This window comes from Pseudomonas sp. S30_BP2TU TE3576, from assembly GCF_050436025.1.
GTDB lineage: Bacteria > Pseudomonadota > Gammaproteobacteria > Pseudomonadales > Pseudomonadaceae > Aquipseudomonas.
In genome coordinates, this window is sequence record NZ_JBNDLK010000001.1 from 4795789 (window position 1) to 4852151 (window position 56363).

Below are 56363 nucleotides of genomic sequence, written 5' to 3' on the forward strand. Positions count from 1 at the left end.
CGACTGGCCCGGCATGTCCCGTGGCGTCAGCCCCGACCTGCCGACCATCAGCCTGCCGCTGCATCCTCCCGGCGACTTTGATTTCAGTTGGGACGACCTGCAACGCAGCTCGCCGATCCAGGACGATCCCAAACCCGCCGCCGATCAACTGGCGACCATCATTTACACCTCCGGCACCACCGGCCTGCCCAAGGGTGTCATGCACAGCTTCGGCACTCTGGGATTCGCCACCACCCACGGCACTTCGCTGTTCGGCCTCAACGAGTCGGACCGGTTGTTGTCCTACCTGCCGCTGTGCCACGTTGCCGAGCGGATGTTCGTCGAACTGGCGTCGATCTATACCGGCCAGACGGTGTTCTTCGCCGAGAGCCTGGACACCTTTCTCACCGATCTGCAGCGTGCACGCCCCACCGCGCTGTTTGGCGTGCCGCGCATCTGGACCAAATTCCAGATGGGCGTGTACAGCAAGATCCCGGCAAAACGCCTCGACTTCCTGCTCGGCCTGCCGATCATTGGCAAGCGGGTCGGGCATAAAGTCCTGGCCGGGCTCGGGCTGGATGCATTGCGCATCGCGTTGTCTGGCGCGGCGCCCGTTCCGCAGACCTTGTTGATGTGGTACCGCAAACTGGGGCTGGATGTGCTGGAGGTCTACGGCATGACCGAGAGTTGCGGCTATTCGCACATCTGCATGCCGGGCCAGAACAAACCGGGCTGGATCGGCAAACCGTGCCCGGAAGTCGAAGTGCGGATCGCCGAGACGGGGGAGGTCATGGTGCGCAGTGGCGCGACCATGCTCGGGTATTACAAGGAACCGGAAAAAACCGCCGACACCATTACCGAGGACGGCTTCCTGCGTACCGGCGACAAGGGCGAGGAAGACGCCGAAGGCTATCTGCGCCTGACCGGGCGTCTGAAGGAAATCTTCAAGACCAGCAAAGGCAAATACGTGGCCCCGGCGCCGATTGAAAATCGCCTGGCCGTGCATTCACGCATCGAACAGGTCTGCGTAGTGGGCGATGGCTTGAGCGCACCGCTGGGCTTGTGCGTGTTGTCGGCGGTCGGCCAGCAGGATGCCGACGGGGCTGCCCGCGCCGGCTTGCATTCCAGCCTGGAAAAACTGCTGGAAGAGGTCAACGGCGCCCTCGACAAACATGAGCGACTGCGCCGCCTGGTGGTGGTGAAAGACAGTTGGGCGGTGGAAAACGGCTTTCTCACCCCGACCCTGAAAATCAAGCGCAACGTGATCGAAGCAGCTTATGGCGAGCGCTTTGAAGAATGGAGCGAGCGCAACGAAGCGGTGCTGTGGCAGGATTGATCCACGAACAAAACCAACAAGGAAACTCTGCGATGAGCCTGTGGCGCACCACTCCAAACATCGAGCAGTTGAACGCAATCCAGAAAAACACCATCGGCGAAGTGCTGGACATCCGTTTCGAAGCCTTCGACGAGGAGTCCCTGTCCGCCAGCATGGTCATCGATCACCGCACCCATCAGCCTTACGGCTTGCTGCATGGCGGTGCCTCGGTGGTACTGGCCGAAACGGTCGGGTCCATGGCCAGCTACCTGTGTATCGATGCCAGCAAGTTCTATTGCGTGGGCCTGGAAATCAACGCCAACCATTTGCGCGGCCTGCGCAGCGGGCGGGTGACGGCGGTGGCCAAGCCAATCCACATCGGCCGCACGACCCATGTCTGGGACATTCGCCTGACCAGTGATGAAGGCAAGGCCAGTTGCGTGTCGCGGCTGACCATGGCGGTGGTGCCGCTGGGGGAGAATCCGCCGGTGCGTTAGGGCTAGCTCGAAGCACGGGAGCTGAACGTTGTCATCCTGATTTCGTCGCTATTGGGCATGTCCGGGTGCCCCGTCCACTCCCTGTTCGGTGGGGTGAAGTGGTCCAGTATGAAGTTCGCATTGGCAGACCTGAACAGCGCGGCAACGCCGCGCTGCACGTGTTGTCCCAAATACGTTCGGGCTTCAGTGGGAGTTGCCATTGTTGCGGCGGTTCCCATCCGCAAATTGACGTTTTCAATCGCGCTGGTCAGCGGGTTGAAAATAAACGTCAGAGAGGCGGTCAAGGTTGCCCCGGCGGTGCGCGTAGACCAGCCATATATGACCTCCCAGAAATTTGGCATGGATAGCCGATTGGTACCTGATGCGTACGTTCCTGCGCGCGACGCATTGATAGTGACGATAGATGCCCCATCAAGACCTTCGACGACAGCACTGATGGCTACTCCGGCTAAAGGAGATAGTTCTGCTCGAATGGCGCCACCGCTAAACAGCAATGCCCCGTAGACACCTGTGCGCAGGGCCGTCGCAACACCGGACGGCGCGAGTGTGAGTCTGGGACCAAGCTCTGCGGAGACTCGTTGCCCGGTTTCCCTGGTCAGGTTTCCAGGCACACTGCTAATGACGCCGATGGCCACGACATTCAATGCACCGGGGTTGCTCATATAGGAATAGAGGGGAGCCGCTGCGCCCGCTGTTGCACCCAGCACACCACCGAGCGTCGCCCCGATCCATTGCGCGGTACGGCTGTTGCTGTAACGGGAAACGATGTTGCTTCCCGCACCCATCCCCATCGAACCGCCGGCCAATGCCCCCACCACTGAGCCTGCCACGGTCAAGGCGAGGTTGGAGCCTGGGTCCACGGTTTGACCGTCTGCGTCGTCAGGCCGTGTTGCCCATTGTGTCATTGCCTGTGTCGCAAAATACCGGACAGTTCCCCCCGCCAAGGCACTCAGCCCGTCACGCGCAAGCGTTGCGCCAGCAGCGTTAAACACTTCACCGACAGTGATCAGCCCCTGAAAGTCCACGTGTCCAATTGGATTGCCATGCACCATGGCATACAGGTTCAAGCCATCGGCAACGCCTGCCGGGTCCGGATTCAACCACCGCTGACACCACGGCACGTAATAACGAAACCCGTAGTAATACAACCCGGTGGCATCCCGTTCCTGCCCTGAATAGCGCAGTGTTTTGTAGTTGGCTTCCAGTTTGTTGCGCCCGGCCCACCAGCAGGTTCCGCCATAGGGGTAGTAACTTTCCCGGGAGATGAGCAAGGCCGCTTCGTCCAGTTCCAGGGCGCTGGAGCCCAAATGATCGGTAAAACCGTAGCGATGCTGGTTCTGGGGAATGCCGGCTGGCGGTTCAGTCTGCCAGTGCAAGATTTGCACCGTGCTGCGTCCGGCCTTGATCGTCACGACGTGGAGTGTCTCGTCGGCAGACGTGCGGACTTCCACTCCCGGCAAGTAACGGGTTTCGTGGGTGCGGGTCAATGCGCCGGTGTAGGCCTGACGGATTTTTCGCTGACGCTGGCCACTGCCGTCGTACACATAAAACTCGCAATCGTCCGGTTCATCTTCACGCACCACCTGATCGACCTGGCGCAGTTGGTTGCGCAGATCCCAAAGCAGAGTTTGCCCGGGTTGAAGCCCGGTACGGTTGCCATTGAGATCATGACCGATGGCAATTTCCTGTTCGTCGGGCAGTTCGCCATCGGGCTTTTCGGGCAGGCTGCGATTGCTGAACCGGGCGACTGCCGTGCGTTCGGTACGGCTGGCGCTGTCTGCCTGATGCTGCATGACCTTCAGGTTACCGGCTTCATCGTAGGTGTAGATACGCGTGTAATTTTCCAGTTGTCCGGGATCGGTGGCGGGCTGGAAATCCGGTAGCTGTGGTCCACCCGGCGCGTTGCGCAATTGCCGGCCACTGGCCTCGATCAGGCGGTAGAGGCTGTCGTAGCGGTAGCGATTGACTGGCTCGATGCGCTGGTTGCGGTGAAAGTGAGTCGCTTCAGCGCCGTCGGTGATGCAGGTGATATTGCCCACAGCGTCGTATTCGTAAGTCAGATCTTGCAAGGCCGGTTGCCCTGTTACATGGGCTTTGAGGTGTTCCAGTCGGCCATCGTCAGGTCGATAAGTCGCCCATGAAATAACGCCGTTTCCCGCACATTGTCGTTCTATCTGGCCGAAGGCGTTGTACTGAATGTCCCGGACCAGCGCCGTTTCCTCTGCCAGCCCGGCGAGTTTCAGACGAACCTCACGCAGTTCGGCTGCACAGGTATGAAGGAATGTCTGCCGGTTGCCCAATGCATCGGTCTGGGTGACGGGCTCACCGGCGGCGTTGCAATGAAGGCGAGTGATGGCTGGCGCGTTCTCCAGCAAGGCGTCGCGTTCAGGCACTGACTCGGGCCAGTCCACCGGCCATTGCGGATCGGCGATAAAGGTGCGGCTTTGCTGTAGCGGCGTAGCGTTCAGACTGAACTCGGTAACGAGCAGGGTGCCGGCGCTGTCGTCGTGCCGAATCAACTGGCCGCGCAGGTTATGGCTGGCATCGGCGTCGTTATCGGCATAGGTGAAACGTGCGATGCAGCGTTCCGCGCCTTGCCACGCACGCTCGAACGTAGCGACCGGGCGGCGCTGAGGGTCATAGTCCACTCGGCTCTGGCTGAGTTTCTGATCCCAGCCTTCAACACTTTGCCCGTGCGCGCCGGGCAACCCCAGGCGCCAACCGGCGTCACTGTTTTGCGAAAGCACTACAGTGCCCGACAAACTGAAAATGTTGTGCTGATTGGCGGCCGTCTGACCGTCTTGATGCAAACGGAACAGGCGTGGATCACGAGTCAGAACAGCGCGACCGGCGCCGTCATATTCCTGCTGAATGATGCAAGGCTGTGGTGCCTGCGCATTCTCGCGACGGTGATACGCCACACCACGCACGCTCAGCCGGCGAGGGTCAAATACCTGGATGGCGGGAGTGTTGGCGTGGGTCATCGTGAGATTGCCTGTGACTTGGTGGAACAGTCCTTCTTATCTGCTTGATACCGGTTGGCGGTCAACTGTCAGAAATAACAGGCGGTGTCCGCAGTGGCGTCATTGCCACGGCGGGTGTGTCATCATTCCTGGCAGTTACGGTCATTGCTGCAGGACGCGGTCTTGCGGACAATCAACACCTGTTTTCGCTCATGGATTTGCAGGTATGTCGCAACAGATTTTTTTCGCCCACGCCAATGGTTTTCCTTCGGGGACCTACGGCAAGTTGTTTGCGGCGCTGGCACCCGAATATCAGGTGACGCATCTGGAGCAGCACGCCCACGACCCGCGTTTCCCGGCCGATGACAATTGGTACAACCTGGTGGACGAGTTGATCCATCACCTGCAACGGCAGGCCGAACCCGTGTGGGGCGTCGGTCATTCCTTCGGTGGCGTGTTGCACCTGCATGCGGCCTTGCGCTGCCCCGAGTTGTATCGCGGCGTGGTGATGCTCGACTCGCCGGTGCTGACCCGAACCGATCGATGGGTCATCCGTGCGGCCAAGCGCTTTGGTTTCATCGACCGCTTGACCCCGGCCGGCCGGACCCTTGGTCGTCGTGAAGAATTCGCCGACCTGGAAAGCGCCCGCAAGTATTTCGCCGGTAAAACCCTGTTTCGCGGTTTCGACCCGGAATGCTTCGATGCCTACCTGCAGCATGGTTTGCACCAGGATGGCGACAAGCTGCGCCTGCGTTTCGACCCGGCCACGGAAATCAGCATCTATCGCGGCGTGCCGCACACCAGCCCGGGTAGCACCCGGCAGTTGAAAGTGCCGCTGGCGGTGGTTCGCGGGCACAGCAGCCGCGTGGTCATGCGCCATCACGCCAGTTCGGTCGACCGCCTGCCGCTGGGCGAGTCGTTGACCATGCCTGGCGGCCACATGTTTCCGCTCGAGCGTCCCCTTGATACCGCTGAAATGCTCAAAGGCCTGTTCAACCGCTGGGACGGCCGTCGACAACAGGAATGCGCATGAGCCACGTCGTCGAAGAAGTCCGCCTGAGTCTGCCGCACATCGAACTGGCGGCGCACCTGTTCGGTCCTGAAGACGGTTTGCCGGTGATTGCCCTGCATGGCTGGCTGGACAACGCCAACAGTTTTGCCCGCCTGGCACCCAAACTCAAAGGCCTGCGTATCATCGCGCTGGACATGGCCGGTCACGGTCATTCCGGGCATCGCCCGCCGGGAGCCGGTTACGCCATGTGGGACTATGCCCACGATGTGCTGCAGGTCGCCGAACAGCTTGGACTGAAGAAATTTGCGCTGATGGGACATTCCATGGGCGCCATCGCTTCGCTGATCATCGCCGGGTCGATGCCCGAGCGGGTCACCCACCTGGCGTTGATCGACGGCATCATTCCTCCTACAGACAAAGGTGAAAACGCTGCCGAGCGCATGGGCATGGCCCTGCAAGCGCAATTGGATCTGCGGGAAAAGCGCAAACCGGTCTACGACACCCTCGACCGTGCCATCGAGGCGCGCATGAAAGGCCTGGTGGCGGTCAGCCGCGAGGCCGCTGAACTGCTGGCGCAGCGTGGCCTGATGCCGGTATCGGGCGGTTATACCTGGCGCACCGATAGTCGCCTCACGCTGCCATCGCCACTGCGCCTTACCTCCGAGCAGGCCATGGCCTTCGTCCAGCGGGTCAAATGCCCTGCAACTCTGGTGGTCGCTGCCGACGGCATGCTCGCCAAACACCCCGAATTGCTGGAGCGTCTACCCTTTAGCCGTGAACAGCTGCCCGGCGGCCATCATTTGCACCTCAATGACGAACCCGGCGCCGACCTTGTCGCAGACTGTTTCAATCGGTTCTTCGCCATTCCTTGACTTGCGACGGGCAACTGTCGAGGCTGGGCGGGTTGAAATGGGAGACAACCATGATAGATCTCTACACCGCTGCGACCCCGAATGGCCACAAGGTCTCTATCGTGCTCGAGGAACTCGGCCTGCCCTACACGGTGCATGCCTTGAGTTTCGACAATAAGGAGCAGAAGTCCGCGGACTTCCTCAAGATCAACCCCAATGGACGGATTCCGGCGATTGTCGACCGTGCCAACGGCGATTTCGCTGTGTTCGAGTCCGGCGCCATCCTGATTTACCTCGCTGAACAAACCGGCAAGCTGATGCCTTGCGACCCGAAGGGCCGTTCGCTGGTATTGCAGTGGCTGATGTTCCAGATGGGGGGTATCGGCCCGATGCAGGGCCAGGCCAACGTGTTCTTCCGCTACTTTCCGGAAAAGCTCCAGGGCGCCATCGACCGCTATCAGCATGAAACCCGTCGCCTCTACGAAGTGCTCGACACGCGTTTGCAAAGCGTCGAGTTCCTCGCTGGCGAGTACAGCATCGCCGACATCGCAACCTTTCCGTGGGTGCGCGGTTACGAGTGGTCGGGCGTCTCGGTGGAGGGCTTGACGGCATTGCAACGCTGGATGGCAACCATGGAGGCCCGGCCGGCGGTGCAGCGTGGACTGCAGATACCGCAACGCGCCGATGAAGCCAGTGTCATCAAGGGCGCCCAGGCCATGCTGATTCGATGAGTCTATCCATGCGTTCATTCAGTTTGCTGGTGCTGTGCAGTTTCAGTCCCTTGTTGTTCGCCGCCGATATTCCGGGCAGTCACGATCTCCCGATAGTGCCGCGCATGGCCGACGCCCAGATTGTCGACTATCGCCCGGCCGCCGGACTGGAGCGGATCTACCCGTTGGGCTCGATTCGCAAGATCAGTGGCCAGTTACGTTTCGACGGTCAGGTCAGTGCCCGCGGCAACGTCACTTCGGTGACCTACGAGTTGCCAGCGGAGCATTCGTCCATCGAGGCGTTCACCGCTGCCCGCGAAGCTTTGCAACAGCAGGGCGCCGGGTTGCTCTTTTGGTGCCAGGCGCGCGATTGCGGTGAAAGCAGCCTCTGGGCCAATGAAGTCTTCGGCAACGCCAAACTGTACGGCGCCGACGATCAACAAGCCTATTTGCTGCTGCGACTTGCCGCCCCACGGGATAACACACTCGTAGCGCTGTACAGCATCACTCGGGGTAACCGCAAAGCCTATCTGCATGTCGAACAGTTCGAAGCTTCGGCACCGCTGGGCGAGTTGTTGCCGACCTCAGCGACCTTGCTGCGTGAACTCAGGAGCACTGGTGAGCTCGACTTCTCCACGTTGAGCGACGCACCTGACGAGACCTGGCTACGCCTGATTTCTCGCGGACTGAATCTGGACACCACCTTGCGGGTCAGTATTTCCGGAGCGAATGCCGAAGCCTGGCGACAGGCGCTGATTGGCCAGGGCGTGCGTGCAGCGCGGATGGAAACCGGAAGTGCCGAAGGCTCTGGCCTGCACATCGAGCTATTGCGGTAGGCTGTACCGGGCGAACGCGTACGCCGTGTTCGCCTACTCTTTTGCTGACTGACTTTTTCGAGACTTTAGATGATCAATAACGATCGCCTGTTGGTGCAGATCCTGCTCGTGGTGCTGTTCGGCGCGAGCTTTTGGGTGATGGCACCGTTCTGGTCGGCGTTGTTCTGGGGCGCAGTCCTGGCCTTTGCCAGTTGGCCGCTGATGCGCTTGTTGACCCGTTGGCTCAATGGCCGCGAGTCTTTGGCCGCGGCATTGCTGACGGTGGGCTGGATGGTGCTGGTAGCGGCGCCGCTGGTGTGGCTGGGCTTCAACCTTGCCGACCATGTTCGCGATGCCACGGCGTTCATCAAGGATGCGCAGGTCGAGGGTCTGCCCGAGGCGCCAGCCTGGCTGGGTTCGATTCCCCTGGTGGGCGAGCGGCTGGTCGGGATCTGGAACAGCATTGATGAGCACGGCGCAGCGATGATGGTATCGCTCAAGCCTTATCTGGGGCAGGTGGGTAACTGGTTGCTGGCGCGCAGCGCGCAGATCGGTGGCGGTATTCTCGAACTGACCCTGAGCATCCTCTTCGTGTTCTTTTTCTATCGTGACGGGCCGCGCCTGGCGGCGTTTGTGCACACTTTGCTGGAGCGGCTGATCGGTCAACGGGCCGGCTACTACATTGAACTGGTCGCGGGCACGGTACAGCGGGTGGTTAACGGTGTGATCGGCACCGCGGCAGCCCAGGCGATCCTGGCGCTGATCGGGTTCCTGATTGCCGGCGTACCGGGTGCGCTGGTGCTCGGCATCGTGACGTTCATGCTCAGCCTGATCCCGATGGGCCCACCGCTGGTATGGATTCCGGCAACCGCGTGGCTGGCCTGGAAAGGCGAGTACGGGCTGGCCATATTCCTCGGGATCTGGGGCACATTCATCATCAGCGGTGTCGACAACGTGCTCAAGCCATACCTGATCAGCCGGGGCGGTAATCTGCCGCTGGTCATTGTCCTGCTTGGGGTGTTTGGCGGGTTGATTGCCTTTGGCTTTATCGGCCTGTTCATCGGCCCGACGTTGCTGGCGGTGGCCTACAGCCTGTTGACCGACTGGAGCAAGACTCAAGGGCGGGTCGAAGATCGCAGGCCCTGAGACCTGTATTCTGATAAGGGCCTCTTCGCGAGCAAGCCCGCTCCCACACTGGTTTTGTGATCGACACAGATCAATGTGGGAGCGGGCTTGCTCGCGAATGCGGTGGATCAGTCAATAAATATGTCGACTGACACGCCCTCTTCGCGAGCAAGCCCGCTCCCACAATGGATCGGATGGATTTTCAGGTGCGCGGCAGGTAGATGACCGCCGTCAGGCCGCCACCCGGCGTCTCTTCCAGAGTCAACTGTCCGCCCATTCGTTGCGCCGCCTCGCGGGCGATGGTCATGCCCAGGCCAACGCCGCCGGAATTGCGATTGCGCGAGCCTTCAAGGCGAAAGAAGGGTTCGAACACCGCTTCGCGTTGTTCTGCTGCGATACCCGGGCCGTGGTCGATGACCCTAATCACCAGGTGTTCACGATGGTCTTCCAGGGTGATCAGCGCCTGGCCGGCGTAGCGCAGGGCATTGTCCATCAGGTTGTTGATGCAAGAGCGCAGGGCCATCGGCTGCACTTGCAGAGGGGCACAGTGACCGCTGGCCTGGACGTTCGCGCCCTGGTCCTGGGCATTTTCGCTCAGGGACTCTACCAACGCCTGCACGTCCATCCACTGTGGGGCTTCGCTGGTGCGCTGTTCATGCAGATAGGTGAGGGTGGCGTCGAGCATGCTGATCATGTCGTCGAGGTCTTGTCGCATCTGGCCTTGCAGCTGGTCGTCGTCGATTTTTTCCAGCCGCAGCTTGAGCCGCGACAGTGGCGTGCGCAGGTCGTGGGACACCGCGCCGAGCATGCGCGAGCGCTGCTTGACCTGTTCAAGGATGCGCCGCTGCATTTTGTTGAATGTGTGCGCCGCTAACCGCGCTTCCCGTGGGCCCGACTCTTCCAGTGGCGGACTGTCGAGGTTTTCGCTCAGGCGCTCGGCCGCATCGCTCAGGCGCTGGATCGGCCGGCTCAGCAGTTTGGCGCCGTACCAGGCGGCAATGATCAGCGAGACCAATTGAAACGTCAGGGGCACCAAGGGGCCGCCGAACCACGGCCGTGGCGGCCGTTTTTCGAAGCGTGGATCAAGCGGCGGGCGTGGCCCATCAAGGCCTTCAGAAAACGCCGGTGGAGGTGGCGGTGGCGGCGGGCCGTAATGGTGAAACCAGGCAAAGGCCAGCAGGTGCGCGAGGATAATCGCCAGCAACAGCACGCCGAACAGGCGGCCGAACAGGGTATCGAAGCGCCCGCGCATCAGCCGATGTCCCGGGCATCGAACAGGTAACCCTCGCCGCGAACGGTCTTGATCAGCTGCGGAGCCTTGGGATCGTCGCCGAGCTTCTGGCGCAGGCGCGACACCAGCAGGTCGATGCTGCGATCAAAGGCTTCAATCGAACGACCACGAGCGGCGTCCAGCAGTTGTTCACGGCTGAGCACGCGGCGCGGACGCTCGATAAATACCCAGAGCAGACGGAATTCGGCATTGGACAGCGGCACCACCAGGCCATTGTCGGCAATCAGTTGCCGCAGCACGCTGTTCAGGCGCCAATTGTCGAAACGAATGTTCGCCCGCTGTTCGCTGCGGTCATCGCGCACCCGACGCAGGATGGTCTGGATGCGCGCCACCAGCTCGCGGGGCTCAAACGGTTTGGCCATGTAGTCGTCGGCGCCGAGTTCGAGGCCGATGATCCGGTCGGTCGGTTCACAGCGAGCGGTGAGCATCAGGATCGGGATGTCCGACTCGGCGCGTAGCCAGCGGCACAGCGACAGACCGTCTTCACCGGGCAGCATCAGGTCGAGCACCACCACGTCGAAATGCTCCGCCTGCATCGCCAGGCGCATCGCAGCGCCATCGGTGACGCCGCTGGCGTGGATGTTGAACCGGGCCAGGTAGTCAATCATCAATTCACGGATCGGGACGTCATCGTCGACGATCAGGGCGCGAATGCTCCAGCGTTTGTCGTCACCAGGCGTTTTTGGGTCGTCGTTCACGGGGGCTTGGGGGGTGTGCATGCGTGCGTTCATCTGCCAGGTAGGCTGCCAACCACAAAGATGGGCTGCGAGGTTGTGGTTCCAGCATAGGCGTCCGACCCGGGGGCGGGAAGTGCTGTTGCGAGGACCTGTTGCGGTTGCCGAGGGTAGCGCGCCGGGGTGTTGCGGGCGTGTCGTGTGTGTATCGAACTCGACACAATGGCCCCAGGGACTAGTCTTGCCTGAGCCGTCTCGACGATTTACCGATCATCGGGTCCCGCAGCGGCGCCGGTTCCGCTACAATGCGCGCCGATTTCGACTTGCCTGAGAGCCCACTCATGTCCGCCTGCCAGACTCCTATCATCGTCGCCCTGGATTTCCCTACCCGTGACGCCGCACTGAAGCTGGCCGATCAGTTGGACCCGAAGCTGTGCCGGGTCAAAGTCGGCAAGGAACTGTTCACCAGCTGCGCCTCGGAAATCGTCGGCACCCTGCGCGACAAGGGCTTCGAAGTGTTCCTGGACCTCAAGTTCCACGACATCCCGAACACCACCGCGATGGCCGTCAAGGCGGCTGCGGAAATGGGCGTGTGGATGGTCAACGTACATTGCTCCGGTGGCCTGCGCATGATGGCTGCGTGTCGTGACGTGCTGGATAAGCGCACCGGTCCGAAACCGCTGCTGATCGGCGTGACCGTGTTGACCAGCATGGAGCGTGAAGACCTGGCGGGCATCGGTCTGGACATCGAGCCGCAAGAGCAGGTGCTGCGTCTGGCCGCCCTGGCGGAAAAAGCCGGGATGGACGGCCTGGTGTGCTCGGCCCTGGAAGCCCAGGCGCTGAAATCGGCGCATCCGTCGCTGCAATTGGTGACCCCGGGGATTCGTCCGGCGGGCAGCGCCCAGGACGACCAGCGCCGCATTCTGACCCCGCGCCAGGCGCTGGATGCCGGTTCCGACTATCTGGTGATCGGCCGTCCGATCAGCCAGGCGGCTGATCCAGCCAAGGCGTTGGCCGACGTTGTGGCTGAACTCGCCTGATCAAACACTGAAGATCCAAATGTGGGAGCGGGCTTGCTCGCGAAGAGGGAGTGTCAGTCGACATATTTATTGACTGATCTACCGCATTCGCGGGCAAGCCCGCTCCCACATTGGTTTGTAGTTGCCTTAGATCTTCAGCACCAACTTCCCGAAATTCTCGCCGTTGAACAATTTCATCAGCGTCTCCGGGAAAGTCTCCAGTCCTTCGACGATGTCTTCCTTGCTCTTGAGCTGCCCCTTGGCCATCCAGCCGGCCATTTCCTGTGCGGCGCTGGCGTACTGGGCGGCGTAGTCCATCACCACAAAACCCTCCATGCGCGCGCGGTTGACCAGCAGCGACAGGTAATTGGCCGGGCCCTTGACCGCTTCCTTGTTGTTGTACTGGCTGATGGCACCGCAAATCACTACTCGTGCTTTCATGTTCAGACGGCTCAACACCGCGTCGAGAATGTCGCCACCCACGTTATCGAAATACACGTCGACGCCTTTCGGGCACTCGCGCTTGAGGCCGGCGAGGACGTCTTCGCTCTTGTAGTCGATAGCGCCATCGAAACCCAGTTCATCGATCAGGAACTTGCACTTGTCGGCGCCGCCGGCGATGCCAACCACCCGGCACCCTTTGATCTTGGCAATCTGCCCGGCAATGCTGCCCACGGCGCCGGCCGCGCCCGACAGCACAACGGTATCACCGGCCTTCGGCGCGCCGACGTCGAGCAGGGCGAAGTACGCGGTCATCCCGGTCATGCCCAGTGCAGACAAATAACGCGGGAGGGGTGCCAGTTTCGGATCGACCTTATAGAAGCCTCGCGGCTCGCCGAGGAAGTAATCCTGAACGCCGATGGCGCCATTGACGTAGTCACCCACGGCGAACCCGGGATTGTTCGAGGCGACGACTTTGCCCACACCCAATGCGCGCATGACTTCGCCGAGCCCGACCGGCGGGATGTAGGACTTGCCCTCGTTCATCCAGCCACGCATGGCCGGATCCAGGGACAGGTATTCGTTTTTGACCAGGATTTGACCCGCCGCCGGCTCGCCGACCGGCACTTGCTGATAGGTGAATGTCTCGCGGGTCGCCGCGCCAACCGGACGTTTGGCGAGCAGGAATTGGCGATTGATCTGGGAGGTCATGGCAGGCACTCAGGATGTAATGAAGCTTTGTTGATAGCCGGTCAGCGACGATGCCGCAAGTTCGGCTGATGTGGCGAATGCACGTTGATCCAGTGCAGTGATAGTTGGTACGGCAGTTCCATCACTGCAACTCATGGGCGCCCAACCGGAGCCTTGATAGTGCTGCCGTGTTCAAGACCTCCATGGCTAGACTGGCCATACGCGATTCCCCGCTTTCTTCTCTTCGAGGACATAACAATGAGCATGACGTTTTCCGGCCAGGTGGTCGTGGTGACAGGCGGGGCGGCCGGTATTGGCCGCGCGACCGCCCAGGCATTTGCCGCCGAGGGCCTGAAAGTAGTGGTGGCCGATATGGACGCGGCGGGCGGCGAGGGCACGGTGGCGCTGATTCGTACGGCCGGTGGCGAAGCGACCTTCGTGCGCTGCAACGTTACCCTGGAAAGCGATGTAAAAAATCTGATGGATGAGGTGATCAATACGTACGGTCGCCTCGACTATGCCTTCAACAATGCCGGCATCGAAATCGAGAAAGGCAAACTGGCCGAAGGCACGCTCGACGAGTTCGACGCGATCATGGGCGTCAACGTCAAGGGCGTCTGGTTGTGCATGAAATACCAGTTGCCGTTGCTGCTGGCGCAGGGGGGCGGGGCGATCGTCAATACGGCATCGGTGGCTGGCCTTGGGGCTGCGCCGAAAATGAGCATCTATGCAGCCTCCAAGCATGCGGTGATCGGCCTGACCAAGTCGGCGGCCATTGAATACGCCAAGAAAAAGATCCGGGTGAACGCAGTGTGCCCGGCGGTGATCGACACGGATATGTTCCGTCGCGCTTACGAGGCCGACCCGAAAAAAGGCGAGTTTGCCAACGCCATGCATCCGGTAGGCCGCATCGGCAAGGTCGAGGAGATCGCCAGCGCGGTGTTGTACCTGTGCAGCGATGGCGCTGCATTCACCACAGGGCACTCATTGGCGGTGGATGGCGGCGTTACCGCGTTTTAACACCACACACCGAATACACCCGGAACCTGTGGGAGCGGGCTTGCTCGCGAAGAGGGCGTGTCAGTCGACATATTAGTGATTGATCCACCGCATTCGCGAGCAAGCCCGCTCCCACAGGTTTTTTGCTTCCACAAAGGGACCGGGCAATGTGTTTCAAATGATTAGAACCAAGGATTTTGGCGGCGTTGTCGCACATGCCTGCGAACGCTCCTGTGATTAACTGCTTTTCGCAAAACCACAGGAGTTTGCTTGCTCATGGAATTGAGAATCGACCGACAGGCGCTGGTGCCCGTCGTACAGCAAATTGTTGATGCGCTGACGTGCTGGCTTCATTCCAGCGGGGTATCGCCCGGTACTCGCCTGCCTTCGGTGCGACAGATCGCGCGGAACAATTTGCTCAGTCAGTTAAGCGTCGCCCAGGCCTGCGAACGCCTGGTCACGCAGGGGATGCTGGTGTCACGTCATGGGGCGGGCTATGCGGTTGCCAACCCGGTATTGGCCGCGGGTGCAGAGCACGAGCCGGTGTGGTTCGAGGGGGCTGAGCCCGAGCTCGGAGCCCGTTCGAGTGAGCTGCGGCTGGGCTGTGGCGGGCTGCCCGAAAGCTGGCGCGAGACAGACGATCTGAGCTATGCGATTCGGCAAGTCAGTCGCACCGACACAGCCAGCCTGTTCAACTACAGCACGCCGCTGGGTTTGCCAGCCTTGCGACAGCAGATCCTCAAGCGCCTCAGGCAACTGGATATCCCGGCACAGGACAACCGGATCATGACCACGGCGGGTGCCAGTCAGGGGCTCGACCTGATCGTACGGACACTGTTCAAGGCCGGTGACTGTGTGGTCGTGGAGAGTCCCGGTTATCCGCTGCTGTTCGATTTGCTCAGGCTGCATGGCATCCACATGATCGAGGTGCCGCGTACACCGCGCGGGCCGGACGTGGAGGTGCTCGAATCCGTGCTGGTCAAGCACCGGCCTCAAGGGCTGCTGATCAATAGCTTCTATCACAACCCGACCGGCAGCAGCCTTGCGCCGGTGATGGCGCGTCGCGTGCTGCAACTGGCCAGGGCTCATGGCGTGCAGGTGATCGAAGACGACGTTTATGCGGATTTGCACAGTGGTTCCGGCACGCGACTGGCTGCGCTGGACGACAACGTGATCTACGTGGGCAGTTATTCCAAGACCCTCAGCAGTTCCTTGCGGGTCGGCTTCGTGGTGGCTGGTGTCGAAGTCATTACACGTCTGGCCGAGGTCAAGATGATCAGCGGCATGGGCGCCTCGCGATTTTGCGAGTCGGTGCTGGCGTGTCTGCTGGCGAACGGTGCCTACCGCAAACTGGTGCAGCGTCAGCGCCAACGCCTGAACAGCGACCGGCTGGCGGTGTTGCAATCGCTCGAAGATGCCGAATGGGATGTTTTCGGCAAGCCGGCGGGAGGCCTGTTCATTTGGGCGCGATCACGCATGTCAGATGACGAGCTGGTGCGGGCCCAGGCACGGCGCCTGGGTGTACTGCTGTCATCGAAGACCGCCTTCAACCCTTCGGGTGAGGCCAGCGACTGGCAGCGTATCAACGTGGCCTATGCCAGCGACCCGCGTGCTCGTGCGTTCTTTCAGGCCACTGCCCGGGATCGACCTCAAGCGTTCTGAAAACGACGTTGACGTAGCTTTTTGCCATTATTCAGGTGTCAGAGCCTTGTGTTGCTACTGGCCCGTTGCGAATCTGCATCTACAGACTTTGGCAGGGGACTAAGTGCAATGATTTCGGGCGTGCAAGGACGTTTTGCCAACCTCGGTATGGCGAAAAAACTGGGTATCGGGTTTGTCCTGGTGCTGTTGTTGACTGCGCTGGTGGCGGGCATTGGCGTGTGGTCCTTGCAAACCATCAGCCAGCGCTTTGACGGCCTCAAGCAAATGTCATCGCTCAACAGCGGTTTGCTCAAGGTGCGGCTGCTGGAGCAGGAATACGCCTTGCACGGTAATCCGAAAACCGTCGATGCCCTGCACGAGGGCGTCGATGGCTTGATCGCCCTGGCCGACCAACTCAAGGCCGCGTCTGCGGCCAACGTGCCGGTGATGAATGATGTCGAGCAGTCCCTGGGTGCCTATCGCAAGGCCTTCGACGAGTTTGTCTCGCTCAGCCAGGCCAAGGACCTGGCGCTGGAAATGGCCAGTTGGTCGGTGTCCAGCGTGGCCAACAATCTTGATGTCTTGCAATCCGGACTCGCCGATGACGGTGCCTATACGCTGAAAGACTCCGAAGGCAAGGACGGTGCGCAATTCATCGAGCAGGCCAGCCAGGTCAGCCAGGTTTCACGCTTGATGCTGCAAGCCATGAATGAAGCTCGCGTGCGTCTGGATCAAAGCCGCAAAGGTGACGACAGCGCCGGGCAGGGCAAGATCGAGCAGGCCAGCCAGGCATTGGCCCAGGCAGAGCAGCTCAAGACCACGGTCAAGGATGAGGGTTACCAGACCGTCCTCAATGAGGTGATGGGCCATATCGCCAGTTTCAGTGACAAGCTTGCCGAGTACACCGGCCTGCTGGAACAGGAAAAAACCGTCTATCAACAATTGCATCAACGCGCTGCCCAGGTGGTTGAACGGGTGGATCAGGCTTATGGCGCTGAAGACCAGTCGATGCAGGCCGAGCTGAAAAAGAACTCGTTGCTGATCATTGGCTCTTCCGCCCTGGCCTTGTTGGTGGGGCTGGTTGCCGCGTGGTTCATCACCCGGTTGATCGTGGCACCGCTGCGCAGTGTGATTCATGTGGCGCAACAGATTGCCTCAGGGGATTTGAGTGCGACCATTGACGTGACCCGCCGTGACGAAATCGGCCAGTTGATGCAGGCAATGCAGCAAATGGGCGCGGGGCTCAGCCATATAGTCAGCGGCTTGCAGTCGGGGATCGAACAGTTGGCGACTTCTGCCCAATCGCTGTCGACGGTGACTGAACAGACCAATCTCGAAGTCAGCACGCAGAAAGAGGAAACCGAACAGGTTGCCACCGCGATGAATCAGATGACGGCCACGGTGCATGATGTCGCACGCAATGCGGAAGAAGCGGCCCTGGCTGCGCAAACGGCCGACGGCAAGGTAGAAAGTGGCCAGCAGGTGGTGCGTCAGAGCATGGCGCGAATCGAGCAGTTGGCGGATTCGGCCAGCTCGGCCAGTTCGAGCATCGAAAGCCTGAGTGCGGAAATCCACAACATCGGCACGGTTTTGAGTGTGATCAAAAGCGTGGCAGAGCAGACCAACCTGCTGGCGTTGAACGCGGCGATCGAAGCGGCCCGGGCTGGCGAGCAGGGCAGGGGCTTTGCGGTGGTGGCCGATGAAGTGCGCGCGTTGGCCAAGCGAACCCAGCAATCGACCGAAGAAATCGAACGCCTGGTCAGCGCTTTGCGCTCGGCGGCGCAGTCGTCGGTGCAGCAGATTCAGAGCAGTGGCGAGTTGGTGAAGCTGGCGGTCAGCGATGCCTTGCAGACCGAGAGTGCGCTGGGAAGTATTGCGGCGGCGGTATCGTTGATCCAGCAGATGAACCAGCAGATTGCCGCGGCTGCCGAGGAGCAGAGCTCGGTGGCCGAAGAGATCAACCGCAGTGTCACCAGTATTCGCGCCAGTGCCGATCAGTCATCGCTGGCGATGCAGGGTAATGCGGCATCCAGTATTCAGTTGGCACAACTGGGGGTTGAGCTGAAGGGGATGGTGGGGCATTTCAGGCTTTGAAATGATCATCGGCCAGGCCCCAAAAAAGCCACCTCTCGGTGGCTTTTGTGCTTTCGCCGGTCAGTCGTAGATCGCTTTCTTTTTCCAGTCCGCGTCGGCCTCGACGTCTTTGAGGCCCTCGGTCAACTGGTTGACTTCGCCTTCGACCGGCGCGATGCGATCCATGACCTGGTCATTGGCGCGAGCCAGGAGTTTTTCCAGGTATTCCAGTTGCTCGGCGTAGACCTGTGGCTCCTGTTGTTTGCGCAGGTACTGCACGCCGCGCTCGAATGCCAGGCGAGCCTGCCCCGGTTGGTTCTGTTGCAGGGAGTGCTGGCCGAGGTTGTTGAAGAACTCGATGTGCAGCAACACCAGGATATGGCGCACTTCACGGATCCAGCGTTTGGCTTCGTTGGGGGGCAGGAAGCCATCCTGTGCCGCGCGGGTAATCTGGCCATGCAGGGCTTCGAGCAGGAAGCGTACATCCTTGGCCTTGGCTTCGGTTTGGACGGGTGCAGGCGGATTGTTGACCGGGATGGATTCGCCCTGGCCGACAAGGGCCTCCAGTTCGGCGATCCGTGCCTTGAGGTTGGCGCTGGATTTTTCCAGGTTAAGCAGGCGCTGGCAGACATTCAGTTCCAGGCGGGCCAACAGCAGCTTGAGTGCGGGGGTCATCAACTGGCCGGGGAACGTCTCGGTGATTTCGCCACAGCGTCGCAGGCGATCGTTGAGCTCAATCTTGGTACGGGCCTTTTCCAGCTTGTTGTTTTCCACCACATGGTTCATGTAGCCAATGGCGATCAACAGTGCGATCCCGGCTACGACGAGCAGGGTGATCATGAGTGGCGTCACTGGTAAGACCTCTTTATAGGTTACGCATGCGAGTCGGGTGGCTTGGCATTTGAGCGCCCAGGCTCGCATGACGGGTTGGATCGGACATGCTTGTGCTTATATCGGCCGCAGCCCCGTTTCTATAAATGATGGCACCAGGTATACAAAGTGCCATCACTGGGTGAACTATAACGTCTTGGCGGGTGCCGGAATATAGGCGTCAAACGCCGGGCAGCGGAAAAACCGCAATGGCGCTCAAAAGCAGGGCGAAGTCATTGATTTAAATAAATTTATATCAGGGGGTTGACGACCTCTCAATCCATCCATAGAATGCGCGCCACTTGCAGCGTAAAGCACACAGCGAAACGCGGCAGGGAGTGAATGCAGTACGTGTGTCCCCTTCGTCTAGTGGCCTAGGACACCGCCCTTTCACGGCGGTAACAGGGGTTCGAGTCCCCTAGGGGACGCCAATGCGGGAATAGCTCAGTTGGTAGAGCACGACCTTGCCAAGGTCGGGGTCGCGAGTTCGAGTCTCGTTTCCCGCTCCAATTTTAAACAGCGTTGCTTTCGGGCAGGGCTGAGTGAAACCAGAACCAAGTCTTCGGATGCGGCTCTGGACACCGAAACACACACCATGTGTTCCGGGTAGCGTGTCCCCTTCGTCTAGTGGCCTAGGACACCGCCCTTTCACGGCGGTAACAGGGGTTCGAGTCCCCTAGGGGACGCCATTTGCGGGAATAGCTCAGTTGGTAGAGCACGACCTTGCCAAGGTCGGGGTCGCGAGTTCGAGTCTCGTTTCCCGCTCCATATTTAACGAAAACGCCGCTCATTGAGCGGCGTTTTTGTGTGCGCGTATAAAAAACAAATTAACCACTGAGGCTCTGTACCAGGCTTTCGAGCACTTCAGTGGTTTTGTCATCCTGCACCGGTTGCGCAGCGGCAGCCGCTTTGATTTGGCGTGCCACGCGGTATTCGCTGGGCGTGCAGTTGGCGAACTGCTTGAAGGCACGAGCGAAGTAGGACGGATCCTTGAAGCCGGCCTCATAGCCAATGCTGGTAATCGGCATCTGGCTGTTGTCGAGCAGATCTTTGGCGAAGTTCATGCGCTTGTCCAGGATGTAATCCGTGAAGCCAAGCCCGTTGGCTTCCTTGAACAGGCGGCTGAAGCGAAATGTCGTCATGCCGCAGCGCTGCGCCAATTCCCTCTGATCGATGCTGTCTCGAAAGTGCTGTTCGATGTACAGCATGACATGGCTCAGCGCCTGGTGTTTTTGGTGTCCCGAGGTCAGCCGGATGCTTTCCGGAAGGGTCGGGGAGTGGTCGATCTGCGATGACTTGCCCCGGCTGTTGGCGTTTCGGCGCAGCTCGCAGAGCTGCACCACCGCCGTCAGGTAACGCTTCCTCTCGGTGCTCGAGAGCGGGAGCACCATGTATTCCCAGACGCTGGAGCGCATGGCCCATACAGCCAGTTCCTCCGAGTGCTGCACGGTGAACATGGTGATCGGGATGGTGGGGGTGGTGCGTTTGATCTCCAGCAATAGCCGCAGGCCTGGCGTGTCGGGGCGATCAAAATGGACGCAGATCATGTCTGCCGGTTCCGCGATGGGCAGCATGGAGTTTTTCGCCAGTTTGCAGTCGCAGGTGTCCTCGAACTGCGCGACGAGTTCTTTCGTGGACCGATCATGAGTCAGATCGAACCACAGGAGCGATGGCCTTTTGGTCAAATTGGACGTCATGTCTCTACTCTGGGGTTCTTGGTGACTCTCTTAGCAAAGGAGTATTGCCAAGGTGCCATTACTTTGCAGATTTAATCCTGATAAGAAAGACGATTTTTAGTTCTATTCGCTCTATGGGTTGCCTGGAAGGCAGCTCCGGGCGAGTGTTTGTTGGTGTGTTATCGACGATCCCGACTCGAACCGTTTGTCGCTTGTGAGTCAATGACAATTGCCTTTGGTTTTCAACGCCTTGTTTACCCCTCCCCGTGACTTCGGCAAAGGCCAATGACCCCTATTTGGCCACTCAGCAAAAAAGTCCTAGCGATGTGCAAAATCTTCCTAACGCCCATGCCTTGCCACTGACTAGGGTTGCATCAGGCAGCGCAGAAAGTACTGCCTCCGGAAAAAACAACATTCGAGTGAGGTGGGCAAAATGATCATGCAAACAATCAAGGCTTCGGTACTGAAGTTCGTCAAAGACGAAGATGGCCTGACCATTGTGGAGTATGCGGTAGCGGGAGGGTTGATTACGGCAGCTGTTGCCTTCGCGTTCACCGATCTCGGAACGAACGTACATACGCGAATCACTGCGTTGTGCACCGCCGTTGGTGGTGGTGCTTGCCGGTAACAGTAATTTCCGATAGGGGGATGATGTGATGTCCATCGAGCAGCTGGTGGCTACTGGTTTGCTGATAGGGCTGCTGGGCATAGCGGTGGTGAGCGATATTCGTCGCCACCGCATTCCCAACCTGCTGATCCTCGTGGGTCTGGCCTTGGGATTAGCCGGTCAGACTTATTCAGGTGGGTTGAGCGGGTTGGGTGACGGCCTGTTGGGCATCCTGATCTGTTTTGCGCTGTTTCTGCCCATGTATGCCGTGGGGGGCATGGCCGCCGGCGACGTCAAGTTGATGGCCATGGTTGGCAGCTTCCTGCCGGTTCATTACGCATTGTGGGCCGCCCTATACAGTCTGGTATTCGGCGGCCTGTGCGGTTTTCTGATTGTGCTGGTGCACGGTCAGATGTTGCAAACCCTGGGGCGTTATTGGCTGATTCTGAAGGCTCGGGCCTACCTGGCACCGAGTGCGGACGAGGCGGCCGGCAAGCCCTTTCCTTACGCTGTTGCAATTTTGCTCGGCACGCTGGGCAGCATCTACTGGCAACTCGTTGCCAGTGGGTTGGGAGATTAGTCATGCACGTCATGGTTGATACTGATGCCTTCCCCAATGAGCGGGAAGCGGTGCAACGACTGGCTCCTCAGCCGTGCACAATCCGAGAAACCGGTCTGACAGACAGTTTTCTCGGCGAGTTGGTGTGCAAGCATTTGTTTGATGCCGGTGTACTGGACATGTCGCGGCTGGTGGACCGCCTGGCGCTGACCGGTGCGGTACTTGAAGAAGTCCTGGCGTTTCTGCGCAAGGATGGCCGTGTCGAAGTGCTGGGCCAGGCAAGTCAAACGGGTGGGCAGATGTTGCGTTACGGCCTGACCGAACGTGGTCGCAGTGTCGCCCGCGATGCCCTGTCGCGCAGTGGCTATATCGGTGCGGCACCCTTCCCGGTGAGTACTTACCGCTCCCTGATCAAACTACAGACCATTCACCATGGTCGCATCAACGCCAACGATATGCGCAATGCCCTGGCTGGCGTAGTGCTCACGGAGGAGATGCTCGATCAGTTGGGTGTGGCGCTGAACTCCGGGCGCGCGATCATGATTTATGGCCCCGCGGGTACCGGCAAGACTTATGTCAGCAGTCGGCTGATTCGTTTGTTCGCCGAGGCCATCTGGGTCCCGCATGCCATCGTCATCAACGAGTCAGTGATCGAGATCTATGACCCGCAGGTGCATCAGCGCCTCGATGAAAACGCTCAACAGAACAATCTGATGCTCAACGAAGGGATCGACCGTCGACTGCTGTGCTGCAAACGCCCGATCGTCATCACGGGCGGTGAGTTGAGCATGGAACAGCTGGACGTTCGCTATGACCCGTTCACGCGTCAATACCAGGCCGCCTTGCAACTCAAGGCCAGCAATGGCCTGTTCATCATCGACGATATGGGGCGCCAGCGCATGGCACCCGCCGAGCTGTTGAATCGCTGGATCGTCCCGATGGAAGAGAAACGCGATTTCCTCAACCTGGGCGGCGGCCGGCATTGCGAGCTGCCGTTCGATCTGATTCTGGTGTTTTCCACCAACCTCAATCCCCTGGAGCTGGCCGATGAGGCCTTCCTTCGCCGGATTGGCTACAAGCTGCAATTCAGTTACCTGAAGCCCGAGGAGTACGAAAAGATCTGGCGTCAGGAAAACGAGCGTCTGGGCATTTCCTATGACCCGCTGTTGTTGCGTTATGTGCTGCAAAGGCTTTATGCAAGTGAAGGCATGCCCCTGGTGCCCTGCCATCCCCGCGATCTCCTGAACATGGCGCTCGATCGCCAGCGTTATATGGGCGGTTCCGGACCACTATCACCGAAAGAGTTGGAATGGGCCTGGCACAACTACTTCGTCCAGCTCGACTTTCTTTGATGCGGAGATACTGACATGAGCTCTCGTACTCTAACCCTGATAGGCGTTTCTCTGACCATGGGCCTTGGGGCTGCATGGATGGCCGACTCCTGGCTGAGCGCGCGGCTCAATGCCAGCCCGGACGACCACCTTCGAAGCGTGGTGGTCGCCACGGTAGAGATTCCATTCGGGCAGATGGTCGAGGCCCAACAGGTCACGACCGTACGCATGCCCGTGGATACGATCCCGGACGATGCCTTCGATGCCAGCGAAAAAGCCGTGGGCAAGATCGCAACGTTCGACATTCTGCGGGGCGACATCGTGCGCGGTGCGCGTCTGAGCGAGCACCTGGGTGGCAGCACCCTGGCCTCTTTGATTGCGCCTGACAAACGCGCCATATCGGTACGCGTGGACGATGTGGTCGGCGTCGGCGGGTTCCTGTTGCCGGGTAACCGGGTCGACGTACTGGCAACCAAAACCACCAATGCCGGCAGTAACAGCGCCACGTCCAGGACCATCCTCGAGAACTTGCGGGTGTTGGCGGTGGATCAGACCGCGGGTACCGACAAGACCCAACCGGTCGTGGTGCGCGCCGTGACGCTGGAGATGTCGGCGGCTGAAGCGGAAACCCTGGTCACGGCGCAGACGGAAGGCAAGTTGCAACTGGCGCTGCGTAACCCGCTGAATCTCGAGAAGAAAACCGCAGCTGTTGCGCCTGCCGCACCGGTCATGGCGGTGGCTACCGCCACAGAGCCAAAACGCGTAGTACTGCGTGGTAATGGAGAGGGGGGCAGAGCCCTCACGATTATCCGCGGGATCGAGGCCAAAGAAGTCAGAGTTCGCTGACAGGGCGCAACAGGTGCCTGGTCACCACGATATTGGCGCAGCCGATCCGGATCGATATCGGCAATCGAGGGCTTGATGATGAATCTTCGTATTCAGCGGCCGTTCACTTCGACGCCAAGGCGCCAGGAAGGATCGGTGAGTGTATTGATGGTGATCGCGTTGGCGGCGATGGCCATGATGGCGGCGTTGGCTCTGGACGGCGGGCATATGATGCTGAACAAAACGCGCCTGCAGAATGCGGTGGACGCCGCCGCCTTGAGTGGCGCCAAGACCCTGAGTCAAGTGGAGGGTGGCGTCAACAGTGCCAGCGCGACGCGTACCGCCGCGCTCAATACGCTGACACAGAATGCCAATGCCACGGGCAACAACGAATTGGCCACGGCGGTCGGCGGCAACGCCGGTGCATTTGCAGTGGTGGAGCTGGCAAGCAGCGTCTATGGCCCTTTCTCCTATCCCGGGCCAGCGGATGCCAAGTACGTTCGGGTATCGGTACCGAGCTATAACCTGACGGGATTTTTCTGGAACTTCGCCCAGACATTCGGCCCTGGCGGCCTGGGAGCCAAAGCGGTGGCAGCGATCGCCACCGCTGGCCCCAGCCCTACCAACCCCTGCGATCTCTCACCTTTGATGGTCTGTGGCGACCCGACTCAATACAACCCGGGCACGGGCATGTTCTGGGGCTTCCAGTTTGGTGATTTGCAGGTATTGAAGACGGCTTCCGGCAGTTCGTCGCCCATTGGTCCAGGCAACTTTCAGTTGCTCGATTTTGGCTCGGGCGGCAGTCAGGTCAGGGAGGATCTGGCCGGAGGCGGCAGGGTCTGTCGCGATGTTGGGGACAATGTCCAGACCGCTCCTGGCAACACGGCCGGCCCTACCTCTCAAGGGCTGAATACACGCTTCGGCATCTACAGCGGCGGCCAGATCAGTGCCTCGGCCTATCCACCGGATCTGGTGACCACATCCAGTAACCCCGCAATCACTGACAACGGCACAGGCCCGAAGTACCAGGGGCAAGCCGTTACCTCGGACAACGGCAATCTCACGGCGGGCGGCAATGCGATATTTGACTACAACGACTGGCGTGCAAGCGTTGCCGCGTGTGTGGCAGGGTCCGGCAGTGGCTGTCAGGGCAATGGGGTGTTCGAGCGCCGGATGCTGAAAGTCGTGGTGGGCAACTGCACCGGCAAACAGGGTGGTTCAACCTCGATCCCCGTTCTCGGTTTTGGTTGCTATTTCGTTGTGCAGCCCGTGAGTGGTGGCGGCGGCGACTCGCAGATCTTCGGCCAGTTCGTGAAGGAGTGCGAAGGCGACAACGTGGCCGGCCCCTCTCCATCAACCTCTACTGGGCCGCAGATCATTCAGCTCTACAAAACCTATCTCAACGGCAGCGGCACTCCGAGCACTGACTCGTAGGAGGCGTCATGAGACTTCACGGATTTAAACACCGGCAGCGCCAGCAAGGCCTGGCCATGGTGGAATTCACCCTGGTCCTGCCGGTGTTGCTGCTGCTGTTGCTGGCCTTCGGTGAGTTCGGCCGCATGCTCTATCAGTACAACGTCCTGCTACAGGCCAGCCGCGATGCCGACCGTTTTGTCGCCAGCCAGGCCTGGAACTCGACGCTGGGTATGATCACCCTGAGCGATACGCTACTGACCCAGACGCAAAACGTGGCGGTGTATGGCGTGCCGGCCAACACTGGGACTGCTGTGGTGTCAGGGCTGACGACTGGCAACGTGGTCGTTGCCGCAGTGGGCACTGACCATGTGCGGGTCACCATCACTTACACGTTCTGCCCGGTGATTGGTGCTGGCAATTGCACCGGATCGCTTCCCGGTTTTTTTGGTAATCCGATTGCACTGAGCATTCCGCTGGTCGCCACTACCGTGATGAGGGCCCTGTGATGAACAGAAAACACATGCGCGGCACCTATACGGTGGAGTTCGCCTTCATTGGTCTGCTGATGTTCACGTTGTTGTTCGGCGTGTTGGAAATGGGCCGCCTGTACTTCACGGTCAATGCGCTGGATGAAGCCGTACGCCGTGGTACGCGCCTGGCGGCGGTGTGCAATATCAGCGATCCGGTGGTGTTGCGGCGAGCGATCTTCAATGCCGCGAGCGATGCAGGTAATAGCCAACTGATCGGCGATCTGGCCACCACCAATCTGACGCTGACCTATCTGGACGTGAACGGTGCGCTGGTGGCCAACCCCGCTGACCTGGTCAGCGTCAATGGTTTTCGTGCCATCCGCTATGTCCGGTTGAGTCTGCAGAACTTCGTTTTCAATTTGTTCATTCCCGGGATCGGCGTGCCCATTACCCTGCCTACATTCAGGGCAACGTTGCCACGCGAAAGCCTCGGGCGTCATTCCGATTCCGGGGAGATCACGCCATGCTGAATACCAGGGACACTCCACTCTCCAGTTCGACCGGCAAAGCCGGGCTCAGGTTGCTGATCAGCAGCCGTGATGCCACGTCGTTGCGCGACCTGCAGAGCGTCTGCCAACGCATGCCCTGCCTGGAGGTGAGCACTCGCCTGGTGAGCAACGGGCATGTCGACCCGCTCTACGGTCTGGACCGGATGCCCGATCTGTTGCTGTTGCGCGTCAGCCACCTGTGGCGTGAGGAGCTGGCGGCACTGTTGCAACGCCCGGCCCATGAGCGTCCGCCGATGTTGGTGTGCGGACTGTTGAGCGAACAGGAAGGCATGCGCCTGGCGATGCAGGCCGGTGCCCGTGACGTGTTGCCGGAGCCCGTCGCCGAGACAGAACTGGTCGCCGCCTTGAATCGCCTGGTCATGGAGGTCCGGAGCGGCAGCGGGACAGTCGGGAAATTGATCGCCGTGATCAGCGCCAAGGGCGGTTCCGGCGGAACCTTGCTGGCCTGCAACCTGGCTCAGCAGCTCAGCATGAAGGGAGGCAGTACCCTGTTGCTGGATATGGACCTGCAATTTGGCAGCGTGACGCATTATCTGGATGTGGCGCTGACGCACAGCCATCTGGAAGTGTTGCATCAGGTCGACGGCATGGACAGCGTCGCGTTACGCGGTTTTTGCAGCCACTTCAGCCCGACCTTGCATGTGCTGGGTGGCCGGGCCGGTGAGCTGTGTCTGTCGCAGGATGCCCAACCCGAGCAACTTGATACCCTGTTGCAGTTGGCTCGCGGCAGCTACGACTGGATAGTGGTCGATCTGCCGCGGCAAATCGACCACCTCACCGGCTCCGTGCTGGAACAGGTGGACCGGGTGTACGTGGTGCTGCAGCAGAGTGTCGGCCATCTGCGGGATGCCAGCTCCCTGGTGCGGATTCTTCGCGAAGACCTGGGCGTGCGTGGGGATCAATTGCAGATAGTGGTCAACCGTTATGACAAGGCAGCAGCGATCAGCCTCAAAGATATCGGCGAGGCGTTGCGCTGCACGAATCTGTCGAAATTACCCAACGACTTTAACCTGGTCAGCCAGAGTCAGAACACTGGCGTGCCGTTGGGTCTGCATGCACCGAGGGCGGCAATCACCGCTGCGCTGGGCAACATGGCCGAGGACTTGGCCGGCAAGCAGATGACTGGAAACAAAGGCTTGTTCAAACGCGCCTTCAACCGTTTTTTCGGGGGATGACTCATGATCAGCGACTTTCGTAACCGCTTGCGCAAACAGGCCGGTAAACCCGCCTCGACACCGGCTGACCAACCGGGTGATGACCCGCTGGATCCGGCAGAGGAAATAATGGCGTGGGAGCGTGCAACGCCGGACGTTCTTTACGAAACCAAAAGTCAGGTCACCCCGGTGGAAGCCGAGTGGCGAGAAAGGATCTACCAGCAGTTGCTCAAGGTCATGGACCTGTCCTTGCTGGATTCCCTTGAACAGGCTGAGGCCACGCGGCAGATTCGCGATATTTGCCAGCGCCTGCTCGATGAGCATTCGGCACCGGTGAGTACGTCCAGCCGCCAGTTGATCATCAAGCAGATCACCGACGAGGTGCTCGGCCTTGGCCCTCTGGAACCGTTGCTGGCTGACCACAGCGTGTCCGACATTCTGGTCAACGGCCATGCCTCGGTCTATGTCGAGCGCTTCGGCAAACTGCAACGCACCGATGTGCGCTTTCGCGACGATCAGCATTTGCTCAACATCATCGACCGCATCGTCTCCAGCCTGGGGCGGCGTATCGACGAGTCCTCGCCGTTGGTGGACGCCCGGCTCAAGGACGGTTCGCGGGTCAACGCGATTATCCCGCCGCTGGCCATCGACGGCCCGAGCGTATCGATCCGGCGCTTTGCGGTGGACCTGCTCAATACCGACAGCCTGATCCAGGTGGGGACGTTGACCCCGGCCATTGCCCTTTTGCTCAAGGCGATTGTCCGCGGGCGCTTGAACGTGCTGATTTCCGGCGGTACCGGCAGTGGCAAGACCACCATGCTCAATGTCCTGTCCAGTTTCATTCCGCATAACGAGCGGATCGTCACCATCGAGGACTCGGCCGAACTGCAACTGCAGCAACCCCACGTGGTGCGTCTGGAAACCCGGCCTTCGAACATTGAGGGACGTGGCGAGGTGAGCCAAAGGGAATTGGTGCGCAACAGCCTGCGGATGCGGCCGGACCGCATCGTGATCGGCGAAGTGCGTGGCGTCGAGGCACTGGACATGCTGACCGCGATGAACACCGGTCACGATGGCTCGCTGACCACGATCCACGCTAACACCGCGCGCGATGCGTTAGGGCGGGTCGAGAACATGGTGTCGATGACCGGGGCGACCTTCCCGATCAAGGCCATGCGTCAGCAGATCGCTTCGGCCATCGATGTGGTGATCCAGCTGGAGCGTCAGGAGGATGGCAAGCGCCGCCTGGTCAGTGTGCAGGAAATCAACGGCATGGAGGGTGAGATCATCACCATGACCGAAATCTTCTCCTTCGCGCGCCATGGCATGGGCGAAAACGGCGAAGTGCTGGGTGATTATCGGCCCAGCGGCATGATCCCCGCTTTCCGCGATGTGCTGGCCAAGCGCGGCATCGAGTTGCCGCTGACAATGTTCAGGCCTGAATGGATGGAGGCGCGGCAGCCATGAACCAGGTTCCCGGTGAATTCATTCTGATGTTCCTCGGCATGGTGTTTATTGCCGTGTTCCTCCTGTCCCAGGGGGTGGCGGTGCCGGTGTTCGGCGAGGCCGGCAAGATGCGCAAGCGCATCCGTGGCCGCCTGCATGTACTGGAGAAAGCTAATAATTTGCCCAACATGCAAACGGTATTGAGGCAGAAGTACCTGACGCGTTTATCGCCACTGGAGGCCAGGCTGGAGCAACTGCCCTTCATGGAAGCATTGACGCAAATGATTGAGCAGTCCGGGCACGAATACCGGGCCTATCGGGTATTGCTGCTCGGCCTGGTGCTGGGTGTCTGGGCGGGTATCTTGATCTGGATGGTCTCGCCAGTCTGGTGGATGGCGCTGGTGGTGGGTTTCGCGGCCTTCTGGTTCCCAGTACTGAAAATCTCTCGCGACCGTGGCAAGCGTTTCGCTGCGTTCGAGGAAGGCCTGCCAGACGCGCTGGATGCCATGTGCCGCGCTCTGCGCGCCGGGCACCCATTCAACGAAACCCTGCGCCTGGTGGCCGAGGAGCACAAGGGGCCGGTGGCTCAGGAGTTCGGCCTGACCTTCGCTGATATCAACTATGGCAACGATGTGCGCCGGGCCATGCTCGGCCTGCTGGAGAGGATGCCCAGCATGACGGTGATGATGCTGGTGACCTCGATCCTTATTCATCGCGAGACCGGCGGTAATCTGACCGAGGTGCTGGAGCGTCTGAGTAGCCTGATTCGCGGGCGTTTCCGTTTCCAGCGCAAGATTAAAACCTTGTCGGCTGAAGGACGTATATCGGCTTGGGTGCTGGTGGCCATTCCCTTCGTGTTGGCTGCGGCGATCCTGATCACAACCCCCAGTTACTTGCCTGTGTTGATCAATGATCCCACAGGTCAAAAGCTGATTATCGGGGCTTTCGGCGCCATGTTGCTGGGGATTCTCTGGATCCGCAAAATCATCCGGATTCAGGTTTGAGTGGTATTCGATTCGCGGAGGTGCAGGTCATGGACTATTTGCTCGGGTTGTTCAGTCAGGTAGTGGGCAATGCGCAGCTGGCGCGTTTGTTGTTCGTCGGTGCTATCGGATTGAGTGCGGTGCTCGCGGTCATCACCGTGATGTTGCTGGTGTTTGGGCTGCAGGATCCGGTACAGCGTCGTCTGGCGCTTATCAAGCGTGGTCATTCAGGGAGTACCGCCGGGCAGGACTTGCCGGGTAATCTGCAATTATTGCTGGAGCGCGTCGGTCAACGCTTTGGCTCGGCTGAGTCGGCTAAAACGTCTGCCACCCAAACCCTGTTGATGCACGCCGGTTACCGCTCGCCCACGGCGGTACAGATGTACTGGGCGGTGCGCCTGCTGCTGCCACTGATTTCGGTTGGCCTTGCGCTGTTGTTGTTGCCGATGTTTTCCGGGCTTTCTCTGAATATGGGGTTGTTGGTGGTGTCAATGACTGCTGGTGCCGGGTGGTTGCTGCCCGCGATGTATGTCGATAAGCGCAAGCAGATCAGGCAGGGCAACCTGCGTGCCGCCTTCCCGGATGCCCTGGACCTGATGGTAGTGTGCGTGGAGTCGGGTCTGGCATTGCCGCAGACCATTGAGCGGGTGGCAGAGGAAATGTCGGTCAGCCAGGTTGAACTGGCTGAGGAACTGGCGCTGGTCAACTCGCAAATCCGCGCCGGCATTCCCAGTACCGAAGCACTCAAACAACTGGCTGTGCGCACCGGCCTGGAAGATGTGCAAGGGCTGGTTAGCCTGTTGGCGCAAAGTATCCGCTTCGGCACCAGCGTGGCGGACACCCTGCGTATCTATGCCGATGAATTTCGTGACCGGCGTACGCAAGCCGCCGAAGAGATGGGGGCGAAAGTCGGTACCAAGCTGGTATTTCCGCTGATTTTCTGCCTGTGGCCGAGCTTCTTTCTGGTAGCCATCGGTCCCCCCCTGATCGGGGTACTCAGAGCATTCGGTAAGTGAGCAGGAATGGTTTACTGTAGAACTGGATGGCTGTACTGCATAAGAGCGGGGTGGAGCTGGCGTACGGAGTGCATTCACTCCAATCGCTTGCTCCACTTTGTAGTATCTGGACTGTATTTTCCTGTGCACGACATCAAGCCCGGCTTTGCAGCCAGGCCACTGCGGACTACGTCAGAGGTTGATCATCCATCTACCGGCCTCAGTTACCGTTGCCGATGGTCATTTGTCCCGCTGTATCCTGGTCATAAAATTCCGGAATCGGGAAGTTGAAGCTGTTCAGCCAGCGCTGCATGGCCAGGTCACGTTCGGTGGCCGAAGCGGTTTGCAGGTGAGGGGAGGCAACCACACCGCGAATCTGCAGCTGCAACCACTGTTCGGTGCCTTGTTGATACGGCGAAGAGGGGCCTGGCTCAATGGCCCAGGCAGTGGTGGACAGGCAAGCCGTGCACAGGATCAACAGCCGTTTGGTATTCATCTCGACTCCTCGTACGTTTTACTTGCTCGCACTGGTAGAGGCATCGGCTACCTCAGCCTTGCGATTACCATCGGCAGCCACCACTTTTTTGGCGGAGGCCTTGAGTTTTTCCGCGCGGGTTTGAGCCTCTACGACTTGCTTGGGGCTCAAGTCGGCGCGGGTCACGAGTTCGGCGGCCGATTTCCAGTTATCCTGATAGATCAGCAGCGTCACCATATTGAGTGCCGCCAGTGTGTTTGCCTGCTTGAGCTCCATGGCGGTCATGAACTCAAAGCGTGCTTCAGGGATCCGGTGCTGATTGAGGTAGACGACCCCCAGGTCGTTGCGCATCCTGTCGTCGGTGGGGGCCATCTGCACCGCACGCTCAAGGTGAGTGGCAGCGCTGGCGTTATCATTTTTGGCGGCGGCCAGTTGGCCCAGGCCAAGTTCCCCTTCAGCCGCCATGCAGGTGCCGAGCAAGCTTTCGTACAAGGGTTGCGCGTCGCCGCTACGCCCCATCAAGCGCAGCACCCGAGCCTTGCGCAGGCGAACCTGGACCAGGCTATCGGGCATTCCTTCCAGATTTGCCAGGCTGGCATACAAACGACCTTCGTCGGCCATGCTGTCGGCCAGGTTCAGGGCCAGTTCTTGCTCCGAATCGGGCTTGGCACAGCTGGCCGGTCGCGAAGACAGGCCATGGCTGGCACAACCGGCGAGCATTAATGTCGCCGCTATTGCAATGACTGCTTTCATTGAAGGTCCTCTGGCTACAACACGTTGAACGCCCGGCCAATGGCAATAAGGTTGGCCCGGCCAGCGTGCAACGTCACCGTTACGAGTGAGGGCGAGACAAGTCCGGTTCAGGCTCTGGTTCATTGCGAAAGCCCGCTGCGACTGTCGAAGTCGCCATTTTCCAGGAAGAACATGCGATAGAAGTTCGGGTCGTAATTGCGCAGCTGTTCGCCAGGCAATGACGGCAGTTGTGCATTGGCCGCCAGTGGCTGGACCAGATGCGGGGTAACGATCATCAGCAGTTCGCGCTCTTCACGATTGATGGTGTTGTCGCGAAAAAACGCGCCCAGAACCGGGATATCGCCCAGCCCAGGAAACTTGTTCACCTGGGAATTGTTGCGGGAGCTGATCAGGCCGCTGATGACGAAGCTTTCGCCGTCGGCCAGGGAGATGCTGGTATCGGTACGGCGCACGGTCAGAGCCGGGACGACCGTGCCGGCGATGCTCACGGCGTTGGTGAAATCCAGTTCGCTGACCTCCGGCGCCACCTTCAGCGCAATACGGTTTTTCCCGACAATGGTCGGCGTCAGGGTCAGGCGGATACCGAACTCCTTGTACTCGATGAACACGTTATCGCTGCCTGAACTGGGCACCGGAATCGGTATTTCACCGCCGGCCAGGAAGCTCGCACTTTGCCCGCTGAGCGCTACCAGGCTTGGCCGCGCCAGGGTGTAGGCGAAACCGCTGCCTTCCAGCGCGTTGAGCGCCACGATGGTATTGCCGGTAGCAAACGTGAGATTGAAGTTGTTGTTATTCACCGGCACCGACGGCGTGACAATGCCGCCGATGGTGGGCAAGGTTCTCGGCGAGCCGAACAGGAAGTTGCCGCGGATGCCGAAAATCGAGGCGGAGGCTTCCTTGAGCTTGGTCCGGCTGACTTCAACGAAGCGGATATCGGTCTGCACCTGGCTCGGCAGCAGCGGGTCGTCGGAAGGCACCGACGGCACGCTGGTCAGCGCCGCTGTGGCTTTACCCTTGACGAACACCATGCTTTGGCGCGGCGTTTTCGAGCAGGCGGTCCAGACCATCAGGCTGGTGGTCCCCGGTGCAAGGCCCGTGAGTATGAACGCGTTGCTGCCGCTGGGTTGCACGTCGGCAATTTTCGGGTCACCCACCGCCAGTTGCGTTACCGCAACGGGGCTGCGCAGTTCACTCTGCAGCCCCTGACCGACCTCGTAGGTTGTCGGCCAATTGTCCAGTTGCGGGCAATTGGCCGGCGCGGCCTGAGCCGCATCCACGCTGAGGCCCATCCAGAACAGGCCATGGATAATTCGCTTGAAAGCGGGCTCGGTACGAAAGCTCATTAAGTACATCCTCACTGGATAGGCCGTCTTTAGGCGGACTGAGTCGTCTCGGATCACTTCACGGGGACCGGGTTATCCCCCCAATGCGCCAGACCACTTATCCAGGGCCTTGGCATTATTCCTTGCGTGCTACACACGAGCGGGCGCCATTCGCGGACCGGGCTGGACAGCGAGCGACCTCTGCAAAAACGGTTTTGAGTGATCCGCATACCTGGACTGCCCGCCAGCGCGAGACTTGCGCCTATGGGGCGACCTGGTTCCCCCCGCAAAGTAGTCGGCAATGAAGGTACAGAGCCGGAAAACGCCTGCCAGGACCATGGTGAGGTAACTCCTTTTGCCAATTCGCTGACTGATCACTGAAGCTGACGTGGAAAATCAAGCCGTCATGACTTCTTATTGTTTGAAGGTAGTTCAATCAAACCAAAGTGCCATGAATTTAAAGAAAAGCATTGGTGCAAAGGCTGGAGATAGGCGGGTGGGCAGGGTCGCAGCGCAGTGGGCTTGCCTGATGTTGACGGGGTGCGCTGAAGGCAATAAACAAAAAAGGCCCGCATGCTCAAGCATGCGGGCCTTTGGCTTCACTGATTGACGATCAGTGCTTGCTGTCCTGGTTCGACAACGCCAGCAGCTGTTTTTCCTGGTTCCAGTCGAAAGGTTCGTCGTTCTGTTCGGCTTCGAAGCGGCGTTCTTCCAGTGCCTGATACAGGTCGATTTCTTCATCGGACAAGTAGTGCAGGCAATCACCGGCGAAATACCACAGCAGATCCCGTGGAATCAGGTGGGCGATTTGCGGATAGCGAGTGATGACCTGGCACAGAATGTCCTGGCCCAGGTATTGGCTTTCGATCGGATCGATCGGCAGTGACGCCAGCAATTCGTCGAAGCGCTCAAGGAACAAGGCATGGCTTTCTTCGGGAACCTGCTCGGCCTCACCTACGGCGACCAGGATGCTGCGCAGGTGGTCGAGTAAAACGAGATGATCGGCAACGATGTTGGACACGAGATAAGTCCTCAAGAGCAAAACGGGCGCGGGAGTATAAAGCGCCCGCGCCCGTTTTTACATGTTTGAAGGGATCAGCGGACTTTTCCCTTGGCCAGCGCCAAAGCCTTTTGGTCAAAGTCATCGACGTCGATCACCTTGCGCCGGGCCGCTTCGGCTTCACGCAGGGTTTGGGCTTCCATCGGCTGCAACACGCCAGCCTCGAGGGCGGCATCGATCACCGACTCGCCGGCCAGCGGTTTGACCTGACCACTCTTGAGTGCCACATGCAGCTTTTTCTGCAATGGCTGTGCGGCGCTCAACAAGTTGCAGGCGTGTTGCAATGCACCGACCGGGTCGTCGCTCGCTTGTGGGCGATAGCAACCCTGAAGCAATTCCTCCAGGGCCGGGTCGCCCTTGGCGCGGCCAATCAATGCAGCGACTTCGGCACCGAGTTTGTCCGATGGCCCTTTGTGCCGGCGACCGAACGGGAACACGATCACCCGCAACAGGCAGCCGATGACTTTGTTCGGGAAGTTGCTCAACAGTTCATCCATGGCGCGCTCGGCCTGCCCCAGGCTTTCTTCCATGGCCCAGGCCAGCAGTGGCGTCATGTACTGCGGTGAGTCGAGATCGTGGTAGCGCTTGAGTGCGGCCGAGGCCAGGTAGAGGTTGCTCAGCACATCACCCAGCCGTGCGGACAGACGTTCCCGGCGCTTCAGTTCACCACCCAGCAGCATCATGCTGAGGTCGGCGAGCAGGGCGAAAGCCGCGGCCTGACGATTGAGTGCGCGGAAGTAACCCTGGCTGAGTTTGTCGCCCGGGGTGTGTTCCAGGTGCCCGAAACCGAGATTCAACACCAGCGTACTGGCGGCGTTACTCACGGCAAAGCCGATGTGCTTGAGCAGCAGGTCATCGAATTCTCTGAGTGCCTGATCCTTGTCTTCACGACTGGCCAGGGCCATTTCCTTGAGGATGAAGGGATGGCAGCGAATCGCGCCCTGGCCGAAGATCATCAGGTTGCGCGAGAGAATGTTCGCACCTTCCACGGTGATGAAGATCGGCGCGCAGTTCCATTTGCGACCCAGGTAATTGTTCGGCCCCTGGATGATTGCCTTGCCGCCGTGCACGTCCATCGCATCGCTTATGCAGTCGCGGCCGCGTTCGGTGAGGTGGTACTTGAGAATCGCCGACAGCACTGACGGTTTCTCGCCCAGGTCGACCGCATTGGCAGTCAGCATGCGGGCGGCGTCCATCATCCAGGTGTTGCCGCCAATGCGCGCCATGGCCTCCTGAATGCCTTCGAAAGCGGCAATCGGCACATTGAACTGCTCGCGAACCTGAGCGTATTGGCCCGTCACCAGGCTGGTGAACTTGGCCATGCCGGTACCCACCGCCGGCAGGGAAATCGAACGCCCGACCGAGAGGCAATTCATCAGCATCATCCAGCCTTTGCCGAGCATTTCCTGGCCGCCAATGAGGAATTCCAGCGGGACGAACACATCCTTGCCGGCGTTCGGGCCGTTCATGAATGCAGCGCCTAACGGCAGGTGGCGGCGACCGATCTCGACGCCTGCGGTGTCGGTCGGAATCAACGCCAGGCTGATGCCCAGGTCTTCCTTGTCGCCCAGCAGGTGATCCGGGTCGTAAGCCTTGAACGCCAGGCCGAGGAGGGTGGCCACCGGGCCGAGGGTGATGTAGCGCTTTTCCCAGTTCAGGCGCAGGCCGAGGACTTCCTGGCCCTGCCATTCACCTTTGCAGATCACTCCGGAGTCCGGCATGCCGCCAGCGTCGGAACCGGCCAGCGGACCGGTAAGGGCAAAGCACGGGATGTCGTCGCCGCGCGCCAGGCGTGGCAGGTAATGATTGCGTTGCTCATCGGTGCCGTAATGCAGCAACAGTTCGGCTGGGCCCAGGGAGTTGGGGACCATCACGGTCGTTGCGAGGTCGCCGCTGTGGCTCGCCAGTTTCATCGCCACTTGCGAGTGGGCATAGGCGGAGAAACCCTTGCCGCCAAACTCCTTGGGGATGATCAGGGCGAAAAAACCGTTGTCCTTGATGAATGTCCAGGCTTCGGGCGGCAGGTCCATGGATTGACCGAGCTGCCATTCACTGACCATGGTGCAGAGTGTTTCGGTCGGCCCGTCGATGAAAGCCTGTTCTTCTTCATTCAATTGTGCTTTGGGGTAGGACAGCAGTTTGCTCCAGTCCGGACGGCCACTGAACAGTTCGCCGTCCCACCAGACCGTGCCGGCGTCGATGGCATCGCGTTCGGTTTGCGACATCGGCGGCAGGGTTTTCTGGAACCAGTTGAACATCGGCGCGCTGAGCAATTTGCGGCGCAGGTCGGGCAGCAGCAAGGGCGCGGCGACGGCGGCGATCAATATCCAGCAAACCAGCAGCAACCAGCCCGGCGCACGGCTGAAAGCGCCCATTGCCACGACATAGACAGCCACGATGGTCAGGGCGGGCAGCGGGGCGATGCGGCGGTGGGCCAAATAAGCAATCCCGACCAGCAGAACCAGTATCCACAACAGCAGCATATTCATTCCTCCGTGAAACCAGGGCGAACCAGCCCACAAAGCTTAGACGGCATCCGCAAAACGGACAGGTCAGAGCGATGTGATTGGATTCGTAGGAACCCCCCGATGATTTTCGTGCGACAGATGGGTCGCACACGTGGGAAACGTTCATTGAGCAAGCGGCAAAGCGCCCATGTTTGGCCGAAATGTCGTTATCTCTGTGCTGAAGCTCTCGCTAGACTCGGGGCTTCCCCAGGAGATTATTCTCATGCACGAGTATCTGCGTCCCGGCCGCTTCATCGATAGTGACCATCCGTCCGTGGTGGAGTTCGCCGAAAAACACCGTGGCGCCAGCCGCGATCCGCTCGAGCAGGCGATCAGTCTCTATTACGCGGTGCGCGAGGCGGTGCGCTACAACCCGTACACGTTCAGTCGCGATCCACAGACTCTGCGCGGCAGTCATGCACTGGCGACCGGGGAGAGTTACTGCGTGCCCAAGGCCACGCTACTGGCAGGTGCAGCGCGGCATTGCGGGATTCCCGCGCGGATCGGCCTGGCGGATGTACGCAATCATTTGTCGACGCCACGGCTGCTTGAATTGCTCAAGAGCGACATGTTCGCCATGCATGGCTACACCGAATTTTATTTGCAGGATCGCTGGGTCAAGGCGACGCCAGCGTTCAACCGCAAACTCTGCGATCTGTTCAATGTGGCGCCGCTGGAATTCGACGGGATCAACGACAGCGTTTTTCATCCTTTCAACCGCGATGGCGCGAAGCTGATGGAGTACCTGGTTGATCACGGCCAGTTCGCCGACGTACCTGAAGCGTTCTTTTTCGAACACTTGGAAAAATGCTATCCGCACCTGTTTGGTGTGCAGCAGCAACCGCTGTCGGGTGACATGCAGAGCGATTTGAGTCGCGCCTGATCCGGCGTATGCTGCCTGCCCACTTACTGAAAAAGAGGCGGTCATGCTGAAGATCTGGGGTCGGAAAAACTCGTCGAATGTCAGAAAACCATTGTGGGCCGCCGAAGAGCTGGGGCTGGCCTACGAGGCTATCGATGCCGGTGGCGCCTTTGGTGTCGTCGATACGCCCGAGTACCGCGCCATGAATCCCAATGGTCGCGTGCCTGTCATTGAAGACGACGGTTTCGTGCTGTGGGAATCCAACGCCATCGTGCGTTACCTCATGGCCTTGCATGCTGACGGCACGGCCTGGTACCCAAAAAATCTAAAGGCCCGCGCCACTGCCGATAAGTGGATGGATTGGACCACCTCAAGCTTTGCCGGCCCGTTCCGCACCGTATTCTGGGGCGTGCTGCGTACCCCGGCAGACCAGCAGGACTGGCCCGCCATCAAGGCGGCGATCAAGGAATGCGACACGCTGCTGGCGATGGCCGATCAGGCTCTGGCAAGCAAACCCTACCTGTCGGGAGACGAGATCGGCATGGGCGATATTCCCCTGGGCAGTTTTATTTATGCCTGGTTCGAGATGCCGATCGAACGCGCGCCCCAGCCTCATCTGGAGGCCTGGTACACACGATTGAAACAGCGTCCGGCGTACCGCAAAGCCGTCATGACCGCGTTGACTTAATACTCACTATCGACACGCTTGACTGTACTTGTGTGGCGGCGACAAGCACCATTGCGCTGATGCGACGTGGTTGCAATGCGCGCCGCCCGCCCTTACCTGACCCTTTTTTCCCATCTTGGTGCGTAAATCAGATATGAGTTCCGCTCTGTCCATCCGGCAGCTAACCAAAACCTACGGCAACGGTTTCCAGGCCCTGAACGGTATCGATCTGGATGTCGCCGAAGGTGACTTTTTCGCCTTGCTCGGCCCGAACGGCGCCGGCAAATCCACGACCATCGGCATTCTCTCGACCCTGGTGAACAAGACCAGCGGCACGGTGAATATCTTCGGTCACGACCTGGACAAGAATCCTGCACAGCTCAAACGCTCCATCGGCGTGGTGCCTCAGGAATTCAACTTCAACCAGTTCGAAAAGACCTTCGACATCGTCGTGACCCAGGCCGGTTACTACGGCATCCCGGCGAAAATCGCCAAGGAACGTGCCGAGCAGTACCTGACCCAACTCGGCCTGTGGGACAAGAAGGATGTGCCGTCGCGTTCGTTGTCCGGCGGCATGAAGCGGCGCCTGATGATCGCCCGCGCGCTGGTTCATGAGCCGCGCCTGCTGATCCTCGATGAACCGACTGCCGGGGTGGACATCGAGCTGCGTCGTTCGATGTGGAGCTTCCTCACCGAGTTGAACCAGAAAGGCATCACCATCATCCTCACCACCCACTACCTGGAAGAGGCTGAGCAGTTGTGCCGTAACATCGGCATCATTGACCATGGCACCATCGTCGAGAACACCAGCATGCGTCAGTTGCTCAGCCAACTGCATGTCGAAACCTTCCTGCTTGACCTCAAGGGCGTCCTGCCAGCCGCGCCTCAGTTGCTCGGCTACCCGTCCCGGCTGATCGACAGTCACACCCTGGAAGTCCAGGTGGACAAGTCCATGGGCATCACCGCGCTGTTCACCCAGTTGGCACAGCAGAACATCGAAGTGTTGAGCCTGCGTAACAAAACCAATCGCCTCGAGGAGTTGTTCGTGTCCCTGGTGGAGAAAAATCTGTCGAAGGTGGCGGTATGAGTTCCGAGCTGCGCCCCAACCTCGTTGCCCTCAACACCATCGTTTACCGTGAAGTCCGGCGTTTCACCCGGATCTGGCCGCAGACCTTGCTGCCGCCGGCCATCACCATGGTCCTGTACTTCGTGATCTTCGGTAATCTGATCGGTCGGCAAATAGGCGACATGGGTGGCTTCACTTATATGGAGTACATCGTGCCGGGACTGATCATGATGTCGGTGATCACCAACTCCTACGGCAACGTGGTGTCGAGTTTCTTCGGCAGTAAATTCCAGCGCTCCATTGAAGAACTGATGGTCTCGCCGCTGTCGCCGCACACCATTCTGATCGGCTACACCCTGGGTGGTGTACTGCGCGGGTTGATGGTGGGGATCATCGTGACCCTGCTTTCGCTGTTTTTCACCCATTTGCAGGTGCATCACCTGGGCGTGACCATTCTGGTGGTGGTGCTGACCGCGACGATCTTCTCGTTGCTGGGTTTCATCAACGCGGTGTTTGCGCGCAATTTCGATGACATCTCGATCATCCCGACCTTCGTGCTGACGCCACTGACCTACCTGGGCGGGGTGTTCTATTCGATCACTTTGCTGCCGCCGTTCTGGCAGACCGTATCCCTGGCCAACCCGGTGCTGCACATGGTCAACGCATTCCGTTACGGCATCCTCGGCGTATCGGATATCCGTATCAGCGTGGCGATCGCCTTCATGCTGGTCGCGACCGTGGTGCTGTATTTCGGTTGTGCGCGGTTGCTGGTCAGCGGGCGCGGGATGCGTACCTGAGAAATACCGAGTCGTCTGTTTCGCGAGCAAGCCCGCTCCCACACTGGATCTATGTAGCACTGAAGATCCCTGTGGGAGCGGGCTTGCCCGCGAAAGCGTCAGCCCAGACACCGCAAAAAAAAAAACGGCCTCCCAAGTGGAGGCCGTTTTGCATTCTCACATCCGGCTCTTCTTGCGCCGCTTCCATTGCCGGGCCACCCACCAGCGCCAGTACATCATCACCAGAAAGTAGGCCAGCGCCCCGAGTACCACTCCCGTCACGACTGAACCCAGCAAGAACGGCTGCCACAACGTCGAGATTTCTCCCCTGATCCATTCCCAGGTCAGCGAGTCCGGCAACTGCCGGGCGGGAACGTCCATCAGCCAGGCGCCGGCCTGGTAGGTGCAGAAGAATACGGCGGGCATGGTGATCGGGTTGGTCAGCCAGACCAGGCTCACGGCAATCGGCATGTTGCCGCGCACGATAATGGCGAGGATGGCCGCGAGCAGCATCTGCAACGGGATCGGCAGGAACGCGGCGAACAGGCCCACTGCCATTGCACGGGCAACGGAGTGGCGATTGAGGTGCCAGAGGTTGGGGTCATGCAACAGCGTGCCGAGAAAGCGTAAGGACTTGTGTTCCCTGATGCTCATCGGGTCTGGCATGTAACGTTTGAATAAGCGCCGGGGCATAAGGCTTCTCGGTCGGTCAAGGCGGCAAGTATGTCTGGATTCTATGAGCTGCCCATTCAGACTTTGTGACAATTATTGACGACGCCCATGCGACGGACGGGCTAAGCCTTGAAGGGTACTCTCAAGGACGGGCTTATGCGCACAGGGATGATGGCGCTGGCGTTGGGTCTGCTGACCTTGCGCTTTTTACCGGCATTGCCGCCGGTCTGGTTGTGGTTGGCGATGCCGGTGGCGGGTTTGATGTTGCTGCCATTCAGAACCTATCCGGTGGCCTTTTACCTGTTCGGTTTGAGTTGGGCCTGCGCGAATGCCCAGTCGGCACTGGATGACCGACTGTCTGCGGGGCTGGACGGCGAAACCCGCTGGGTCGAAGGACGGGTCACGGGGCTGCCCCAGCACGGCGACGCAGTGGTGCGTTTTGAGCTGGCCGACACTCAGTCTCGGCGCACTCATCTGCCGAAGCACTTACGCCTGGCCTGGCATGACGGGCCGCCGGTGAACAGTGGCGAGCGCTGGCGTCTGGCAGTCAAATTGAAGCGCCCGGCCGGGCTCCTCAATCCGCAGGCCTTCGACTATCAAGCCTGGTTGCTGGCACAACGCATCGGGGCGACCGGGAGGGTCAAGGAGGGCGAACGCCTTGTACAAGCCCAATGGGCCTGGCGCGATGGAGTCCGTCAGCGTTTGCAAGCGGTGGATGCCCAAGGGCGAAGCGGCGCGTTGACGGCGTTGGTACTCGGGGACGGCGCCGGGCTGAGTCGCGAAGACTGGCAGGTATTGCAGGATACGGGCACGGTGCATCTGCTGGTTATTTCCGGGCAGCACATCGGTTTGCTGGCCGGGGTGGTGTATCTGTTGATCGCAGGACTGGCCCGCCATGGGCTGTGGCCGAACCGCCTGCCGTGGTTGCCGTGGGCCTGTGGCCTGGCATTCGCCGCTGCGCTCGGTTACGGGATGCTGGCCGGGTTCGAGGTTCCGGTGCAGCGGGCCTGCCTGATGATTGGTCTGGTGTTGTTGTGGCGTCTACGGTTTCGTCATCTCGGCGCCTGGTGGCCGTTGTTGCTGGCGCTCAATGGCGTTTTGTTACTGGATCCGCTGGCGAGTCTGCAACCGGGGTTCTGGTTGTCTTTTGCGGCGGTGGCCATCTTGATTTTCACCTTTGGCGGCCGGTTGGGCCCTTGGCGCTGGTGGCAGACCTGGACCCGTGCGCAATGGCTGATCGCCATCGGTCTGTGCCCGTTGTTGCTGGTGCTGGGGTTGCCGATCAGTGTCAGCGGCCCGTTGGCCAATCTGTGGGCGGTGCCGTGGATCAGCCTGCTGGTATTGCCGCCGGCCTTGCTCGGGACATTGCTGATACCTGTGCCTTACGTGGGGGAGGGCTTGTTGTGGCTGGCGGGCGGTTTGATCGATGGGTTGTTCAGGGGACTGGCGTTGTTGGCGGGAGTGATACCGGCGTGGGTGCCCAGGGCGACTCCTGGGTGGGTATGGGGTCTCGGCGCGTTGGGCGCTTTTCTGCTGTTGTTGCCGCGTGGGGTGCCGCTGCGTCCATTGGGTTGGCCTCTGCTGTTGTTGTTGGTATTTCCACCCCGGTCATTGCTGCCGGAAGGCGTCGCTGAAGTCTGGCAGTTGGACGTGGGGCAGGGATTGGCCGTTCTGGTGCGCACTCGCCATCACACGCTGTTGTATGACACCGGACCACGCATCGGTGATTTTGATCTGGGGGAGCGGGTCGTACTGCCTTCTTTGCGCAAACTGGGGGTGGATGAACTGGATCTGCTGCTGATCAGCCACGCGGACGCCGATCATGCCGGGGGAGCGCGTGCGGTGGCCAATGGCATGCCGATCAAACAGGTGCTCAGTGGCGATCCCCTGGAGTTGCCACAGGAGCTGGGCGCCCAGGCTTGTGAGAGTGAGCGGCAATGGACTTGGGATGGCGTGCAGTTTCGGCTTTGGCAATGGTCTTCCGCCAGCGACCGTAACCAGAAGTCCTGCGTGTTGCAGATCGAAGCCAATGGCGAGCGCCTGCTGTTGACCGGCGATATCGACTCCGCTGCCGAGCGAGCCCTTCTCGACAGTCCATTGGTGGTACCCACCGATTGGCTGACGGCGCCCCATCACGGCAGTCGCAGTTCGTCGTCCATGGCGCTGCTCAATGGCTTGCAACCTAAAACGGTGCTGATCTCGCGCGGCCTGGGCAATGCCTTCGGCCATCCGCATCCCACGGTCGTGGCGCGATATCAAAAGCGCGGAGTGGCGATCTACGACAGTGCTGAACAGGGTGCCATTCGTCTGCAACTGGGGCGCTTCGAACCGCCGTGGACGATGCGTCAGGAACGGCGTTTCTGGCGCGATCCGCCGCCCTTGAATCAGTAACCGAGTGTTATCAAAGCCCGACCGGATGCGCCATCACGGTCTTCGGTGCGCCCACCCCCTATGTTAGAGTGGCGCACTTTTTCGAGGGGACTGTCACTGTGTGGGAATTGGTCAAATCCGGCGGCTGGATGATGCTGCCGATCATTCTGAGCTCCATCGTGGCCATGGCCATCGTCGCCGAACGTCTCTGGACACTGCGCGCCAGCCGCGTGACCCCGGAGCACTTGCTCGGGCAGGTCTGGGTCTGGATCAAGGACAAACAGCTCAATAAAGAAAAACTCAAGGAACTGCGTGCCAACTCGCCTCTGGGCGAGATCCTGGCGGCTGGTCTGGCTAACTCGAAACATGGTCGCGAGATCATGAAGGAGTGCATCGAAGAGGCCGCTGCCCGAGTGATCCACGAGCTGGAGCGCTACATCAACGCGCTGGGCACCATCGCCGCCATGGCGCCGTTGCTGGGTCTGCTGGGTACCGTGTTGGGCATGATCGAAATCTTCAGTTCGTTCATGGGCACAGGCATGACGACCAACGCCGCAGTGCTGGCCGGCGGTATTTCCAAAGCCTTGATTACCACGGCTTCGGGCCTGATCGTCGGTATCCCGTCGGTGTTCTTCCACCGGTTTCTGCAACGGCGCATTGATGAGCTCGTCGTGGGCATGGAGCAGGAAGCCATCAAGCTGGTTGAAGTGGTGCAGGGTGACCGTGACGTTGATCTGGCTGAGGGCAAAGCGTGAAATTCCGCCGCAAGCAACGGGAGAACGTGGACATCAACCTCGTGTCGCTGATCGACGTGGTGTTTGTCCTGCTGCTGTTTTTCGTGGTGACCACCACCTTTACCCGTGAAACCCAGTTGCGTGTCGAGCTGCCGGAAGCGGTCAGTGGCGCATCTGCCGACGACCAGACCCGGCAGCTCGATGTTGCCATCAGTGCCGACGGTGTGTTCTCGGTGAACAACCATGTATTGCCGAAAAGCGACCTGGCCACGTTGATGGAAGCGCTGCAGAAAGAATCCAATGGCGATACCAACCTGCCGCTGTCCATCAGCGCCGACGGCAAGACTCAACATCAGTCCGTCATTACCGCCATGGATGCAGCCGGCAAGCTTGGCTTCAGCCATTTGCGCATGACCACCATCGAGGCGGCGCCCCCCGCGCCCTGATGACCATGTCCGATCGATTACTGGCCGCGTGGTACGCAGGTCATCCGGCCCTGAAGCTGTTGCAGCCACTGGAGTGGCTGTACCGGCGCGTGGTCATGAACAAGCGCAAGCGCTTTCTGGCGGGGGAGGGCGAGATCTATCAACCTCCGGTGCCGTTGATCGTCGTGGGCAACATCACCGTTGGCGGTACTGGCAAGACGCCGCTGATTCTGTGGATGATCCAGCATTGTCAGCGCAGCGGCCTGCGGGTCGGCGTGGTCAGCCGTGGATACGGCGCCAAGCCGCCGCAGTTGCCGTGGCGGGTCGAGGCCGGGCAGAGTGCTGATATCGCCGGTGACGAGCCGTTGCTGATCGTTCAGCGCACGGGTGTGCCGTTGATGATCGACCCCAATCGCAGCAACGCTGTCAAAGCGTTGCTGGCCAGTGAGCCGCTGGACCTGATCCTGTCCGACGACGGCATGCAGCACTACCGCCTGGCCCGTGACCTGGAACTGGTGTTGATCGACGCCGCCCGCGGCCTGGGCAACCGCCGTTGCCTGCCTGCCGGGCCGTTGCGCGAACCGGTCGAGCGCTTGCAAAGCGTCGACGCGGTTCTCTACAACGGTGCCACGGCTGACCGCGAGGATGGTTTTGCCTTTCAATTGCAACCTGTCGCGCTGTTCAATTTGCGCAGCGGCGAGCGGCGTCCCCTCGACCATTTCCCCTCTGGCCAGGCCCTGCACGCGGTGGCCGGCATCGGCAATCCGCAACGTTTCTTCAAGACCCTCGAAACGTTACACTGGCAGCCAGTCCCGCATGCGTTTGCCGACCACGCCGAATACAGCGTGGAGGCTTTGAATTTCACGCCGTCATTGCCGTTGGTGATGACGGAAAAGGATGCGGTGAAATGCCGTGCCTTTGCCGCCGCCGACTGGTGGTATCTGGCGGTTGATGCGGTGCCGTCGCCGGCCTTCGTGGCCTGGTTCGACACACAGCTGATGCGCCTGTTGCCGGCTCGTCTGTTGCCTTAAATCCGTTTTTCCAGGGAATGCTCATGGACACTAAATTGCTCGATATTCTTGCTTGCCCGGTCTGCAAAGGCCCGCTCAAGCTCAGCGCCGACAAGACCGAGCTGATCAGCAAGGGCGCCGGCCTGGCCTACCCGATTCGCGACGGCATCCCGGTGATGCTCGAATCCGAAGCGCGCACCCTGACCACCGACGAGCGCCTGGATAAATGACCACAGCCTTTACTGTCGTCATTCCATCGCGTTATGCCTCCACCCGCCTGCCGGGCAAGCCGCTGCTGCTGATCGCCGGCAAGCCGATGATTCAGCACGTCTGGGAACAGGCAAGCAAAAGCAGCGCCGAGCGGGTGGTGGTTGCCACCGACGACGCGCGCATCGTCGAAGCCTGCAAAGGCTTTGGTGCCGAAGTGGTATTGACCCGTGAAGATCACAATTCCGGCACCGATCGCCTGGCCGAAGTTGCGACGAAGCTGGGCCTGGCGCCCGACGCCATCGTAGTCAACGTCCAGGGCGACGAGCCGCTGATCCCGCCGAACGTGATCGATCAGGTCGCTGCGAACCTGGCCGCCCACACCGAAGCGCGCATGGCCACCCTGGCCGAGCCGATCGAAGACGCGGACACCCTGTTCAATCCCAACGTGGTCAAGGTCGTCAGCGACCTCAATGGCCTGGCGCTGACGTTCAGTCGTTCCACCTTGCCCTGGGCACGGGACGCATTCGCCGTGAACCGTGAGCAGTTGCCGGAAGGTGTGCCGTATCGCCGCCATATCGGCATCTATGCCTACCGCGCCGGTTTCCTGCAGGATTTCGTCAGCTGGGGTCCATGCTGGCTGGAAAACACCGAGTGCCTGGAACAGCTGCGAGCCCTTTGGCACGGCGTGCGCATTCATGTGGCCGACGCACAGATCGCACCGCCAGCCGGTGTCGATACCGTTGAAGACCTTGAGCGCGTTCGTCGCCTGCTGGAGGCGTGATGCGGGTCCTGTTTGTCTGCCTGGGCAACATCTGTCGCTCTCCCACGGCCGAAGGCGTGCTGCGGCACAAGTTGCGTGAAGCGGGGCTGGCCGACCGGGTCGAAGTCGCTTCCGCCGGTACCGGTGACTGGCATGTCGGCAAGGCGCCGGACAAGCGCAGTCAGGCCGCGGCGAAGTTGCGCGGCTATGACTTGTCTGCCCAGCGCGCCCGACAAGTCACCCGCGCCGATTTCGCCACGTACGACCTGATCCTGGCGATGGACAACAGCAACCTGCGCAACCTCAAGGCCTTGCATCCCGCCAAGGGCAAGGCTGAGCTGGACTTGTTCCTGCGCCGTTACCAATCGGAAATCGATGAAGTGCCGGACCCTTACTACGACGGCGAACAAGGCTTCGAGCAGGTGCTGGACCTGATCGAGCGCGCCAGCGATTTGCTGGTGATCGAATTGAAAGGACGGTTATGAGTTTGCAGGTTCAATCGCAGGTTTCGCTCAAGCCGTTCAACAGCTTTGGCGTGGATGTCCAGGCCCGGCTGTTTGCCGAGGCCCATAGCGACGCCGATGTGCGTGAAGCCTTGGCCTATGGGCTGGAATACAAGGTGCCGGTGCTGGTGATCGGCGGTGGCAGCAACCTGCTGCTGACGGCGGATATCGATGCACTGGTGCTGCGCATGGCCACCCGCGGGATTCGCGTGCTGAGCGATGACGGTAGCAAGGTGGTGATTGAAGCCGAGGCGGGTGAGCCTTGGCATCCGTTCGTGCAACACACCTTGGCCCAGGGGTTGTCCGGTCTGGAAAACCTCAGCCTGATTCCCGGTACCGTTGGCGCTGCGCCAATGCAAAACATCGGCGCTTATGGCGTCGAGATCAAAGACGTGTTTGCCGGCCTGACCGCGCTGGATCGCCAGAGCGGCGAACTGCGCGACTTTACACTGCAAGAGTGCAACTTCGCCTACCGTGACAGCCTGTTCAAGCAGGAACCGGGGCGTTGGTTGATCCTGCGTGTGCGTTTCGCCCTCGATCGTGCCGCGCACTTGCACCTCGAGTACGGACCGGTACGTCAGCGCCTGACCGAACAAGGCATCGAGCATCCGACCGCCACCGATGTCAGCCAGGCCATTTGCAGCATCCGCAATGAAAAGCTCCCGGACCCCGCCGTACTCGGCAATGCCGGCAGTTTCTTCAAGAATCCCTTGGTGTCGGCCGCGTTGGCCGCACGAATCAAGGGTGAGTACCCGGATCTGGTGGCTTATGCGCAACCTGATGGCCAGATGAAATTGGCTGCCGGTTGGCTGATTGAACGGGCAGGCTGGAAAGGTTTTCGCGATGCCGACGCGGGTGTTCATAAGCTGCAGGCGCTGGTGCTGGTCAACTATGGCAGCGCAACGGGCCTGCAATTGCTGAACCTGGCGCAGCGCATCCAGAAAGACATTTCAGAACGTTTCCATGTCGACCTGGAAATGGAGCCGAACCGGTATTGAGCTAAGCTTTCCAGACGCATCAAAAAGCCCTGCGCAATGTTTATTGTGCAGGGCTTTTTTGTTAATGCTCGGTTAACTTAGTCAGCTAACGATGCACACACTTGTTCCACCAAAGGCCCGGTGCAGACGTCTGTGTCCGCACAAGAGAGCCTATTAGCCTGAGTCGATCTGCGTGCGACCCACCGAGATCCAGCGGCAGATTGCTCGACCCCATAACTCAAGAACTATGCGGGCGTGCCCATGATTACCCTGAAACTCAACGGTCAAGACCATCAACTCGACGTCACCGAGGATATGCCGCTGCTCTGGGCGATCCGCGACGTGGCCGGTTACAACGGCACCAAATTCGGTTGCGGCATGGGCCTGTGCGGGGCCTGCACCATTCATATCGAAGGGGCTCCGGCGCGTAGTTGCATCACGCCCATCGGTTCAGTCGTCGGACAGAATGTCAGCACCATCGACAACCTGCACGCCGATCCGATCGGCAAAGTCGTGCAGCAAGCCTGGCTCGACACGGCGGTCGCCCAATGCGGTTTCTGCCAGGGCGGGCAAATCATGTCGGCGACGGCCCTGCTCAAGACCAATCCGAACCCGAGCGATGAGCAGATCGAAGAGGCGATGGTCGGCAACATCTGCCGTTGCGGTACCTATAACCGCATCAAGACGGCCATCCGCCAGGCCTCCACTCACCTGAAGGAGGCCAAGGCATGAGCCGGTTACCGAATGATTTTGCCTTGAGCAACCTGAGTCATCTCAGTCGCCGTGGCTTTCTGAAAGGCGTGGGCGCTACCAGTGCGCTGGTATTGGCGGCGAGCTGGGGCTGGCAAGACGCATTTGCTGCAGAGAAAGAGAAAAAATTCGGTGCCGATGGTATGCCCAACGGCTGGGTTGATGATCCCAAGGTCTATGTGAGCATCGCCGCTGATGGCACGGTGACGGTGATTTGCAATCGCTCAGAGATGGGCCAGGGTGTGCGCACCAGTTTGACCATGGTGGTGGCCGATGAACTCGAAGCCGACTGGGCGATGGTCAAGGTGCAGCAGGCACCGGGTGATGAAGTGCGCTTCGGTAACCAGGACACCGACGGCTCGCGCAGCATGCGCCACTGGTACGAACCAATGCGCCGTTGTGGTGCCGCCGCGCGGACCATGCTCGAACAGGCTGCCGCCGCGCAATGGAAAGTGCCGGTCGGTGAATGCCATGCGCAATTGCACAAGGTCGTCCATGAGCCTTCTGGCCGCGAGCTCGGATATGGCGCCCTGGCCTCTGCCGCAAGTGCCTTGCCGGTTCCGGCCCGCGACAGCCTGAAGCTCAAGCAACCCGCACAATTCCGTTATATCGGCAAGGAAGGCAGCAAGGCCATCGACGGTGAAGACATCGTCAACGGTCGTGCTGTGTACGGCGCCGACGTGCATTTCGACGGCATGCTCTATGCCACCATTGCGCGGCCCGCGGTGTATGGCGGCAAAGTCAAAAGCTTCGATGGCAGCGCGGCGATGAAAGTCCCTGGCGTGGTCAAGGTGCTGCAGATCGAAAGCCGGCCTTTGCCTTCGGAGTTTCAACCCCTGGGTGGCATCGCCGTGGTGGCGAGCAATACCTGGGCGGCGATCAAGGGGCGCGAGGCGCTGAAAATCGAGTGGGATGACGGCCCCAACGCCAGTTACGACTCGATTGTCTATCGCAAGGAGCTCGAAGCGGCCTCGCTCAAACCCGGCAAGGTGGTGCGCAATACCGGCAACATCGAAAAGGCCATGACCAACGCCGACAGCACGCTGGAAGCCTCCTACTACTTGCCGCATTTGTCACAGTCGCCGATGGAACCGATGGTCGCCATTGCGCGGTTCAAGGACGGTGCGTGCGAAGCCTGGGGGCCAAGCCAGGCGCCGCAGGTCACGCGGGAACGAATCGGTGAGCGCCTGGGCCTGCCGTTCGACAACGTCACCTTCAACGTGACCCTGCTGGGGGGTGGGTTCGGGCGCAAGTCCAAGCCGGACTTCATCATCGAAGCCGCCATCCTCGCCAAGGAGTTCCCCGGTAAAGCGGTGCGGGTGCAATGGACCCGCGAAGACGACATCCACTGTTCCTACTTCCACACCGTGTCGGCCGAATACCTCAAGGCCAGCCTGAACAAGGATGGCCTGCCTTCCGGCTGGTTGCACCGTACGGTGGCGCCGAGCATCACTGCATTGTTTGCGCCGGGCATGAACCATGAGGCAGCGTTCGAACTGGGCATGGGATTCACCAACATGGCGTATGCGATCCCCAACATTCGCCTGGAAAACCCCGAGGCGACAGTGCATACCCGGGTTGGCTGGTATCGCTCGGTGTCGAACATTCCCCATGGCTTCGCGATCCAGAGTTTTATCGATGAACTGGCGCACAAGGCCGGGGAGGATCCGCTCAAGTACCAGATCAGATTGCTCGGTCCGGACCGTCAGATTGATCCGCGAACCTTGAGTGAAGAGTGGAACTACGGCGAGTCCCCCGAGCGTTATCCGATCGACACGGCGCGCCTGCGCACGGTGCTGGAGACCGCCGCCAAAGCCGCCGGTTGGGGGCGCGAGCTGCCCAAGGGGCGCGGTCTGGGCCTGGCGGTGCATTACAGCTTCGTGACGTATGTGGCGGCGGTGATCGAGGTGGAGGTCAAGGACGACGGTACGCTGGTGGTGCACAAGGCCGACATCGCCGTCGATTGCGGGCCGCAGATCAACCCCGAGCGGATTCGTGCGCAATTCGAGGGGGCCTGTGTCATGGGCCTGGGGAATGCGGTGCTCGGGGAAATCAGCTTCAAGGATGGCAAGGTGCAGCAGGATAACTTCCACATGTACGAAGTGGCACGCATGTCCCTGGCGCCGAAAGAAGTGGCCGTGCATCTGGTGACGCCGCCGGGCGACGTCCCGTTGGGCGGTGTCGGTGAACCGGGCGTGCCACCGATTGCGCCGGCGTTGTGCAACGCGATCTTCGCCGCCACCGGCAAACGCATCCGCAGCCTGCCGGTTCGTTATCAGCTGGCGGGCTGGCAGAAGGCCGAAGACTGATGGACAGCGCTGATCTGAACGTCCTGCGCAGTGTGTTGCAATGGTATCGCGCCGGTCAACGGGTGGTGCTGTACAGCGTGGTCGAAACCTGGGGCACTGCGCCCCGGGCACCCGGCGCCATGCTGGCCTTGCGTGAAGACGGTATGGTGATTGGTTCGGTCTCGGGCGGGTGTGTCGAGGATGACTTGATCGCCCGGCTGCACGATGGCCGCCTTGCGCTTGACGGGCCGCCGGTGCAACTGATCACGTACGGCGTGACCCGCGAGGAAGCCGCACGTTTCGGCTTGCCCTGCGGCGGTACCTTGCGTTTGACCGAGGAACGCATCGACGATGGGGATTGGGTCGAGCAATTGCTCGCCCGTTGTGAGGCCCATGAAATCGTTGCGCGTGAACTGGACCTGGTCACCGGTGAAGTGCTTTTGCAGCCGGCCAGTAAAGCGGACGTGTTGACGTTCGACGGCCAGACCTTGCGCGCAATCTATGGCCCGCGCTGGCGCTTGCTGCTGATCGGCGCAGGGCAGCTGTCGCGCTATGTGGCGGAAATGGCCCGCCTGCTGGATTTCGAGGTGCTGATTTGCGATCCGCGTACCGAGTTCGTCTACGGCTGGGAAGAGCAGCATGGACGATTCGTTTCGGGCATGCCGGATGAGGCGGTATTGAATATCCAGACGGATGAACGCACGGCCATCGTGGCCTTGACCCATGATCCGCGTCTGGACGACATGGCGCTGCTCACGGCCCTGGATTCCAAAGCCTTTTACGTTGGAGCGCTGGGGTCGCGGGTCAACAGCCAGAAGCGCCGGGAAAACCTGGCTCAACTGGGTTTGTCGCAAACGGCGATTGACCGCTTGCATGGTCCGATCGGTTTGCACATCGGCAGTCATAATCCAGCGGAAATTGCCTTGTCGCTGATGGCGGAAATCGTGGCAGTGAAAAATGGCGTCGAGCTGAAACAGAAAAAAATCCTGCAGGAGAGCGTATGAGCGAGTCCATCGGCGTCATCGTGTTGGCGGCGGGGCAGGGCAGCCGGTTTCGTCAGGTGGCGGGCGCTGAAAAGGACAAGTTAGTGGCCGATTGCACCGGGCGTGACGGTGCGGTGCGGTCCGTCATTGAGCACACGTTGGTCAACCTGCCGGCGGCGCTGGGCAAGCGCGTGCTGGTGACGACCGCCGATCGCCCGCAGGTTAGTCGTATGGCTCAGGCCTATGGTTGCGAGATTGTGCTGATCGAGTCGACGGGAATGGGTGACAGCATCGCCGCCGGAGTCGCTGCCTGCAAGCAACTCGATGGCTGGCTGATGGTACTGGGTGATATGCCGTTCATCCTGCCCTCCAGTATCGAGCAAGTGTTGGCGGGTATCAGCGATCACAGTATCTGTGTGCCGGTGCAGGACGGTGAGTATGGGCATCCGGTCGGGTTCGGGCGGGACTTCGCTGCAGGGTTGATGGCGCTATCGGGGGATCGCGGCGCCAAACCGCTGTTTGCCCAAGGGCGGGTGGTTGAAGTGACCGTGGATGATCCCGGCGTGTTGTGGGATGTGGATGTTCCTGAGGCGTTGGACTTCAAGTAATTCCGGAGGTGATCCCCTGTGGGAGCGGGCTTGCTCGCGAAGGCGTCAGGTCAGTCAGTATCAACGTTGAATGACACACCGCTTTCGCGAGCAAGCCCGCTCCCACAAAAAAGCAGAAAGTCATGAGGCATAAAAAAGCCCCGCCTGGGTTCACCAGGCGGGGCTTTTTAGTGGCCGATGGAATCAGACGAGAGGTTTAGGCTCGTGCTCTTTTTCCTGGGCTTGTTCGTGTTGCTCTACCGCTTCCTGAACGGAGCGCGGTGCTTCGTGGATAACCGACTCAGCCGGCTCGGCAGCCACTTCAGCGGCCGGGGCAGGAGCTGCCTCAACCACTTCGGCAGCGACAACCGCTTCAGCCGGAGCAGCAGCGGCAGCCAGTTCGGCTTCCTTCTGCAGACGCTCGGCTTCACGCTTGCGACGACGCACTTCACGTGGGTCGTTAGGTGCACGGCCACTTGGCGTCAGGGCGCTGACAGGAGCGGCTTCGACTACCGGAGCAGGCACCTCGGCAACGACCGGAGCTTCAACGACTGGCGCTTCAACCACCGGCGCTGGAGCCGGTTCTGCGGCGGCAACCACCGGCTCGGATACCATGGCTTCAGCGGCTGGAGCAGCTGTTTCAGCGACGGCTGGCTCGGCGACCCAGTTGAACGCCGTTTGCTCTTCACGTACTTCGCGAACGGTTTCGGTCACGGTTTCGACGACGGCTTCTGCAACCTCGGCGGGTGCTTCAACCGCTGGAGCCGGTTCGGCAGCTGCTTCAACGGCAGGCTGTGCCTCGGGCGCCGGCGCGACTTCGATTTCTGGCAATGCAGTGACTTCGACCGGCGTGGTCGCTTCCACGACTGGCGCTTCGACTGGAGCAGTTTCCAGGGTGGCGGCAGTGGCGCGTTCGGCTTGCACGTTGGCTTCTGCTTCAGCCGGAGCGCTGATCACGCTGCTGGCAACGGCTGCGGTGACAGCCAGGCCGGCGGCCAGATCGGCTACGCTTGGCGCTTCGGCGTTTTCGCCGGACTCGGACTCTTCCGAACCTTCGATCACGTTGCCATTGGCATCACGCTGACGCTCGCGACGGTTGCTGCGACGACGCTGGCCACGGGAACGGCGGCGTGGACGATCGCCTTCGGCGTTTTCCTGACCGTCTTCCTGCAGTTGCTCTTCGTTGGTGGTCAGTTCTTCTTCGGCTGCAGCTGCGGCTACGACAGCTTGCTCGGCACGTGGCTGACGTTCTTCACGCGGCGGGCGTGGAGCGCGCTCTTCACGTGGCTGGCGAGCCGGACGCTCTTCAGTGGTAGCAGCGGCGGCCGGAGCGGCATCCAGAGGTTCGCGCAGTTCACGAACGCGTTCTTCGCGCTCGCCACGTGGCTTGCGATCTTCACGCGGAGCACGCGGTGCACGTTCTTCACGAGGCGCGCGTGGTGCGCGTTCTTCGCGAGCGACGGCCGGCGTTTCTTCACGGGGCTCGCGAGGTTCGCGTACTTCGCGTAGCTGACGTTCCTCACGTGGTGCGCGTTCTTCACGCGGTGCACGCTCTTCGCGAGGCTTGCGCTCTTCATCGCGGCGACCGTTACGGTTGCGGCTCTGCTGGCGACCGTTGCGACGCTCTTCGTTGCGGGCCGGACGCTCGGTGGTTGCAGGCTTTTCGATCACGACCGGAGCAACAGGCTCTTCTTTAGTGGCGAACAGGCTGATCAGCGACTTCACCAGGCCTTTGAACAGGCTTGGTTCCGGTACGGCGACCGGTGCTGGAGCCGGCGCGGCAACTTCGGTCGGAACCGGAGCGTTGGCGCGGGCCGGAGCGGTCTTGACCGCCGCCTCCTGGCGAACCAGGGTGCGGGTCGCAGCGGCTGGCTGGACTTCTTCCACTTCGGCAGCGGCTGCAGCAATTTCGTAGCTGGACTGGTTGGTGGCCGCTTCCGGACTGTCATCACGCAGACGCTGCACTTCGAAATGCGGTGTTTCGAGGTGATCGTTCGGCAGGATGACGATACGGGCACGGGTGCGCAGTTCGATCTTGGTGATCGAGTTGCGTTTTTCGTTGAGCAGGAACGCAGCCACCGGGATCGGCACTTGTGCACGAACTTCGGCGGTACGGTCTTTCAGGGCTTCTTCTTCGATCAGGCGCAGGATCGCCAGGGACAACGATTCAACGTCACGGATGATGCCGGTGCCGTTGCAACGCGGGCAGACGATGCCGCTGCTTTCGCCCAGGGACGGACGCAGGCGCTGACGGGACATTTCCAGCAGGCCGAAGCGCGAGATGCGACCGACTTGCACGCGAGCGCGGTCGGCTTCCAGGCATTCGCGGACTTTCTCTTCCACGGCGCGCTGGTTCTTGGCAGGGGTCATGTCGATGAAGTCGATGACGATCAGGCCGCCGATGTCGCGCAGGCGCAACTGACGGGCGATTTCTTCGGCGGCTTCAAGGTTGGTTTGCAGCGCGGTCTCTTCGATGTCGCTGCCTTTGGTGGCGCGCGCCGAGTTGATGTCGATGGACACCAGGGCTTCGGTCGGATCGATCACGATGGAACCGCCGGAAGGCAGTTCGACAACGCGCTGGAACGCGGTTTCGATCTGGCTTTCGATCTGGAAACGGTTGAACAGCGGAACGCTGTCTTCGTACAGCTTGATCTTGCTGGCGTACTGCGGCATTACCTGGCGGATGAAGGTCAGGGCTTCGTCCTGGGCTTCAACGCTGTCGATCAGCACTTCGCCGATGTCCTGGCGCAGGTAGTCGCGGATCGCGCGGATGATCACGTTGCTTTCCTGGTAGATCAGGAACGGCGCGGCGCGATCCAGCGAGGCTTCTTTGATGGCTGTCCACAGTTGCAACAGGTAGTCGAGGTCCCATTGCATTTCTTCGCTGCTGCGGCCCAGGCCGGCAGTGCGCACGATCAGGCCCATGTCGGCCGGGGCAACCAGGCCGTTCAGGGCTTCACGCAGTTCATTGCGCTCTTCGCCTTCGATGCGACGGGAAATACCGCCGGCACGCGGGTTGTTCGGCATCAGCACCAGGTAACGACCGGCCAGGCTGATGAAAGTGGTCAGGGCGGCGCCCTTGTTGCCACGTTCTTCTTTTTCGACCTGAACGATGACTTCCTGGCCTTCGCTCAGGACGTCCTTGATGTTGACGCGACCTTCCGGGGCTTTCTTGAAGTATTCGCGGGAGATTTCTTTGAGGGGCAGGAAGCCGTGGCGCTCAGAGCCGAAATCGACAAAGGCAGCCTCAAGGCTTGGTTCGATGCGAGTAATCCGGCCTTTATAGATGTTGGCCTTCTTCTGCTCGCGTGCACCGGATTCGATGTCCAGGTCGTAGAGGCGCTGGCCATCTACCAGTGCAACACGCAACTCTTCGGGTTGAGTTGCGTTAATCAGCATTCTTTTCATGTAGTACCGTCGGTTTCCGGGCTGCCGGAAACGGCGTTCGGCACACACGACTTCTCACGGTCGGTGTCAGGTGCGTCGGGAGTGGTTGGCCATTTCCCGTGTCCAGCGAAGTCCGGCCAATGTGGGCCTTCATCGCGACGTACGCGTCCTGCTTGCTGTGGCTACTTAAGCACTCAGTCAGGAGGAGGAATCAACCAGCGGC

At 60.3% G+C, this 56363-nt stretch carries 51 protein-coding genes, 4 tRNA genes and 1 pseudogene (1 of these 56 running past the window's edge); 43 read left to right on the forward strand and 13 right to left on the reverse strand.

The genetic code is table 11. The features are described 5' to 3' along the window. Together ABIA48_RS21860 and ABIA48_RS21865 are read left to right on the forward strand one after the other, a co-directional pair. On the forward strand, window positions 1-1315 hold the 3' portion of the coding sequence (locus ABIA48_RS21860) for an AMP-binding protein (RefSeq protein ID WP_429491268.1). It extends 353 nt beyond the left edge of the window; 1315 of the gene's 1668 nt are visible here — the last part of the coding sequence; the start codon falls outside the window, past its left edge; it ends in the stop codon at window positions 1313-1315. A gap of 32 nt (window positions 1316-1347) precedes the next feature. Beyond that, window positions 1348-1791, forward strand: coding sequence for a hotdog fold thioesterase (locus tag ABIA48_RS21865; protein WP_007988794.1), 444 nt, complete (start codon window positions 1348-1350; stop codon window positions 1789-1791). Window positions 1792-1793: 2 nt separating this feature from the next. Here ABIA48_RS21865 and ABIA48_RS21870 read toward each other — a convergent pair whose 3' ends face one another. After that, window positions 1794-4775, reverse strand: a complete 2982-nt coding sequence (locus ABIA48_RS21870) for an RHS repeat-associated core domain-containing protein (protein WP_429491271.1) — start codon at window positions 4773-4775, stop codon at window positions 1794-1796. Window positions 4776-4980: 205 nt separating this feature from the next. On the opposite strand from ABIA48_RS21870, the gene ABIA48_RS21875 reads away from it, so the two are divergent. The 5 genes from ABIA48_RS21875 (at window position 4981) to ABIA48_RS21895 (ending at window position 9288) form a co-directional block, all read left to right on the forward strand. Beyond that, on the forward strand, window positions 4981-5787 hold the full coding sequence (locus ABIA48_RS21875) for an alpha/beta fold hydrolase (RefSeq protein ID WP_429491273.1): 807 nt from the start codon (window positions 4981-4983) through the stop codon (window positions 5785-5787). Then, window positions 5784-6638, forward strand: a complete 855-nt coding sequence (locus tag ABIA48_RS21880) for an alpha/beta hydrolase (protein ID WP_310054631.1) — start codon at window positions 5784-5786, stop codon at window positions 6636-6638. Before ABIA48_RS21875 ends, ABIA48_RS21880 begins: the two co-directional genes overlap by 4 nt. 50 nt (window positions 6639-6688) lie before the next feature. After that, window positions 6689-7348: a glutathione S-transferase family protein gene (locus ABIA48_RS21885; protein WP_429491275.1), complete on the forward strand. Its 660-nt coding sequence runs from the start codon at window positions 6689-6691 to the stop codon at window positions 7346-7348. A gap of 8 nt (window positions 7349-7356) precedes the next feature. After that, the gene (locus ABIA48_RS21890; RefSeq protein WP_429491277.1) at window positions 7357-8163 is read left to right on the forward strand and encodes a DUF4892 domain-containing protein; all 807 of its coding nucleotides are present in this window, start codon (window positions 7357-7359) and stop codon (window positions 8161-8163) included. A gap of 69 nt (window positions 8164-8232) precedes the next feature. Next, window positions 8233-9288 carry an AI-2E family transporter gene (locus ABIA48_RS21895; RefSeq protein WP_310054634.1) on the forward strand — a complete coding sequence of 352 codons (1056 nt, stop codon included), beginning with the start codon at window positions 8233-8235 and terminating at the stop codon, window positions 9286-9288. A gap of 181 nt (window positions 9289-9469) precedes the next feature. On the opposite strand, the gene ABIA48_RS21900 is transcribed toward ABIA48_RS21895, so the two are convergent. Both ABIA48_RS21900 and ABIA48_RS21905 read right to left on the reverse strand, forming a co-directional pair. Further along, on the reverse strand, window positions 9470-10519 hold the full coding sequence (locus ABIA48_RS21900; RefSeq protein ID WP_429491279.1) for a sensor histidine kinase: 1050 nt from the start codon (window positions 10517-10519) through the stop codon (window positions 9470-9472). Continuing rightward, window positions 10519-11277: a response regulator gene (locus ABIA48_RS21905; RefSeq protein WP_429491281.1), complete on the reverse strand. Its 759-nt coding sequence runs from the start codon at window positions 11275-11277 to the stop codon at window positions 10519-10521. Before ABIA48_RS21905 ends, ABIA48_RS21900 begins: the two co-directional genes overlap by 1 nt. A 296-nt stretch (window positions 11278-11573) precedes the next feature. Here ABIA48_RS21905 and pyrF point away from each other — a divergent pair, with 296 nt between their 5' ends. Next, window positions 11574-12272 (forward strand): orotidine-5'-phosphate decarboxylase, encoded by a 699-nt coding sequence (pyrF, locus tag ABIA48_RS21910; protein WP_007988809.1) that lies wholly within the window; start codon window positions 11574-11576, stop codon window positions 12270-12272. A 126-nt stretch (window positions 12273-12398) separates the two neighbouring features. On the opposite strand, the gene ABIA48_RS21915 is transcribed toward pyrF, so the two are convergent. Next, entirely contained in the window at window positions 12399-13403 is a 1005-nt protein-coding gene (locus tag ABIA48_RS21915; RefSeq protein ID WP_204934048.1) for an MDR family NADP-dependent oxidoreductase, read from the reverse strand. A gap of 237 nt (window positions 13404-13640) precedes the next feature. Between ABIA48_RS21915 and ABIA48_RS21920 the strand changes: the two genes are divergently transcribed. The 4 genes and pseudogenes from ABIA48_RS21920 to ABIA48_RS21935 all read left to right on the forward strand — a co-directional run bounded on the left by ABIA48_RS21920 (window position 13641) and on the right by ABIA48_RS21935 (window position 18116). Continuing rightward, window positions 13641-14402 (forward strand): SDR family oxidoreductase, encoded by a 762-nt coding sequence (locus ABIA48_RS21920; RefSeq protein ID WP_204934049.1) that lies wholly within the window; start codon window positions 13641-13643, stop codon window positions 14400-14402. A 255-nt stretch (window positions 14403-14657) separates the two neighbouring features. Continuing rightward, window positions 14658-16043, forward strand: coding sequence for a PLP-dependent aminotransferase family protein (locus ABIA48_RS21925; protein ID WP_429491284.1), 1386 nt, complete (start codon window positions 14658-14660; stop codon window positions 16041-16043). A gap of 987 nt (window positions 16044-17030) precedes the next feature. Further along, window positions 17031-17207 (forward strand): annotated as a pseudogene (locus tag ABIA48_RS21930) (HAMP domain-containing protein); the annotation flags it as partial. Between the two features lie 204 nt (window positions 17208-17411). Next, window positions 17412-18116 carry a methyl-accepting chemotaxis protein gene (locus ABIA48_RS21935; protein ID WP_405046322.1) on the forward strand — a complete coding sequence of 235 codons (705 nt, stop codon included), beginning with the start codon at window positions 17412-17414 and terminating at the stop codon, window positions 18114-18116. Window positions 18117-18176: 60 nt separating this feature from the next. Here ABIA48_RS21935 and ABIA48_RS21940 read toward each other — a convergent pair whose 3' ends face one another. After that, window positions 18177-18935, reverse strand: a complete 759-nt coding sequence (locus ABIA48_RS21940) for a hypothetical protein (RefSeq protein WP_429491286.1) — start codon at window positions 18933-18935, stop codon at window positions 18177-18179. A 385-nt stretch (window positions 18936-19320) separates the two neighbouring features. On the opposite strand from ABIA48_RS21940, the gene ABIA48_RS21945 reads away from it, so the two are divergent. The 4 genes from ABIA48_RS21945 (at window position 19321) to ABIA48_RS21960 (ending at window position 19733) form a co-directional block, all read left to right on the forward strand. Continuing rightward, window positions 19321-19396: transfer RNA gene (locus ABIA48_RS21945), tRNA-Glu, on the forward strand. Window positions 19397-19398: 2 nt separating this feature from the next. Beyond that, window positions 19399-19474: transfer RNA gene (locus ABIA48_RS21950), tRNA-Gly, on the forward strand. Between the two features lie 104 nt (window positions 19475-19578). Then, window positions 19579-19654, forward strand: a tRNA-Glu gene (locus ABIA48_RS21955). A 3-nt stretch (window positions 19655-19657) separates the two neighbouring features. Further along, window positions 19658-19733, forward strand: a tRNA-Gly gene (locus ABIA48_RS21960). Between the two features lie 59 nt (window positions 19734-19792). Here the strand turns inward: ABIA48_RS21960 and ABIA48_RS21965 are convergent. Further along, window positions 19793-20662, reverse strand: a complete 870-nt coding sequence (locus ABIA48_RS21965) for a helix-turn-helix domain-containing protein (protein WP_429491288.1) — start codon at window positions 20660-20662, stop codon at window positions 19793-19795. Window positions 20663-21074: 412 nt separating this feature from the next. Here ABIA48_RS21965 and ABIA48_RS21970 point away from each other — a divergent pair, with 412 nt between their 5' ends. From ABIA48_RS21970 to ABIA48_RS22020, 11 genes are all read left to right on the forward strand, one after another. Further along, window positions 21075-21269, forward strand: coding sequence for a Flp family type IVb pilin (locus ABIA48_RS21970; protein WP_429491289.1), 195 nt, complete (start codon window positions 21075-21077; stop codon window positions 21267-21269). Between the two features lie 28 nt (window positions 21270-21297). Next, window positions 21298-21828, forward strand: coding sequence for an A24 family peptidase (locus ABIA48_RS21975; RefSeq protein WP_429491291.1), 531 nt, complete (start codon window positions 21298-21300; stop codon window positions 21826-21828). A 2-nt stretch (window positions 21829-21830) separates the two neighbouring features. Beyond that, on the forward strand, window positions 21831-23159 hold the full coding sequence (locus ABIA48_RS21980) for an AAA family ATPase (protein WP_429491293.1): 1329 nt from the start codon (window positions 21831-21833) through the stop codon (window positions 23157-23159). Window positions 23160-23174: 15 nt separating this feature from the next. Continuing rightward, window positions 23175-23984, forward strand: coding sequence for a Flp pilus assembly protein CpaB (gene cpaB / locus ABIA48_RS21985; protein ID WP_429491295.1), 810 nt, complete (start codon window positions 23175-23177; stop codon window positions 23982-23984). A gap of 75 nt (window positions 23985-24059) precedes the next feature. Next, entirely contained in the window at window positions 24060-25397 is a 1338-nt protein-coding gene (locus ABIA48_RS21990; RefSeq protein ID WP_429491297.1) for a TadE/TadG family type IV pilus assembly protein, read from the forward strand. An 8-nt stretch (window positions 25398-25405) separates the two neighbouring features. Beyond that, window positions 25406-25885, forward strand: coding sequence for a TadE/TadG family type IV pilus assembly protein (locus ABIA48_RS21995; protein WP_429491299.1), 480 nt, complete (start codon window positions 25406-25408; stop codon window positions 25883-25885). After that, window positions 25885-26379, forward strand: coding sequence for a TadE/TadG family type IV pilus assembly protein (locus ABIA48_RS22000; protein WP_429491300.1), 495 nt, complete (start codon window positions 25885-25887; stop codon window positions 26377-26379). Before ABIA48_RS21995 ends, ABIA48_RS22000 begins: the two co-directional genes overlap by 1 nt. Then, a complete protein-coding gene (locus ABIA48_RS22005; RefSeq protein ID WP_429491302.1) occupies window positions 26373-27593 on the forward strand; it encodes an AAA family ATPase in 1221 nt (406 codons plus the stop codon). The genes ABIA48_RS22000 and ABIA48_RS22005 overlap by 7 nt, the downstream gene beginning before the upstream one ends. A gap of 3 nt (window positions 27594-27596) precedes the next feature. Further along, on the forward strand, window positions 27597-29039 hold the full coding sequence (locus ABIA48_RS22010; RefSeq protein ID WP_429491304.1) for a CpaF family protein: 1443 nt from the start codon (window positions 27597-27599) through the stop codon (window positions 29037-29039). Continuing rightward, window positions 29036-30022 carry a type II secretion system F family protein gene (locus tag ABIA48_RS22015; RefSeq protein ID WP_429491306.1) on the forward strand — a complete coding sequence of 329 codons (987 nt, stop codon included), beginning with the start codon at window positions 29036-29038 and terminating at the stop codon, window positions 30020-30022. The genes ABIA48_RS22010 and ABIA48_RS22015 overlap by 4 nt, the downstream gene beginning before the upstream one ends. Before the next feature lie 29 nt (window positions 30023-30051). Next, entirely contained in the window at window positions 30052-31017 is a 966-nt protein-coding gene (locus tag ABIA48_RS22020; RefSeq protein ID WP_429491308.1) for a type II secretion system F family protein, read from the forward strand. A gap of 199 nt (window positions 31018-31216) precedes the next feature. Here the strand turns inward: ABIA48_RS22020 and ABIA48_RS22025 are convergent, their stop codons facing one another. From ABIA48_RS22025 to ABIA48_RS22045, 5 genes are all read right to left on the reverse strand, one after another. Then, window positions 31217-31492, reverse strand: a complete 276-nt coding sequence (locus tag ABIA48_RS22025) for a DUF3613 domain-containing protein (RefSeq protein WP_429491310.1) — start codon at window positions 31490-31492, stop codon at window positions 31217-31219. A gap of 18 nt (window positions 31493-31510) precedes the next feature. Continuing rightward, window positions 31511-32224, reverse strand: coding sequence for a tetratricopeptide repeat protein (locus ABIA48_RS22030; RefSeq protein ID WP_429491312.1), 714 nt, complete (start codon window positions 32222-32224; stop codon window positions 31511-31513). A 119-nt stretch (window positions 32225-32343) separates the two neighbouring features. Then, window positions 32344-33567, reverse strand: a complete 1224-nt coding sequence (locus tag ABIA48_RS22035; RefSeq protein WP_429491314.1) for a type II and III secretion system protein family protein — start codon at window positions 33565-33567, stop codon at window positions 32344-32346. Window positions 33568-34159: 592 nt separating this feature from the next. Beyond that, complete coding sequence (locus ABIA48_RS22040; RefSeq protein WP_429491315.1) at window positions 34160-34567, reverse strand: PA2817 family protein; 408 nt, start codon at window positions 34565-34567, stop codon at window positions 34160-34162. Window positions 34568-34641: 74 nt separating this feature from the next. Beyond that, window positions 34642-37089, reverse strand: coding sequence for an acyl-CoA dehydrogenase (locus tag ABIA48_RS22045; protein WP_429491317.1), 2448 nt, complete (start codon window positions 37087-37089; stop codon window positions 34642-34644). Between the two features lie 247 nt (window positions 37090-37336). On the opposite strand from ABIA48_RS22045, the gene ABIA48_RS22050 reads away from it, so the two are divergent. The 4 genes from ABIA48_RS22050 to ABIA48_RS22065 all read left to right on the forward strand — a co-directional run bounded on the left by ABIA48_RS22050 (window position 37337) and on the right by ABIA48_RS22065 (window position 40505). Then, on the forward strand, window positions 37337-37996 hold the full coding sequence (locus ABIA48_RS22050; protein WP_204934070.1) for a transglutaminase-like domain-containing protein: 660 nt from the start codon (window positions 37337-37339) through the stop codon (window positions 37994-37996). A gap of 43 nt (window positions 37997-38039) precedes the next feature. Then, window positions 38040-38663 (forward strand): glutathione S-transferase family protein, encoded by a 624-nt coding sequence (locus tag ABIA48_RS22055; protein ID WP_429491320.1) that lies wholly within the window; start codon window positions 38040-38042, stop codon window positions 38661-38663. Between the two features lie 133 nt (window positions 38664-38796). Then, complete coding sequence (locus ABIA48_RS22060) at window positions 38797-39729, forward strand: ABC transporter ATP-binding protein (protein ID WP_007991636.1); 933 nt, start codon at window positions 38797-38799, stop codon at window positions 39727-39729. Next, the gene (locus ABIA48_RS22065) at window positions 39726-40505 is read left to right on the forward strand and encodes an ABC transporter permease (protein WP_007991638.1); all 780 of its coding nucleotides are present in this window, start codon (window positions 39726-39728) and stop codon (window positions 40503-40505) included. Before ABIA48_RS22060 ends, ABIA48_RS22065 begins: the two co-directional genes overlap by 4 nt. A 156-nt stretch (window positions 40506-40661) precedes the next feature. Here the strand turns inward: ABIA48_RS22065 and ABIA48_RS22070 are convergent, their stop codons facing one another. Beyond that, complete coding sequence (locus ABIA48_RS22070; RefSeq protein WP_007987130.1) at window positions 40662-41177, reverse strand: DUF2062 domain-containing protein; 516 nt, start codon at window positions 41175-41177, stop codon at window positions 40662-40664. 135 nt (window positions 41178-41312) lie between these two features. Here ABIA48_RS22070 and ABIA48_RS22075 point away from each other — a divergent pair, with 135 nt between their 5' ends. From ABIA48_RS22075 to ABIA48_RS22130, 12 genes are all read left to right on the forward strand, one after another. After that, window positions 41313-43547, forward strand: a complete 2235-nt coding sequence (locus ABIA48_RS22075) for a DNA internalization-related competence protein ComEC/Rec2 (RefSeq protein ID WP_429491323.1) — start codon at window positions 41313-41315, stop codon at window positions 43545-43547. 98 nt (window positions 43548-43645) lie between these two features. Next, window positions 43646-44281: a MotA/TolQ/ExbB proton channel family protein gene (locus tag ABIA48_RS22080; protein WP_204934074.1), complete on the forward strand. Its 636-nt coding sequence runs from the start codon at window positions 43646-43648 to the stop codon at window positions 44279-44281. Beyond that, window positions 44278-44706 (forward strand): ExbD/TolR family protein, encoded by a 429-nt coding sequence (locus ABIA48_RS22085; RefSeq protein ID WP_429491325.1) that lies wholly within the window; start codon window positions 44278-44280, stop codon window positions 44704-44706. The genes ABIA48_RS22080 and ABIA48_RS22085 overlap by 4 nt, the downstream gene beginning before the upstream one ends. Continuing rightward, window positions 44706-45716, forward strand: a complete 1011-nt coding sequence (gene lpxK, locus ABIA48_RS22090) for a tetraacyldisaccharide 4'-kinase (RefSeq protein WP_429491327.1) — start codon at window positions 44706-44708, stop codon at window positions 45714-45716. The genes ABIA48_RS22085 and lpxK overlap by 1 nt, the downstream gene beginning before the upstream one ends. A gap of 23 nt (window positions 45717-45739) precedes the next feature. Continuing rightward, complete coding sequence (locus ABIA48_RS22095; protein ID WP_003179363.1) at window positions 45740-45925, forward strand: Trm112 family protein; 186 nt, start codon at window positions 45740-45742, stop codon at window positions 45923-45925. Next, window positions 45922-46686, forward strand: coding sequence for a 3-deoxy-manno-octulosonate cytidylyltransferase (gene kdsB / locus ABIA48_RS22100; RefSeq protein WP_429491329.1), 765 nt, complete (start codon window positions 45922-45924; stop codon window positions 46684-46686). Before ABIA48_RS22095 ends, kdsB begins: the two co-directional genes overlap by 4 nt. Beyond that, on the forward strand, window positions 46686-47150 hold the full coding sequence (locus ABIA48_RS22105; RefSeq protein WP_429491331.1) for a low molecular weight protein-tyrosine-phosphatase: 465 nt from the start codon (window positions 46686-46688) through the stop codon (window positions 47148-47150). The genes kdsB and ABIA48_RS22105 overlap by 1 nt, the downstream gene beginning before the upstream one ends. Then, on the forward strand, window positions 47147-48166 hold the full coding sequence (gene murB / locus ABIA48_RS22110; RefSeq protein ID WP_429491333.1) for a UDP-N-acetylmuramate dehydrogenase: 1020 nt from the start codon (window positions 47147-47149) through the stop codon (window positions 48164-48166). Before ABIA48_RS22105 ends, murB begins: the two co-directional genes overlap by 4 nt. 240 nt (window positions 48167-48406) lie before the next feature. Then, a complete protein-coding gene (locus ABIA48_RS22115) occupies window positions 48407-48877 on the forward strand; it encodes a (2Fe-2S)-binding protein (RefSeq protein WP_008046998.1) in 471 nt (156 codons plus the stop codon). Beyond that, complete coding sequence (locus ABIA48_RS22120; RefSeq protein WP_429491335.1) at window positions 48874-51204, forward strand: molybdopterin cofactor-binding domain-containing protein; 2331 nt, start codon at window positions 48874-48876, stop codon at window positions 51202-51204. Before ABIA48_RS22115 ends, ABIA48_RS22120 begins: the two co-directional genes overlap by 4 nt. Further along, window positions 51204-52187 carry an XdhC family protein gene (locus ABIA48_RS22125; protein ID WP_429491337.1) on the forward strand — a complete coding sequence of 328 codons (984 nt, stop codon included), beginning with the start codon at window positions 51204-51206 and terminating at the stop codon, window positions 52185-52187. The genes ABIA48_RS22120 and ABIA48_RS22125 overlap by 1 nt, the downstream gene beginning before the upstream one ends. Continuing rightward, window positions 52184-52774 carry a nucleotidyltransferase family protein gene (locus tag ABIA48_RS22130; protein WP_429491338.1) on the forward strand — a complete coding sequence of 197 codons (591 nt, stop codon included), beginning with the start codon at window positions 52184-52186 and terminating at the stop codon, window positions 52772-52774. Before ABIA48_RS22125 ends, ABIA48_RS22130 begins: the two co-directional genes overlap by 4 nt. A gap of 183 nt (window positions 52775-52957) precedes the next feature. On the opposite strand, the gene rne is transcribed toward ABIA48_RS22130, so the two are convergent. Next, window positions 52958-56161 (reverse strand): ribonuclease E, encoded by a 3204-nt coding sequence (rne, locus tag ABIA48_RS22135; protein WP_429491340.1) that lies wholly within the window; start codon window positions 56159-56161, stop codon window positions 52958-52960. Window positions 56162-56363: the final 202 nt, after the last annotated feature.

Excerpts from the sequence above, each read along its gene's own strand:
- ABIA48_RS21865 (WP_007988794.1), top strand. The coding sequence starts at position 1,348 with ATGAGCCTGTGGCGCACCACTCCAAACATCGAGCAGTTGAACGCAATC.
- ABIA48_RS21870 (WP_429491271.1), bottom strand. The coding sequence starts at position 4,775 with ATGACCCACGCCAACACTCCCGCCATCCAGGTATTTGACCCTCGCCGG.
- ABIA48_RS21875 (WP_429491273.1), top strand. The coding sequence starts at position 4,981 with ATGTCGCAACAGATTTTTTTCGCCCACGCCAATGGTTTTCCTTCGGGG.
- ABIA48_RS21880 (WP_310054631.1), top strand. The coding sequence starts at position 5,784 with ATGAGCCACGTCGTCGAAGAAGTCCGCCTGAGTCTGCCGCACATCGAA.
- ABIA48_RS21885 (WP_429491275.1), top strand. The coding sequence starts at position 6,689 with ATGATAGATCTCTACACCGCTGCGACCCCGAATGGCCACAAGGTCTCT.
- ABIA48_RS21890 (WP_429491277.1), top strand. The coding sequence starts at position 7,357 with ATGCGTTCATTCAGTTTGCTGGTGCTGTGCAGTTTCAGTCCCTTGTTG.
- ABIA48_RS21895 (WP_310054634.1), top strand. The coding sequence starts at position 8,233 with ATGATCAATAACGATCGCCTGTTGGTGCAGATCCTGCTCGTGGTGCTG.
- ABIA48_RS21900 (WP_429491279.1), bottom strand. The coding sequence starts at position 10,519 with ATGCGCGGGCGCTTCGATACCCTGTTCGGCCGCCTGTTCGGCGTGCTG.
- ABIA48_RS21905 (WP_429491281.1), bottom strand. The coding sequence starts at position 11,277 with ATGCACACCCCCCAAGCCCCCGTGAACGACGACCCAAAAACGCCTGGT.
- pyrF (WP_007988809.1), top strand. The coding sequence starts at position 11,574 with ATGTCCGCCTGCCAGACTCCTATCATCGTCGCCCTGGATTTCCCTACC.
- ABIA48_RS21915 (WP_204934048.1), bottom strand. The coding sequence starts at position 13,403 with ATGACCTCCCAGATCAATCGCCAATTCCTGCTCGCCAAACGTCCGGTT.
- ABIA48_RS21920 (WP_204934049.1), top strand. The coding sequence starts at position 13,641 with ATGAGCATGACGTTTTCCGGCCAGGTGGTCGTGGTGACAGGCGGGGCG.
- ABIA48_RS21925 (WP_429491284.1), top strand. The coding sequence starts at position 14,658 with ATGGAATTGAGAATCGACCGACAGGCGCTGGTGCCCGTCGTACAGCAA.
- ABIA48_RS21935 (WP_405046322.1), top strand. The coding sequence starts at position 17,412 with ATGACGGCCACGGTGCATGATGTCGCACGCAATGCGGAAGAAGCGGCC.
- ABIA48_RS21940 (WP_429491286.1), bottom strand. The coding sequence starts at position 18,935 with ATGATCACCCTGCTCGTCGTAGCCGGGATCGCACTGTTGATCGCCATT.
- ABIA48_RS21965 (WP_429491288.1), bottom strand. The coding sequence starts at position 20,662 with ATGACGTCCAATTTGACCAAAAGGCCATCGCTCCTGTGGTTCGATCTG.
- ABIA48_RS21970 (WP_429491289.1), top strand. The coding sequence starts at position 21,075 with ATGATCATGCAAACAATCAAGGCTTCGGTACTGAAGTTCGTCAAAGAC.
- ABIA48_RS21975 (WP_429491291.1), top strand. The coding sequence starts at position 21,298 with ATGTCCATCGAGCAGCTGGTGGCTACTGGTTTGCTGATAGGGCTGCTG.
- ABIA48_RS21980 (WP_429491293.1), top strand. The coding sequence starts at position 21,831 with ATGCACGTCATGGTTGATACTGATGCCTTCCCCAATGAGCGGGAAGCG.
- cpaB (WP_429491295.1), top strand. The coding sequence starts at position 23,175 with ATGAGCTCTCGTACTCTAACCCTGATAGGCGTTTCTCTGACCATGGGC.
- ABIA48_RS21990 (WP_429491297.1), top strand. The coding sequence starts at position 24,060 with ATGATGAATCTTCGTATTCAGCGGCCGTTCACTTCGACGCCAAGGCGC.
- ABIA48_RS21995 (WP_429491299.1), top strand. The coding sequence starts at position 25,406 with ATGAGACTTCACGGATTTAAACACCGGCAGCGCCAGCAAGGCCTGGCC.
- ABIA48_RS22000 (WP_429491300.1), top strand. The coding sequence starts at position 25,885 with ATGAACAGAAAACACATGCGCGGCACCTATACGGTGGAGTTCGCCTTC.
- ABIA48_RS22005 (WP_429491302.1), top strand. The coding sequence starts at position 26,373 with ATGCTGAATACCAGGGACACTCCACTCTCCAGTTCGACCGGCAAAGCC.
- ABIA48_RS22010 (WP_429491304.1), top strand. The coding sequence starts at position 27,597 with ATGATCAGCGACTTTCGTAACCGCTTGCGCAAACAGGCCGGTAAACCC.
- ABIA48_RS22015 (WP_429491306.1), top strand. The coding sequence starts at position 29,036 with ATGAACCAGGTTCCCGGTGAATTCATTCTGATGTTCCTCGGCATGGTG.
- ABIA48_RS22020 (WP_429491308.1), top strand. The coding sequence starts at position 30,052 with ATGGACTATTTGCTCGGGTTGTTCAGTCAGGTAGTGGGCAATGCGCAG.
- ABIA48_RS22025 (WP_429491310.1), bottom strand. The coding sequence starts at position 31,492 with ATGAATACCAAACGGCTGTTGATCCTGTGCACGGCTTGCCTGTCCACC.
- ABIA48_RS22030 (WP_429491312.1), bottom strand. The coding sequence starts at position 32,224 with ATGAAAGCAGTCATTGCAATAGCGGCGACATTAATGCTCGCCGGTTGT.
- ABIA48_RS22035 (WP_429491314.1), bottom strand. The coding sequence starts at position 33,567 with ATGAGCTTTCGTACCGAGCCCGCTTTCAAGCGAATTATCCATGGCCTG.
- ABIA48_RS22045 (WP_429491317.1), bottom strand. The coding sequence starts at position 37,089 with ATGCTGCTGTTGTGGATACTGGTTCTGCTGGTCGGGATTGCTTATTTG.
- ABIA48_RS22050 (WP_204934070.1), top strand. The coding sequence starts at position 37,337 with ATGCACGAGTATCTGCGTCCCGGCCGCTTCATCGATAGTGACCATCCG.
- ABIA48_RS22055 (WP_429491320.1), top strand. The coding sequence starts at position 38,040 with ATGCTGAAGATCTGGGGTCGGAAAAACTCGTCGAATGTCAGAAAACCA.
- ABIA48_RS22060 (WP_007991636.1), top strand. The coding sequence starts at position 38,797 with ATGAGTTCCGCTCTGTCCATCCGGCAGCTAACCAAAACCTACGGCAAC.
- ABIA48_RS22065 (WP_007991638.1), top strand. The coding sequence starts at position 39,726 with ATGAGTTCCGAGCTGCGCCCCAACCTCGTTGCCCTCAACACCATCGTT.
- ABIA48_RS22070 (WP_007987130.1), bottom strand. The coding sequence starts at position 41,177 with ATGCCCCGGCGCTTATTCAAACGTTACATGCCAGACCCGATGAGCATC.
- ABIA48_RS22075 (WP_429491323.1), top strand. The coding sequence starts at position 41,313 with ATGCGCACAGGGATGATGGCGCTGGCGTTGGGTCTGCTGACCTTGCGC.
- lpxK (WP_429491327.1), top strand. The coding sequence starts at position 44,706 with ATGACCATGTCCGATCGATTACTGGCCGCGTGGTACGCAGGTCATCCG.
- ABIA48_RS22095 (WP_003179363.1), top strand. The coding sequence starts at position 45,740 with ATGGACACTAAATTGCTCGATATTCTTGCTTGCCCGGTCTGCAAAGGC.
- kdsB (WP_429491329.1), top strand. The coding sequence starts at position 45,922 with ATGACCACAGCCTTTACTGTCGTCATTCCATCGCGTTATGCCTCCACC.
- ABIA48_RS22105 (WP_429491331.1), top strand. The coding sequence starts at position 46,686 with ATGCGGGTCCTGTTTGTCTGCCTGGGCAACATCTGTCGCTCTCCCACG.
- murB (WP_429491333.1), top strand. The coding sequence starts at position 47,147 with ATGAGTTTGCAGGTTCAATCGCAGGTTTCGCTCAAGCCGTTCAACAGC.
- ABIA48_RS22115 (WP_008046998.1), top strand. The coding sequence starts at position 48,407 with ATGATTACCCTGAAACTCAACGGTCAAGACCATCAACTCGACGTCACC.
- ABIA48_RS22120 (WP_429491335.1), top strand. The coding sequence starts at position 48,874 with ATGAGCCGGTTACCGAATGATTTTGCCTTGAGCAACCTGAGTCATCTC.
- ABIA48_RS22125 (WP_429491337.1), top strand. The coding sequence starts at position 51,204 with ATGGACAGCGCTGATCTGAACGTCCTGCGCAGTGTGTTGCAATGGTAT.
- ABIA48_RS22130 (WP_429491338.1), top strand. The coding sequence starts at position 52,184 with ATGAGCGAGTCCATCGGCGTCATCGTGTTGGCGGCGGGGCAGGGCAGC.
- rne (WP_429491340.1), bottom strand. The coding sequence starts at position 56,161 with ATGAAAAGAATGCTGATTAACGCAACTCAACCCGAAGAGTTGCGTGTT.